General features: G+C 50.6%; 39 protein-coding genes and 1 riboswitch (1 of these 40 running past the window's edge). Of the genes, 18 read left to right on the top strand and 21 right to left on the bottom strand.

Annotated elements, in window-relative coordinates; genetic code table 11:
* Window positions 1-1,235, top strand: the 3' portion of a protein-coding gene (locus FJM74_RS03890; protein ID WP_187261259.1) for an aspartate kinase. The gene continues 97 nt to the left of window position 1, outside the view; 1,235 of the gene's 1,332 nt are visible here — the last part of the coding sequence; the start codon falls outside the window, past its left edge; it ends in the stop codon at window positions 1,233-1,235.
* Window positions 1,228-2,376: a diaminopimelate decarboxylase gene (lysA, locus tag FJM74_RS03885; RefSeq protein WP_187261258.1), complete on the top strand. Its 1,149-nt coding sequence runs from the start codon at window positions 1,228-1,230 to the stop codon at window positions 2,374-2,376. The genes FJM74_RS03890 and lysA overlap by 8 nt, the downstream gene beginning before the upstream one ends.
* Window positions 2,377-2,586: 210 nt before the next feature.
* On the opposite strand, the gene FJM74_RS03880 is transcribed toward lysA, so the two are convergent.
* The 5 genes from FJM74_RS03880 to FJM74_RS03860 form a co-directional block, all read right to left on the bottom strand.
* Window positions 2,587-3,006 carry a hypothetical protein gene (locus tag FJM74_RS03880; protein WP_187261257.1) on the bottom strand — a complete coding sequence of 140 codons (420 nt, stop codon included), beginning with the start codon at window positions 3,004-3,006 and terminating at the stop codon, window positions 2,587-2,589.
* A gap of 343 nt (window positions 3,007-3,349) precedes the next feature.
* On the bottom strand, window positions 3,350-4,597 hold the full coding sequence (locus FJM74_RS03875; protein WP_187261256.1) for a homoserine dehydrogenase: 1,248 nt from the start codon (window positions 4,595-4,597) through the stop codon (window positions 3,350-3,352).
* Complete coding sequence (metX, locus tag FJM74_RS03870; protein WP_187261255.1) at window positions 4,578-5,636, bottom strand: homoserine O-acetyltransferase MetX; 1,059 nt, start codon at window positions 5,634-5,636, stop codon at window positions 4,578-4,580. The genes FJM74_RS03875 and metX overlap by 20 nt, the downstream gene beginning before the upstream one ends.
* A gap of 18 nt (window positions 5,637-5,654) precedes the next feature.
* On the bottom strand, window positions 5,655-6,974 hold the full coding sequence (locus tag FJM74_RS03865) for an O-acetylhomoserine aminocarboxypropyltransferase/cysteine synthase family protein (protein ID WP_187261254.1): 1,320 nt from the start codon (window positions 6,972-6,974) through the stop codon (window positions 5,655-5,657).
* Window positions 6,975-7,238: 264 nt separating this feature from the next.
* A riboswitch (SAM riboswitch) is annotated at window positions 7,239-7,346 on the bottom strand.
* Complete coding sequence (locus tag FJM74_RS03860; RefSeq protein WP_187261253.1) at window positions 7,338-7,526, bottom strand: hypothetical protein; 189 nt, start codon at window positions 7,524-7,526, stop codon at window positions 7,338-7,340. It overlaps the preceding riboswitch by 9 nt.
* Before the next feature lie 512 nt (window positions 7,527-8,038).
* Here FJM74_RS03860 and FJM74_RS03855 point away from each other — a divergent pair.
* The 3 genes from FJM74_RS03855 to FJM74_RS03845 are packed head-to-tail and all read left to right on the top strand — an operon-like array spanning window position 8,039 to window position 10,380.
* Complete coding sequence (locus FJM74_RS03855) at window positions 8,039-8,977, top strand: phosphoribosylaminoimidazolesuccinocarboxamide synthase (RefSeq protein WP_187261252.1); 939 nt, start codon at window positions 8,039-8,041, stop codon at window positions 8,975-8,977.
* 60 nt (window positions 8,978-9,037) lie between these two features.
* Window positions 9,038-9,415, top strand: a complete 378-nt coding sequence (locus tag FJM74_RS03850) for an STAS domain-containing protein (RefSeq protein WP_147920874.1) — start codon at window positions 9,038-9,040, stop codon at window positions 9,413-9,415.
* Window positions 9,416-9,429: 14 nt separating this feature from the next.
* On the top strand, window positions 9,430-10,380 hold the full coding sequence (locus FJM74_RS03845; RefSeq protein WP_187261251.1) for a ribonuclease Z: 951 nt from the start codon (window positions 9,430-9,432) through the stop codon (window positions 10,378-10,380).
* Between the two features lie 277 nt (window positions 10,381-10,657).
* Here FJM74_RS03845 and FJM74_RS03840 read toward each other — a convergent pair whose 3' ends face one another.
* From FJM74_RS03840 to FJM74_RS03830, 3 genes are all read right to left on the bottom strand, one after another.
* Window positions 10,658-11,905, bottom strand: coding sequence for an endo-1,4-beta-xylanase (locus tag FJM74_RS03840; protein ID WP_206683997.1), 1,248 nt, complete (start codon window positions 11,903-11,905; stop codon window positions 10,658-10,660).
* A gap of 732 nt (window positions 11,906-12,637) precedes the next feature.
* Window positions 12,638-13,249: a hypothetical protein gene (locus tag FJM74_RS03835; RefSeq protein ID WP_187261249.1), complete on the bottom strand. Its 612-nt coding sequence runs from the start codon at window positions 13,247-13,249 to the stop codon at window positions 12,638-12,640.
* A gap of 37 nt (window positions 13,250-13,286) precedes the next feature.
* A complete protein-coding gene (locus FJM74_RS03830; RefSeq protein ID WP_187261248.1) occupies window positions 13,287-14,120 on the bottom strand; it encodes a hypothetical protein in 834 nt (277 codons plus the stop codon).
* Window positions 14,121-14,468: 348 nt separating this feature from the next.
* On the opposite strand from FJM74_RS03830, the gene FJM74_RS03825 reads away from it, so the two are divergent.
* The 5 genes from FJM74_RS03825 (at window position 14,469) to FJM74_RS03805 (ending at window position 19,679) form a co-directional block, all read left to right on the top strand.
* Window positions 14,469-15,248, top strand: coding sequence for a queuosine precursor transporter (locus tag FJM74_RS03825; RefSeq protein WP_187261247.1), 780 nt, complete (start codon window positions 14,469-14,471; stop codon window positions 15,246-15,248).
* 161 nt (window positions 15,249-15,409) lie between these two features.
* Window positions 15,410-16,384 (top strand): tryptophan--tRNA ligase, encoded by a 975-nt coding sequence (gene trpS / locus FJM74_RS03820; protein WP_187261246.1) that lies wholly within the window; start codon window positions 15,410-15,412, stop codon window positions 16,382-16,384.
* An 839-nt stretch (window positions 16,385-17,223) separates the two neighbouring features.
* A complete protein-coding gene (locus FJM74_RS03815) occupies window positions 17,224-18,075 on the top strand; it encodes a SulP family inorganic anion transporter (RefSeq protein ID WP_187261245.1) in 852 nt (283 codons plus the stop codon).
* Between the two features lie 277 nt (window positions 18,076-18,352).
* Window positions 18,353-19,024 carry a carbonic anhydrase family protein gene (locus tag FJM74_RS03810; protein ID WP_187261244.1) on the top strand — a complete coding sequence of 224 codons (672 nt, stop codon included), beginning with the start codon at window positions 18,353-18,355 and terminating at the stop codon, window positions 19,022-19,024.
* Between the two features lie 25 nt (window positions 19,025-19,049).
* Window positions 19,050-19,679: a TetR/AcrR family transcriptional regulator gene (locus FJM74_RS03805; RefSeq protein ID WP_317175534.1), complete on the top strand. Its 630-nt coding sequence runs from the start codon at window positions 19,050-19,052 to the stop codon at window positions 19,677-19,679.
* A gap of 105 nt (window positions 19,680-19,784) precedes the next feature.
* Here the strand turns inward: FJM74_RS03805 and FJM74_RS03800 are convergent, their stop codons facing one another.
* From FJM74_RS03800 to FJM74_RS03780, 5 genes are all read right to left on the bottom strand, one after another.
* Window positions 19,785-23,192: a ThuA domain-containing protein gene (locus FJM74_RS03800; protein ID WP_187261242.1), complete on the bottom strand. Its 3,408-nt coding sequence runs from the start codon at window positions 23,190-23,192 to the stop codon at window positions 19,785-19,787.
* Window positions 23,193-24,253: 1,061 nt separating this feature from the next.
* On the bottom strand, window positions 24,254-26,803 hold the full coding sequence (locus tag FJM74_RS03795) for a family 20 glycosylhydrolase (RefSeq protein WP_187261241.1): 2,550 nt from the start codon (window positions 26,801-26,803) through the stop codon (window positions 24,254-24,256).
* A 102-nt stretch (window positions 26,804-26,905) separates the two neighbouring features.
* Window positions 26,906-27,352 carry a DoxX family protein gene (locus FJM74_RS03790; RefSeq protein WP_187261240.1) on the bottom strand — a complete coding sequence of 149 codons (447 nt, stop codon included), beginning with the start codon at window positions 27,350-27,352 and terminating at the stop codon, window positions 26,906-26,908.
* On the bottom strand, window positions 27,339-27,497 hold the full coding sequence (locus FJM74_RS03785) for a hypothetical protein (RefSeq protein WP_187261239.1): 159 nt from the start codon (window positions 27,495-27,497) through the stop codon (window positions 27,339-27,341). The genes FJM74_RS03790 and FJM74_RS03785 overlap by 14 nt, the downstream gene beginning before the upstream one ends.
* Window positions 27,498-27,559: 62 nt before the next feature.
* A complete protein-coding gene (locus FJM74_RS03780) occupies window positions 27,560-27,976 on the bottom strand; it encodes a DoxX family protein (protein ID WP_187261238.1) in 417 nt (138 codons plus the stop codon).
* Between the two features lie 624 nt (window positions 27,977-28,600).
* Here FJM74_RS03780 and asnA point away from each other — a divergent pair.
* Entirely contained in the window at window positions 28,601-29,641 is a 1,041-nt protein-coding gene (gene asnA / locus FJM74_RS03775) for an aspartate--ammonia ligase (RefSeq protein ID WP_187261237.1), read from the top strand.
* A gap of 373 nt (window positions 29,642-30,014) precedes the next feature.
* Here the strand turns inward: asnA and FJM74_RS03770 are convergent, their stop codons facing one another.
* Window positions 30,015-31,550 (bottom strand): PQQ-dependent sugar dehydrogenase, encoded by a 1,536-nt coding sequence (locus FJM74_RS03770; RefSeq protein ID WP_187261236.1) that lies wholly within the window; start codon window positions 31,548-31,550, stop codon window positions 30,015-30,017.
* Window positions 31,551-32,070: 520 nt separating this feature from the next.
* Between FJM74_RS03770 and FJM74_RS03765 the strand changes: the two genes are divergently transcribed.
* Entirely contained in the window at window positions 32,071-32,751 is a 681-nt protein-coding gene (locus FJM74_RS03765) for a hypothetical protein (protein WP_187261235.1), read from the top strand.
* Window positions 32,752-33,035: 284 nt separating this feature from the next.
* Here FJM74_RS03765 and FJM74_RS03760 read toward each other — a convergent pair whose 3' ends face one another.
* The 3 genes from FJM74_RS03760 to adhE form a co-directional block, all read right to left on the bottom strand.
* Complete coding sequence (locus FJM74_RS03760; RefSeq protein ID WP_187261234.1) at window positions 33,036-34,211, bottom strand: iron-containing alcohol dehydrogenase; 1,176 nt, start codon at window positions 34,209-34,211, stop codon at window positions 33,036-33,038.
* A 162-nt stretch (window positions 34,212-34,373) separates the two neighbouring features.
* Window positions 34,374-35,675 carry a class II aldolase/adducin family protein gene (locus FJM74_RS03755; protein ID WP_187261233.1) on the bottom strand — a complete coding sequence of 434 codons (1,302 nt, stop codon included), beginning with the start codon at window positions 35,673-35,675 and terminating at the stop codon, window positions 34,374-34,376.
* A 354-nt stretch (window positions 35,676-36,029) separates the two neighbouring features.
* Window positions 36,030-38,681 carry a bifunctional acetaldehyde-CoA/alcohol dehydrogenase gene (adhE, locus tag FJM74_RS03750; protein WP_187261232.1) on the bottom strand — a complete coding sequence of 884 codons (2,652 nt, stop codon included), beginning with the start codon at window positions 38,679-38,681 and terminating at the stop codon, window positions 36,030-36,032.
* A 905-nt stretch (window positions 38,682-39,586) separates the two neighbouring features.
* On the opposite strand from adhE, the gene FJM74_RS03745 reads away from it, so the two are divergent.
* Window positions 39,587-40,318, top strand: a complete 732-nt coding sequence (locus tag FJM74_RS03745) for an FKBP-type peptidyl-prolyl cis-trans isomerase (RefSeq protein ID WP_187261231.1) — start codon at window positions 39,587-39,589, stop codon at window positions 40,316-40,318.
* 76 nt (window positions 40,319-40,394) lie between these two features.
* On the opposite strand, the gene FJM74_RS22735 is transcribed toward FJM74_RS03745, so the two are convergent.
* Both FJM74_RS22735 and FJM74_RS03735 read right to left on the bottom strand, forming a co-directional pair.
* A complete protein-coding gene (locus FJM74_RS22735; protein WP_394353894.1) occupies window positions 40,395-40,469 on the bottom strand; it encodes a PhnA domain-containing protein in 75 nt (24 codons plus the stop codon).
* Between the two features lie 499 nt (window positions 40,470-40,968).
* Window positions 40,969-42,606 (bottom strand): ABC-F family ATP-binding cassette domain-containing protein, encoded by a 1,638-nt coding sequence (locus FJM74_RS03735; RefSeq protein WP_187261230.1) that lies wholly within the window; start codon window positions 42,604-42,606, stop codon window positions 40,969-40,971.
* A 1,299-nt stretch (window positions 42,607-43,905) separates the two neighbouring features.
* On the opposite strand from FJM74_RS03735, the gene FJM74_RS03730 reads away from it, so the two are divergent.
* The 3 genes from FJM74_RS03730 (at window position 43,906) to FJM74_RS03720 (ending at window position 50,050) form a co-directional block, all read left to right on the top strand.
* Window positions 43,906-46,878, top strand: a complete 2,973-nt coding sequence (locus FJM74_RS03730) for a SusC/RagA family TonB-linked outer membrane protein (RefSeq protein WP_187261229.1) — start codon at window positions 43,906-43,908, stop codon at window positions 46,876-46,878.
* Between the two features lie 38 nt (window positions 46,879-46,916).
* Window positions 46,917-48,602, top strand: a complete 1,686-nt coding sequence (locus FJM74_RS03725) for a RagB/SusD family nutrient uptake outer membrane protein (RefSeq protein ID WP_187261228.1) — start codon at window positions 46,917-46,919, stop codon at window positions 48,600-48,602.
* A 758-nt stretch (window positions 48,603-49,360) separates the two neighbouring features.
* Window positions 49,361-50,050, top strand: a complete 690-nt coding sequence (locus tag FJM74_RS03720; protein ID WP_241738950.1) for a glycoside hydrolase family 25 protein — start codon at window positions 49,361-49,363, stop codon at window positions 50,048-50,050.
* Between the two features lie 422 nt (window positions 50,051-50,472).
* Here FJM74_RS03720 and FJM74_RS03715 read toward each other — a convergent pair whose 3' ends face one another.
* Window positions 50,473-51,495, bottom strand: a complete 1,023-nt coding sequence (locus FJM74_RS03715; RefSeq protein ID WP_187261226.1) for a rod shape-determining protein — start codon at window positions 51,493-51,495, stop codon at window positions 50,473-50,475.
* A 983-nt stretch (window positions 51,496-52,478) separates the two neighbouring features.
* Between FJM74_RS03715 and FJM74_RS03710 the strand changes: the two genes are divergently transcribed.
* The gene (locus tag FJM74_RS03710) at window positions 52,479-54,071 is read left to right on the top strand and encodes a hypothetical protein (RefSeq protein ID WP_187261225.1); all 1,593 of its coding nucleotides are present in this window, start codon (window positions 52,479-52,481) and stop codon (window positions 54,069-54,071) included.
* 260 nt (window positions 54,072-54,331) lie between these two features.
* Window positions 54,332-55,483 (top strand): adenylyltransferase/cytidyltransferase family protein, encoded by a 1,152-nt coding sequence (locus tag FJM74_RS03705; protein WP_187261224.1) that lies wholly within the window; start codon window positions 54,332-54,334, stop codon window positions 55,481-55,483.
* A gap of 165 nt (window positions 55,484-55,648) precedes the next feature.
* Here the strand turns inward: FJM74_RS03705 and FJM74_RS03700 are convergent, their stop codons facing one another.
* A complete protein-coding gene (locus tag FJM74_RS03700) occupies window positions 55,649-57,007 on the bottom strand; it encodes a rhamnogalacturonidase (protein ID WP_206683996.1) in 1,359 nt (452 codons plus the stop codon).
* Window positions 57,008-57,671: the final 664 nt, after the last annotated feature.

The raw sequence follows: 57,671 nt of genomic DNA, 5'->3' as shown, positions 1-57,671 counted from the left end.
TGCTGTCTGCCATGTCTGGCACTACAAACAACCTGGTGCAAATAGCGGAGCAGCTGCACCTGAACAACAAAGACGAAGCGACTGCGCTGATTGAGGCGCTGTACGAAAAATATAAACAGGTAGTAGATTCGCTCTACGCCACCGACAGCAAAAAGAAACAGGCACTGGAGCTGATCGCCACGCATTTCGATTATATCAAGGCCTTTACACAGGACCTGTTCACGGTGCATGAGGAGCGGGCCATCCTGGCGCAGGGGGAACTGCTCTCCACCGCGCTGTTCCAGTTCTTCCTCGAAGAGCAGGGCGTGGAATCGGCATTGCTGGCTGCGCTCAACTTTATGAAGATAGATGAGAACGAAGAGCCGGACGGTGACTATATCGCCAAAAACATCAGAACGGAGCTGGACAAATATCCGGGCATCAAGCTGTTTATTACCCAGGGCTACATCTGCCGCAATGCCTTCGGCGAGATCGACAACCTGAAGCGTGGTGGCTCCGACTACTCCGCCTCCCTGATCGGCGCGGCCGTAGATGCCTCCGAAATACAGATCTGGACCGACATAGACGGCATGCACAACAACGACCCGCGCGTGGTAAAGAACACTTACCCGATTGCGGAGCTGTCGTTTGATGAGGCTGCTGAACTGGCTTATTTTGGAGCCAAAATCCTGCACCCGTCCAGCGTGTTGCCTGCCAAGCAGAAAAATATTCCGGTAAAGCTGCTCAACACCATGCAGCCGCAGGCCAAAGGCACCACCATTTCGGCCAGAACCGAAGGAGGCAGCATCAAGGCCGTGGCAGCCAAAGACGACATCATTGCCATCAAGATAAAGTCTGGCCGTATGCTGCTGGCTTACGGTTTCCTGCGCAGTGTGTTCGAAGTGTTTGAGCGCTACAAAACACCTATCGACATGATCACGACCTCGGAGGTAGCCGTATCGCTTACCATCGATAACCCGAAGCACCTGAACGAAATCGTGGCTGAGCTGAAAGAGTTCGGACAGGTAGACGTAGACCGGCAGCAGTCCATTATTTGCGTTGTAGGAGACTTCCTTTTAAAGCAAACCGGTACCAGCCTGAAGATTTTCCAGGCATTGCAGGGCATTCCGCTACGCATGATCTCCTATGGCGGCAGCCGCAACAACATCAGCCTGCTGATCAGCACTGCCGACAAAGTAGAAGCCTTAACCCTGCTGAACGAGAATATTTTTGAAAGGAGCAGCACTAATGCTTAAAAACCATCTGCAGGAGCTGCAGCAACACGACACACCGCTCTATGTATATGATCTTGACCTGCTGCGCCGGACCCTTCGGAAAGCCCAGGCAGAATCGGAGAAGTATGGCTACCAGGTGCACTACGCCCTGAAGGCAAACGCCAACGCCCCCGTTCTGGCCGAGGTAAAGGCCCACAACTTCGGTGCGGATTGTGTAAGTGGCAACGAGGTGAGACGCGCCATCGAGAACGGCTTTAGCCCCGACCACGTGGTATTTGCAGGAGTAGGCAAGTCAGACGCTGAGATAAACTATGCGCTCGACATGGATATTTTCTGCTTTAACTGCGAGTCGTCGCATGAGCTGGCTGTACTCCATGAGCTGGCAGCGGCCAAAGGCAAAACAGCCCGCATCGCCCTGCGCATCAACCCGAATGTGAACGCCAACACCCATAAATACATTACCACCGGCCTGGAGGAGAACAAGTTCGGCATTAATGCCTGGGAACTGCCTGACGTGCTGGCGCAGCTGAAAGAACTGGACAGCCTGCAGCTGACAGGCATTCACTTCCATATCGGCTCGCAAATCACGGATCTGTCATCGTTCAGGAACCTGTGCACACGTGTCAATGAGTTTCAGGATTGGTTTCAGCAGCATAACGTAGAGCTGGAGCATATTAACGTGGGCGGAGGCCTGGGAGTAGACTATTACCACCCGGACCAGCAGCCGATTCCTGATTTTGAGGCTTACTTCGCTCTTTTTCACCAGTTCCTGGAGGTGCGCCCGGGGCAGCAGGTGCACTTTGAGCTGGGCAGGTCGCTGGTGGCGCAGTGTGGCACCCTGCTCTCGCGGGTGCTGTACATAAAGCACGGCAAAACCACTAGCTTTGCCATACTCGATGCCGGCATGACAGAGCTTATCCGCCCTGCCCTGTACCAGTCTTACCACAAGATCGAGAACCTGAGCAGCGAGCTGCCGGAAGAGAAGTACGACGTGGTTGGCCCGATCTGCGAATCATCGGATTGTTTCGGAAAGGCTGTGTTACTGCCAGAGACAAACCGGGGAGATCTGATTGCCATCCGTACCGCAGGCGCCTACGGCGAGGTGATGACCTCACAGTATAACTTGCGCGACAAGGCCCAGGTGGTGTATCTAAACAAGTAAGCGTATAACAAGCAACAATAAAAAGCCCTGGCACCACTTCTGGCGTCAGGGCTTTTTTCTTCAGATGTGCTGCCTGTGGCAGTTACAGGCTAAAACTTTATGCGCATCTTATCAGAAGGTGCACCAGTTGTATGTCTCAATCTCCTACTGGAAACTGCTGGATTTGCTTGCGAAACAGCAAGCTCAGCTATTCCAGGTGCAGGGATAAAATTATTTCACAGCCACGAAAGCTGGATTTGCCGCCACGATGCCAGGGTCTGAAGCAAGCAGGTAAAGCGCCTTGCCAATCTGCTGCTGATCGAGCCCATCCACCAGTTCGAGCTTGTGTGCGATAGTGTTATCAGCCGGAGTGGCCATGCCCAGATTTTTCACAAACCCATATTGATGCAGCAACTCCTGTTGCTCGTTGTAAGACAGATCATCCCGGAAAGTCACTTGTACCTGCCGGGTGTTAACCTCCATACCCGTAGGAGCAGCAATAACAAGTAAAGAAGAATCGGCTATTTCTACTCTGTTTAGTAACTCAGGGTCGAAGCGTACATGTTTGAGAGGCGAAACATTAGTATCCTTGCACGCAGGAAAAACAAGGACGACTGCCAATATAGCTATAAGTGATAGGGGTATTCTCATGGACGTACAAATTAAGCGTGTTCAGATACTTACTTGTACGTCGGCCTGCAAGAAAAAGCCATCGTTTTCCTTGCAATAAACTACGGAATTAATGGATTAAATATCTAAGTATATTCTAAACCCCTCAACGGAGCCCATATTCCTGAAATTTAATTTTTCCAAGCTGCTATCCAGAATTTTCCGCCTCCTTTATACTGTCAGCAGCACCACTTATCAGATTTTTTTTCACCTTATATACAAATGGTAAAATGTCGTGATACATGTGTCGTTTTCTAGAGGCGATGCCATTGCTGGTTCCGGAAAGTTAAGCCAATGCCTAATACCAACCGAGCATGATTGCTAATTAAACAAAGTACTGATATCGTTTTGCGGAGGCAGCCAGCAGCGATTCGTGGCTAAGCCCGGCGGGCAGCAAGGCAACAAAAGCACCTGCCTGCTCCAGCCTCTCCTGGTGCGCAAACAACTCCGCTCCAGAGATGGTCCCAACCAGCTGCACATCCCGATGTCCTTCAGATAAAGACTGAACTTCCTGTAGGGGAACACGGGCGAGCAGCCTTGCATCGGAGGCACGGACATACAGCTGCAACAGCGAAGCCTGCCGATCTACAGCCGCTCTGGCTTCTCTGGCGTAACTGTAGCGGAAACCAGCCAGGGCGGCCGCCACATCGGCCCATACAGCAGACCCGGTAGGGTGGCTACCGGCTCCACGACCTTTAAAAAACTGTTTCCCGGCATAAGCGCCATGCAGCTGTACCCCGTTAAACTCCTCATCCACCACAAAAAGGTCGTCATCCGGAAGTACGAAAGTGGGCAGCACCTGCAGCGAAAGCATTTGGCTGGCGCTGTGCCTGGCAGAAGCCACCAGTTTGATCCTGGCCCCTACGGCCTGGGCCAGGGCTATGTCTTCTGGCTGTATATGCTGAATTCCAAAATGCAATACCTTTTGAGGAGGCACCACCTGCCCAAAGCCATGGGCAGCCATTATACAGAGCTTGTTCAGGGCATCATAGCCCTGCACATCGAGGATGGGGTCGGCTTCGGCAAAACCCAGCGCCTGCGCCTCGGCCAGCGCCTCCGGGTAACTAATGCCCTCGGTATGCAATTTGCTTAGAATATAGTTAGAGGAGCCGTTTAAAACACCCCTTACCTCCTGCAGGGGCTCGGCAGCAAAATAGGATTCCAGAAGGCGCACCACTGGTATGCTGCCGCAAACGGCAGCCTCGTAGAGCAATACGCCTCCAAACTCCTGCTGCAGCTGCACCAGCTCCGGAAGGTTCTCAGCCACCATTTTCTTGTTGGCCGACACGACAGTTTTACCTGCCTTCAACGCCTGCCTCACTATGGCCAGGGCCTCGTCTGCGTCGCTAATCAGTTCAGCGAAAATATCGATGGTAGTGTCCTGCAGGAGCTGTTGCGGGTCGTAAGAAAAACGGGTTTCCGGCAGGGAGCGTGTTTTGTTTCTGCTCTTCACACAGATGCTGGCCACCTCGAGGCTATATTGTGGGTTAGCCTGAATAATATCGTATAAACCTTGTGCTACACATCCAAATCCAAAAATCCCGATACGTTTCTTATTGTTCCCTGCCTTCATACAACAATGCTGCTACAGTTTCGTCTTCATAAAATTTGGTAATGGTCCGTGTAATCTGGTCTGTCTCTACCAGGAAACCGTCATGACCAAAATCTGAGTGGATCAGGGCGAAAGCAGAACCTGCCACGTGCTCGTGCAAGAACTTCTGTTCCTCCACCGGAAACAACACATCCGTATCGACTCCGATAAAAAGCGACCTGGCTTTTATCTGGCTCAGCGCCTGCTCAGCGCTGCCCCTGTTGCGGGCTACGTTGTGCGAGTCCATGGCTTTGGAGAGCACCCAGTAGGTATAAGCATTAAAGCGTTTGGCCAGCTTCTCACCCTGGTACACCTGGTACGAAGAGGCCCTGTAATTGTCGGTGATGCTGTTGCCGGGCTCCTGTTGCGTTTTCTCGTAGGAGGCATAGTGCCGGTAAGAGAGCATGGCAATAGACCTGGCTATTTTCATTCCTTCCAGGCCAGCGTGTTCGGTATTGGTTGCCCAGCTTGGGTCCAGACGAATGGCCATGCGCTGGCTCTCGTTAAAGGCAATGCCCCAGGCCGAGTGCCGGGCATTAGAGGCCACATGAATCAGTCGCTGAAATACAGAAGGGCGCTGGATGGCCCACTCCAGGGCATGCTGTCCTCCCAGGGAGCCCCCGAGCACGGTGTGCACCTGCTCCAGCCCCAACTCCTGCCTGAGCAGGTCGAAGGCAGCCACAATGTCGCGGTTGGTAATGGAGGGGAAATCGTGATAATAAGGCTCTCCGGTTTCAGGGTTTACAGACAAAGGCCCGGTGGAGCCATAGCACCCACCAAGTGTGTTGGCACAGATAATATACCAGTCAGCAGGGTCATACAATTTACCTTCACCAATCAGCCCGCACCACCAGTCGGTAAAATCGGAGTTGCCGGTAAGGGCATGGCACACCCACACCACATTATCGTGCTGCGGGTTTAGCTGGCCATAGGTGGTATAAGCAAGCTGGAGACCGGGCAGCACCGCGCCCGACTCCAGCCTGAAATCCTGTTGGTAATGGTATAAATGATGCTGTGGCATTCTGTATAGTCTAGTTATTTACAGGCTCTCCGCTGCTGCCTTCACTGTGGCAAAAGCCTGCTCTAAATCTGCTTTTATATCTGCTATGTGTTCAATTCCGGCCGATATGCGCAGCATAGTTGGCTCTACGCCTGCTCCCAGTTGCTCCTCGTCAGAAAGCTGCTGGTGCGTGGTAGAGGCCGGGTGTATGATCAGTGTTTTGGCATCGCCCACGTTGGCCAGGTTGCTGATCATTTTCAGGTTGTCGGCAAATAGCACGGCCTGCTCTTTTGAACCTTTCAGACGGAAAGAGAGCACACCGCCAAAGCCTCTTTTCAGATACTTTTTGGCTAGCTCGTGGTAGCGGCTGCTCTCCAGCCCCGGATAGTTGACGGATTCCACCTGCTCGTGCTGTTCCAGCCACTGGGCCAGTTCCAGCGCGTTCTGCACCGTTCTTTCCACACGAAGCGACAGGGTTTCGAGGCCCTGCAGCAGCAGGAACGAGTTAAACGGGCTAAGCGCCGGCCCGAAGTCGCGCAACCCTTCCACGCGGGCACGGATAGCGAATGCAATATTGCCAAACGGGCCGTCAGAACCAAACACCTCCCAGAAGTTCAGGCCATGATAACCTTCGGCCGGCTCAGAGAAGGCTCTGAACTTGCCATTGCCCCAGTTAAAGTTCCCTCCGTCAACAATTACGCCACCGATACTGGTTCCGTGTCCGCCGATCCACTTGGTGGCCGACTCCACTACCACGTTGGCGCCGTGCTCCAGCGGGCGGAACAGGTAGCCGCCTGCGCCAAAAGTATTATCCACGATCAGCGGAATGTCATGCTTCTTCGCTAAAGCTGCAATGGCTTCGAAATCCGGAATATTGAACCTTGGGTTACCGATCGTCTCCAGGTAAATAGCTTTCGTTTTATCGTCGATCAGTTTCTCGTAGCTTTCCACCTCGTCGTTTTCGGCAAAGCGAGCCTGTATGCCCAGGCGCTTGAACGATACCTTGAACTGGTTAAAAGTGCCGCCATACAGGAACCTGGTAGTGACAAAATTCTCGCCTGCTTCCAGGATGTTGTTAAGGGCCAGGAACTGCGCGGCCTGCCCAGAGGCCACGGCCACGGCTGCCACTCCCCCTTCCAGGGCCGCCATGCGCTTTTCGAACACATCGGTGGTCGGGTTCATGATGCGGGTATAGATATTGCCGAACTCTTTCAGGGCGAACAGGTTGGCGCCGTGCTCAGCATTTTTAAAAACGTAGGAGGTGGTCTGGTAAATAGGCACCGCCCTGGACAGAGTAGTAGGGTCTACTTCCTGACCAGCGTGTACTTGTAGTGTTTCGAAATGCAAATTATCAGCCATGTTTTTTCTATTTGAGGATTAGTTATGAATTTAAGAGATTCCGGAGGAGCATGCAGCGTGCCTGGGGAGCAGCAGCCTTTCTGCAGCTGCTCACACTATATGCGCCATATGTTCGCGGCAGATGGGTTAGCAACAGCAACAGGGGCCCATAAATACAGGCATCGGCCTTGGTGATGAGAAATGAGTTAGCCGTGGCAGATTCTCTGCCGGCATACATGCAATCCAATACGATGTTCTTTTGATTCCCTTTTTCATTGCGTTATCAATTTATATCCTTCCGAACTTTTCGGAATCAGGAATTAGCACCTTTACCTTGGCAGTTAGGTTGCTAGAGTTTCTCAGAGCCTGTCTCTCCACTCTTCTTTATAAATCAAAATCCTGAAGGGATAATTGACTTGATGTTGCAATATTAAGGTGTGCAGGCCAGAAAACCAAAAAAAATGTATCCTTTTTGAAAATCGCCTCTGCCTCGCCAAAGGCTCCTGCCTCCTGTTTTCCAACCAGGCCCGGTGTTCGGCGGCGGCAACAAAGACGCCGGAGGGCTGTTTTCATTAGAATAATCGGGAGAGCGCAAAAAGAGCCTGTAAGCAGTTACGTCTTACCTTATCAACATCAGAAATTGCATCCCCCTTGAGAATAACGAAATACAGTACGGAAAACAAGTATTTGGTATTTGCCAAAAAGGAGCGGCAAATTCCGGTATGTTCGGTGGCTGGCTACAACTTAATGCGCCGGCGCAGGGCCAAAAAACAATTTCCAGAGACAGCAGTAGCCTGAAGCGTAAGCGGTCCGGGAGATCCAGCCACAATTCCGGCAAGGCCTTTTCAGGAAGCAATATGGGCAATACACAATTCCGCAAGACTGAAAACCCTGTTTTTTATCTTATAATGCAAATTTTATATATTATATTATAAAACTAAAGATATGCCTGCCAGTATAAACAAGCATATTTATCGTGTTGCTACATACGAACACCCTCCGGGCCACACGGTATATAAATACACATTTTTTTTCAGACCTTCAAAATATGCATAACTTTGCCTTTCTACAATCCCGAAAAATTAATGGAGGCTATCAAAGAAACTAATTTCTCCTTTACCGGTCAGACTGGATTTTATAGAGGCAAGGTCCGCGATGTTTATTTTTTTAACGATAAACTAGCTGTTATCGCTACCGATCGGATCTCTGCTTTTGATGTGGTGCTGCCGCGCGCAATCCCTTATAAAGGGCAGGTACTCAATCAGATAGCCAGCCACTCCCTGAAGGCTACCGCTGATATTGTGCCGAACTGGGTTCTCTCTACCCCGGATCCCAACGTGACCATCGGGCACCGCTGCGAACCTTTTAAAGTCGAGATGGTTATCAGAGGATATCTGGCCGGGCATGCCTGGCGCGAGTACAAGGCGGGCAGGCGACAGGTGTGCGGCGTGCAACTTCCGGAGGGGCTGCGTGAAAACGACAAACTTCCTGAACCCATTATCACACCCACCACCAAAGCCGACCAGGGGCATGACGAAGACATATCCAGGGAAGAAATTTTAAGGTCAGGGCTTGTATCTGAAGAAGATTATCTTAATTTAGAACTTTATACCAGAGCCTTATTTGCGCGGGGCACAGAGCTTGCCGCCAAACAAGGCCTAATTCTGGTAGACACTAAGTACGAGTTCGGCAAAAAGAACGGCCAGGTATACCTGATCGACGAGATTCATACGCCAGACTCCTCGCGCTACTTTTACAGCAAGGGGTATGCTGAACGCCAGCTGAAGGGGGAGACGCAGAAACAGCTCTCCAAAGAGTTCGTGCGCCAATGGCTGATCGAGAACGGATTTCAAGGGAAAGAAGGACAGTCGGTACCGGACATGACAGATGAAGTAATAAATAATATTTCGGAGCGTTATATCGAATTATTTGAGGTGGTAACCGGCCACCAGTTTGAAAAGAGGACACAGGAAAGTGCCATAAAACGCATTGAAAGTAGTGTTATACAAAACATTTTACCTTAACTTACCGAGTTTTAAAGTAGATTTTGGTACATTCGCATTTAAATCTTTACTGCCAGACACATGAAGTACACGATTGATAAAAAAGAAAACTATACTACCATTACCATAGATGAGAAAAAGCTGGATACTTCTATAGCTCCGGACCTCAAGTCTGAGTTTGTGAAGTTGAACGCAGAGGGAATCACGAATCTGATCCTGGACATGTCTAACGTAAAGTATACAGACTCCTCCGGCCTCAGCTCCATCCTGATCGCCAACAGGCTGTGCAACTCTACAAACGGCCTGCTGATACTGACCGGCCTGCAGGATCATGTGATGAAGCTCATTACGATCTCTAAGCTGGAGTCGGTGCTCAACATTCTTCCTACGGTAGAAGAAGCCATAGACCGCGTTTTCCTGCACGAGATTGAGCAGGACCTTACCAAAAAAGAAGACTAAGCTGTAGGGCCAGCGTGGATTTCGAGCTCAGGATTTTAGGAAGTTCGTCGGCCACTCCATCGGCAAACAGACATCATACCGCCCAGGTCCTAACGATCGGCAACCACTATCACCTGATAGATTGCGGCGAAGGCACACAAATGCAGCTGATGCTTTATAAAATAAAGCATCAGCGCATTTGTAATATCTACATCAGCCACCTGCACGGCGACCATTATTTCGGCCTCGCCAGTTTGCTCTCCACTATGCATCTGCAGGGCCGGCAAACCCCTCTCTACCTCTTTGGCCCGCCCGGCCTGTCAGAAATCTTAAGCCTGCAATTCCGCTATTCCGGCACCAACCTCGGGTTCGACCTGATTTTCAGGGAACTGGACACGACCGTGCACGAGATTATTTTCGAAAATAAGGAGATAACCGTACATACGCTGCCCATGCAGCACCGGGTGCCCTGCTGCGGCTTCCTGTTTCGGGAAAAGCCAAAGCCAAGGCCGCTTATCAAAGAGAAACTGCCTGCGTTCCTGGCTCCCCACCAACTGGTTAGCCTGAAGTCGGGAGAGGATATTTATGATGCGTGGGGCAAGCTGCTCGTTGCCAACAAAGATGTAACGCTGGAGCCCAGGGCCCGCCGCAGCTATGCCTACTGCTCCGACACCCGCTATAACCCGGAGCTCATCCCCTACCTGCGGCACGTGGACCTGCTGTACCACGAGGCCACTTTTACGCACGACATGCATGAGCGCGCCCATTATACGTTCCATAGCACAGCCCGGCAGGCGGCAGAACTTGCAGTAGCCGCACAGGTACGCCACCTGCTCTTAGGGCATTTCTCGGTACGCTACAAGGACCTCAGCCCCTTGCTGCTGGAAGCCCAGGAGGTTTTCTCCAGGACTGACTTAGCCACAGAGGGCAGTATTTTCTGTGTAAGAGAGGATGCTGACCAACCGAATGAACCTGCTCTAGACTAAGGCTGCTCCAAATAAGTACTCAGAAATTGAAATCCTGCTCCTAACCAGCCAGCCTGCCACGGCTTTAGCCAGGCCAAAACTCCCCAGAAGATAAAGTGCACTAATAGCTTATTGGAAAAAGCACCCGGCTCAGTAAAAGCAAAGTCTTCCGGATAAAAGTAGCCAGCAGCAGCAGGAGGTCCGCGCTGCTGAGCAGGTCAATTTTGATTAGAATAATTGCCTCTCTACCAGCCACTACAAGTTTAGTTGCTAGGCTGCAGTCTTTGCACGGTGGCCCTTATGGCACAAGCAACCTTTTCGTAAAGGATGTACGGCCATCGGAAAGCTGGATAAGGTACACACCAGGTGCCAATGGCAACTCCAAGCTATGGAACGACTGATGAGCTACCTCATGCACCTGCAACTGTTTCCCCTGCACGTCCAGTATCCGAATCCATTTAATTTTGTCGGTCCCTTCAATCCTGACCCGGCCGTTGGTCACAGGATTCGGGTACAGCGTAAAAGACGGCTGCATTTCGTTGTGCAGGCTTGTGACGGTGGCGCTTACATATTCTCTCAGCCAGGCAAGGGCCGGACGCTCCGAGCCATCGGTATTTACCAGCATGGCCCCCTGGTCGGTTCGCCACATACCCGGACGGAAGCCCCACAGCGTTACCCCCTGCACAGACGGGTGCTCCCAGAAGATCGGGAAAATTCGTTTGTACTCTCCCAACTGGTATTGGTCTGCCTGCGTCCGGTTTGCTGGCGTCTGGTTTAGGCCGCGGTCATCAATGTCAAATTCAGTAATATAAACGGGCAGGTTGGTAGCGGCAATCAGGTTGAGGTTGCTCAGAATGGTGGCGGCAGGAACATTGCGGGTAGAGAAATAATGCCCCTGAATGCCTACCAGATCGATCAGGTTTTCTGCTTTGAGCAGGTTGATAAGGCCCACGTATTGTTGTGTGCGGGGGGTGCTGCTGGTGAGGTTATACTCATTTACTATCAGTTTCGATTTCGGGAAGTACTCACGCGCCAATCGGAAGGAGGTCAGCACCCAATCCCAGCCGGTAGTGCCACTGCCTCCGAGGGCTCCTATGTAATTGCCGCTTCCCTGATCGGCACTGTTTACTTTTCTTGGCGGATCGCTGATAGGTTCGTTAACCACTTCCAGGTGGTCGATATCCGGGTAGCGTTCTGCCACAGCCGCAAACCACTCCCTTATCTCCTGCAACTGCTCAGCTGCCGGCAGGTTCTCGATCCAGGACGGTTGCTGGTTCCCCCAGACCAGCACATGCATTCTGAAAGGGAAGTTATTGTCTTTCGCCAGTTTATAGGCCGCATCTAAGCTGCTCCAACTCATGACATCGCGTGTGGCTTCTACGCTCCCCCACTTGCCTGCGTTTTCCGGCGCTACCTGGTTCCAGTAACGCTTAAAATCCGAGAGCTGCGCCGTGCTGTAGATGTTACCCAGAAATTTAGGCTTGCCTGCGGCTATCGGTTCTGTTGCGCTTATGCGGGCATGGTGCTGAATTTCTGCCTGTACCAAAACCGGGGCGGTTTGTGCCAGAGCCACCTGAACCAGGCAAGCGAGCAAAGTACAAAAAATACTTCTGTAAAAATTTACCATACATTTCTTGATTGCTGCAATGAACAGAGGATTTTCTTCCAGAGGCTCAGCTTACCGGCTGCTCCCTTACCAAACCTACATAAATAAAAGAAATATTACAACCGATTTCATGAAACTTTCCATTGTATTTTATTTACCCTGTTTTGTAATCACGCCATGAACCAGGCTCCTTATATTTCAGGAACATAGGCATTTAAACAAACTCATATAATGTATGGGTGTGTAACAACATCAGGCTGCGGCAGAAAGGTCTGGAGGGGCAAAATGATTAGAATAATCCAGGTGGGGCGGATCAAGTTAGCAAAGCGGTTATCTTCCGGCATGAGCAGCAGCTAGTGCCATCGAGTATGTGCCTGTTTCTTTATTGTATTGCTACCACAACGGCCTTGCCTTGAAAAACGAGGGGCCATACTTTTAGGAGAGCAGTTGCCACACCACCTGGGTTAGAAACTTAAAAGAAGACAGGTAGGCTGCCCGAAAAAAAGTATAGATGCACTCTTGCCAGGGCTCCCTCATCCTCATAAGATTCTCACTATATGACAGGTGCCGGCAATAGGCCCGGCAAGGACCACCAGGTGTTTTCATAAAAAAAGAAGAGAGGGAGCATTTACGCTTCCTCTCTTCTTTTTTTGCTTTACTTGTGTCCTGCGGCTATCTCGCCATTTGGGCTATTTTCTCTAAGGGGATGGTGTTGGCCAGCTTCAGAATGTTGTCTTCTTTGGTATCGTTTACCTTAAACGTAACGAGTGTATTCTGGAGCGGTATCTGCAGTTCGTAGCCGGTTTTGCCTGCTTCTGCCGCCTCTACCTTGTTTAGCAGCGCTTTGTAGCCGCTTACCTTCACCACTTTCTGGTCGGGGTTACCGGCACCGGCCAGAAAAGGCACCGATAGCAATGCCTGCAGTGAATTTAGCAGGGGCGAGTTGTTTATAATATCCAGGTTGGCACTTTTGTTCGGGTCGGCCCCATAGGTGCGCTGTATGTAAAGCCCCCCGATCAGGCCGCCTCCTGCACTGGTTACCTGGTCATCTTTGGTATTGGCGCTGAGAGCCTCCATGTTGGACGGCAGAAGTTTCAGAATTTCGCGACCAATCTCCACATCCAGATCGCGGAGCATTTGTTCCATGGCAGCTCTGGAGTCGACCAGGTTTCCTGCTGAGTAGTTTTGGCGTGCGTCCCCCAGGTTGCTATTGAATTGCTGCCCGAAGGCTGTTGTGAACGAGAGCAGGCAGATGGCGAGTACGCTGGTACATATCTTTTTCATAATAATCTTCTTTTTAATGGTGTTGCGGTTCCGTCTCTTACTTTTCTCCTAGCATTTTCTTGATACCGTCTATATCCACGGCATTGGCAGCTGCCATTACCTCCTGCTCATTCTTGAAGTTAACACCTTCATACATCAGCATCGACGACTGGCCGAGCGGCACGGTCAGCTTATACCCATCTCCATCACTGTACTCTATCACAGCACGGTGCCCCTTCACTTTTGTCTGCTTCCAGTCCTGCTGCCCTCCTGTGGTCTGGGCGTAGCCGCCATTGGCTATGTAGTTGTTCAGCATATTTACATAAGCCGCATTGTTTGCCACAGTTACCCGGAACTCCTTTTCCTGGCTATCGGTGTACTGGCGCAGAATGGTCAGGCCAGCCCAGCCCCAGCCCATGCTGGTGACCTGTTCCACCTCTTCGTCTTTTTTTAGCCCCGAAATGGCTTCAGGCAAGGAGGCCAGAATCTTCTGCCCTATTTCAAGCTCTACGCCCAGCATGGCCTGCTGCACGGCATAGCGGGCCTCTCCAAAACTTCCGGCCTTGTAAGAAGCCTCGGCATCAGTCAGGTTCTGTTTTACATCAGGCGTTGTAGCAGCCAGGCCTTCTCCCCCCTTGTTGGAAGCACGGCTGCCGCCTTTGGTGCCATAAACCACACCTTCGCTTCCCCCAGAAGAAGAAGCGCCCCTGTTGTCTCCGGCGTTGTTACCGGCATTGGCTTTTTTCTTTCCTCCGAATAAATTGTCAAGCGCCTCATCGGCTTTAGCGTCTGTGCGTTGTTTAATTTTGTTCAGAAGGCCCGCCTGCGCCCAGGCGCCCTGATGGGCCAGGCATACTCCGAGCACCATCAAAAAAATTTTAAACATCTTCATAGCTGATTTTTGTTGTTATTGTCCAAATTAATATATTTTAAACAAAATTGCAAACAAAGATAGCTGTTTTAGCTTCTATGGCAATTTTTTTAACAATAGTTTATCTTCTGTCGAACCTAATTCCCCACCTACACACATAGCAAAAGAGGTATTGCCCCTGCCGGATTTTTATCTTCTTTGCAGCAGTTCTGCCAAAACCAACTTGTACCGAGCCTGAGCCGGTGCGTCCAAAACCTGACCGGGTGTGTTATTGGCAATATCTTTTTACCTTTGACAGATGCGATCTGGTCTTCATCAGGAGGCCCGGCGATACTGATGGAATGCGTTCAGTTTTACCTCCCGCAAGTTATGAGTACAGTTTCTACCTCTGAAAAAAAACGCACCCAGCTCTTTCTGGTGCTGAGCGGTATTTTTATCTCCAATGCCCTGCTGGCCGAGCTGATCGGCGTAAAAATATTTTCGGGTGAGGCGCTGTTTAATTTACCGGGTGCTCAACTCAATATCCTGGGTTCCAAACTCGACTTTAACCTGACGGCTGGTGTTATTATCTGGCCCGTTGTGTTTGTGACTACCGATATTATAAATGAATATTTTGGAAAAGAGGGTGTCAAAAAAGTGAGTATTCTTACGGTACTGCTGATCCTGTACGCGTTCCTGGTCATTACCCTGGTCACGGGTCTTCCGCCTGCTCAGTTCTGGCTTGAGGTGAATAATACCGACAGCGAGGGAAGGCCCTTTAACATCGATTTTGCATTTAACAGCATTTACCGGCAGGGCCTGGGCATTATTATAGGGTCGGTGGTCGCCTTTATAATTTCGCAGTTTCTGGATGCCACCGTGTTTCATTGGCTGCGCCGCCACACCGGAAGTAAAAAAATATGGCTCCGGGCAACAGGCTCCACCCTGGTATCGCAGCTGATAGACAGTGTGGTGGTGCTATTTGTGGCCTTCTACTTTTTTGGCAACTGGTCGCTGACGCAGGTCCTGTCGGTGGCGGCTCTTAACTATATCTACAAGTTCTTTGTAGCCATTGCCCTCACCCCGCTGCTCTATGTGGCGCATTATGTTATCGATGGCTACCTGGGCAGGCGGGCTACCAGCGCTCTGGCAAAAGAAGCCGTTAACTGAGGAATGAGTAAGTGGGGAGGTGAGGTCAAACAGGATGTCGTTTTTTGTCTTTCGGAGTTTCTGGGGTTAAAATCAGGCCAATTTATACTTCTTCAGATTTTCGAATCACCATAGTTCTAATTTTTCGCTTATTTTGCAGCTGAACCTATAAACCTTACTTTATGGCACGTTACCTTACCGGCATCCAGAGCACAGGCAGACCACACTTAGGCAACCTGCTGGGCGCCATTATTCCCGCCATCGAGCTTTCCAGTACCTCCGAGCAGGAAGCCCTGTTTTTTATAGCCGATCTGCATTCGCTCACCGCCATTCACGATGCGGAAGTTCTGCGGCACAATACCTATTCAGTGGCTGCTGCCTGGCTTGCCTTTGGCTTCGACACCGACAGGCATATTTTTTACCGGCAATCGGATGTGCCGATGGTAACGGAACTGTCCTGGTACCTGAACTGCTTTGCCCCCTTCCCGATGCTGGCCAATGCGCACTCGTTTAAAGATAAATCGAACCGCCGTGGGCTGGCCGACGTGAATGCAGGCCTCTTTACCTACCCTGTACTGATGGCTGCCGATATCCTGCTCTACGATGCCAACATTGTGCCGGTAGGAAAAGACCAGGTACAACACCTGGAGATAACCCGCGATGTGGCAAGCTCTTTTAACCACATTTACGGCGAGACCTTTGTGTTGCCGGAAGCCAGAATAGACGAGGCTGTGATGACGGTGCCGGGACTGAATGGCGAGAAAATGAGCAAGTCGTATGGCAACATCATCGATATTTTTGAGGCCGACAAGCCGCTCCGCAAAACAATCATGAGCATCATTACGGACAGCACCCCGCTCGAGGAGCCAAAAGACCCGGACAGCGACACGGTGTTTAAACTCTACAGGCTCCTGGGCACACCGGAAGAGGTGGAGACCATGCGGCAGAATTACCTGAACGGCGGCTATGGCTATGGCCATGCCAAACAGGCCTTGTATGAGCTTATCGTGAGCAAGTATGCCGAAGAAAGGGAGCTTTTTACCTACTACATGAACAACCTGCCCGAAATCGACAAAAAATTACTGGAAGGTGCCGAGAAAGCCAAAGCCATTGCCAGCCCCGTGCTACAGCGGGTGCGCCAGAAGCTGGGCTTTTGACAACGAAATAAAATCCTGGCTCGAGCCGGGGCAGGAAATACTGTATTTTTTGAATATATAATATAATTTTAGGTATTGCTTTAGTAATATTTTTATAGAAAAGAAGCGAAGGTTCCAATTGTCTTAGCTGTTGCTTCTTTCGTTGCCTTCATGCTGTATTTTTGCATAGCTTAGGAGCTGAGCGCTCACGGCTGGGGAAGGGCCCTAATATAAGCGGGGCCTCGTCCCTGGCCATCGGCGCTGTGTTCGCTCCTGCCAAGGGGCCCTTTTAGACTCGCTGACGCTCAGGCTGCCACTAATGTGGCACCGCACCTCTCAAAAAAATGGCCCCTGCCCCGCCACCTCAAGCCAACGACTGGGATTTGTGAGATAACCAACTCAGGTCATTCATTCCCAAATCTATTCGTCTTCAAATTTTCAAATTGATAAACTTCCACATTGAATAATTAGCACATTAAAGCATTAGCACATTAACCAAATTATTTAAATGAAAATGGCCCTCCAGAGCCTCTGGCGCTGCTTTGGGTAGTGTTCCGGATCATGGCGCTGGGTTTCTGCATATAACCTGGTTACCGGTATTTATCGGGGCTTACCTGCTTTCCTTCAGCTCCCGGACCGCACTTTTCCCTAAAACATTTCTCTTTGGGCCAGAACCTGTTAACTGCCACCAAATTATCCGTGATCAGACAAAAAACGCCTTCGCAGATGTGAAACTACCCGGATTTATTTTCTATAGAAAAAAATAAGGATCAAAAGCAAAACATTCCTGGAAATTGTTTCACATTGCATTTCAATAGCTTTACTATCATCTCAAAACATACTTGATATGATGACACATTATGATACGCCTGAAAGAAATCAGGAATGATTTGCCAGCAGGAGTCGTAGTCTTCCTGGTGGCGGCACCTTTGTGCCTTGGCATTGCCATGGCCTCGGGAGCACCGCTTTTTTCTGGCATTATCGCCGGTATAGTGGGAGGTCTAGTCGTAACGCTCATCAGTAGCTCACAGCTTGGTGTGAGCGGGCCGGCAGCAGGGTTGACGGTTATTGTGCTGCAAGAGATTCAGGTCCTGGGAAGCTTCGAAGTCTTTCTGTCGGCGGTTATGCTGGCAGGTGCCGTACAAGTAGCACTGGGCCTTCTGAGGGCTGGCAGCATTGGCTACGACTGCCCTACCTCGGTTATTAAAGGTATGCTGTCTGGTATCGGGATCATAATTATCCTGAAGCAGATCCCGCACGCCTTTGGTTATGACAGCAATTATGCAGGCGACGTGCATTATATTCAGGCAGGAGGCGGCACTACGTTTAAGGAGCTGTTCCGGACCCTCGATTTTATCACGCCGGGCGCGCTGCTGATTAGTACCATATCGCTGGCCATCCATATTTTCTGGGATCTGGTAATGAGCAAAAAGCATAAAGTGTTTCAGATAATACTGGGACTTATGGTGGTGGTGGGCATTATCCTGCCTATTGTTTTCCGGGATTTTTACCCTCAACTAACCCTGCCCGCCAACCAACTGGTGACGCTGCCGGTAGCCGACAGCGTCAATGGGTTTGTGCAGCAGTTCACGCTGCCCGACTTCAGCCGGGTGCTTACCTACGATGTGCTGTTTCTGGCAGGCACTATTGCCATAGTGGCGAGCCTGGAAACGCTTTTATGCGTGGAGGCAACCGACACAAAGACGTTCTAACAGGAGAAAAGCAGGCTCTAAAAGAGCCCTTGGTGATGCAGGGAGCCTCCTTACTTTACCAGGAACTGCCTCAGCAAACGCTCTGGCAGCAATTTTACAGCGCCGGACCGGGGCAGGCAGGAAAAATTTTCCTGGCCACCAGGCACATCCCAGTCTCCATACCCTTACCTTCGGGGCGTGTGTTTACAGCAGAAGCCTGTGTCAGCTATTTTCAGAAGTAGCGGGCCTCACTTCCTGAGAACCAACTTGAATATTTAACACTCTAATAAACGATTTTATGAGAACACTCACCAAAGAACTACAGGACCAGCTTACACCAGAACAAGCCATAGAGCTACTGATAGAAGGCAACAAAAGATTTGTCAGCAACCTGAAGTTTAACCGCAACCTGCTGCAGCAGGTAAACGAAACATCGCAGGGGCAACATCCCTTCGCTATAGTGCTCAGCTGCATCGACTCCAGAACATCGGCCGAACTTATTTTCGACCAGGGCCTGGGCGATATCTTTAGCGTCAGGATTGCAGGAAATGTCGTGAATGACGATATACTGGGGAGTATGGAGTTTGCGTGCAAAGTAGCCGGCGCAAAGCTGATTATGGTACTGGGCCATACCAACTGCGGCGCCATAAAAGGTGCCTGCGACGGTGTGAAGCTAGGTTTTCTGACAGGACTTATAAACAAAATAACGCCAGCCATAGACAGCCTGCATTACAGTGGCGACAAAAATTCAGGTAACCAGGAGTTTGTGCAACTGGTGGCCAAGAGTAATGTACGCCACATGATTGAGGAAATCCGGAACAGAAGCAGTATTATTGGCGAAATGCTCGAAAATAAAGAGATCGGCATAGCCGGTGGCATGTACGATGTAGAAACAGGTATGGTGGATTTTTACGAGCCTGCCTGGCAGACAAGTGAACTGATGAATGAAAAATCTGGCAACAAATATTAGCATCAAAGTCGACAAAAAAGTCTTTTTGAAAGATCCCGACTCGTCGGAGAAAGGCCGGCAGATAATTGAGCACAGCATCCTGCTCCTGGACGAACTTGGCCTCGAATCGTTTACGTTTAAAAAACTGGCCGCCAGAATCGGCACCACAGAAGCCACTATTTACAGGTACTTTGAGAGTAAGCATATGCTGCTCTCTTACCTGGTATCGTGGTACTGGAGCTGGCTCGAATACCGGCTCGTGTTTGCCACGCATAACATTCAGCCTGCCGAAGCTAGATTAAAGATCGCGATAGGCATATTGGCCGGCAAAGTGGAGCGGGACATAAACTTTGTTCACGTGGACGAAGTCGCGCTGCAACGGATAGTGGTGGCAGAGTCGGCAAAGGTATACCTGACCAAGGAGGTGGACGATAACAACCGGGAAGGTTTTTTCTTTAGCTACAAGCGCTTCTGTAAACGGGTGGCAGCTATTATCAGCGAGATTAATCCGGAGTACCAATACCCATCCTCACTGGTTTCTACAGTGGCTGAAACGGCCCATTACCAGAAGTTTTTTTCGCTGCACCTGCCTTCGCTCACTAATATATCTGATAGCCGGAATGAGCAACTGGAAGCATTTCTGACGGAACTGGTCTTTAAGGCGATTGCAAAGTAATGACAGGTGTTGTGTCTGGCAGAGTTCCGGCCAACTTCAAAAAAACAAAGCACCGGAGACTCCTTAAAACAGGGAGCCTCCGGTGCTTTTTACGAACCAGCCTTATTACCCCGGCTTAAAGTACACTGTTTTGAGCAGGGGCCTTTTACCTGCTGGTTCGGCCTCCTGACTTTTAAAGATGAGGTAAATATCCTGTAACTCAGTTCCTGCTGTATGCTGCAACGCAATGGTAGTAGCAGATTTGCCTTTATCAGCCCCGAAGCGCAGTTGCCCCTGCCCTACTTTCGAACCATCAATGGAGCCCAGGCGCACTTCAATATGATAGCTGCTGGCTATGCCGCTGCCAAAGCCGGTAAGTTCTATCTGGCTGATGCCCGTCAGGTCTGTTTGCGGCACTTGCAGCCACCCCTCCCCGGCCGGTATTAACAGGAACTTACTGCCCAGCGAGTCCTTACTCGCAAATGAGCTTACTTTCTTAATATCGCCGGCGTCGAGGCTGCTGTTGCGGAGGTACACTGCCTGCATGCCGGTTAGCGGTTGTGGGGCTCCGGGTGCCCCGGTGTCGGTGTAGGTGGCCATGAGCTTCAGAACGGAAGGCTGGCCCTTTTCTATGGCTGCGGCGGGCACTACTTCGCCTTTGGCTGGCAAGGAGGCTTTCTGACTGTCTTCGTTTGCCAAAGAGCGCACCCATTCTACAATCTGTCGTGCCTCCGCAGGGTTCATGGTGGGGTGGGCAGGCATCGGGTTGGGGCCCCACACGCCGCTTCCGCCTTTTAAGATCTTATCGGTCAGGTAGGTGCGCGCATCGGAGCTTTTGCGGTATTTCACAGCAATCTCGCGGAAAGACGGGCCAATGGATTTCTCATCTGTTTTATGGCAGCCCTGGCAGTCGGAGGCACTCATCAGGTTGCGGCCTATCAAGGTCTCCGAAATTACCTGGTGCCCCAGGTTGGCTCCCGCCAGGTCGGTTCCGCGAATGTAGTCTACGGATACAAACAAGTTTTCTTCTGCTACCTTTTCCGCATCGTCTTTTACCTGGACCTGATACTGCACGGGTTTGCCAGCGAAATAGAAGGACTTGTTGCCTGGCAGATCGATGGTCACTTCGGGTTGGGTATTGCCGGCATAAACCATTATTTCCTCGCTCTGCGTTGCAGCGTTCTGCTTATCCAGCACTTCCACGCTTATGACGTAGGCCCCGCCCTGCGTGATGGTATGCTCCAGGTAAGGCTCCTTGGTTTCCTTCTTAAAGTCGCCAACTTTCCAGCTATACCGCAGGGCCTGCTTTTCTGGGTCAGCAGCCGCTACGGTGGCCCTGATGGTGAGAGGTATTTTTCCGCTTGTTTTGTCGATGGTAAGGTTGGATACTCTTGGCGGCAGGTTTCCGGAGATGTAATCGAGCCTGGCAATGCCTGCCTCCGGATTTGCCTTAAACCAGCCTTTGCCATACTCCAGCACATAGATTCTGCCATCCGGGCCAACCTCCATATCCATTATGGCACTGAAAGGAGTAGCCGACATAAAGGTCTCCATTTTCTGCAGGTCGCCGTTTTCCTTCAGCGTCAGCACTTTTATCCAGTTGCGCACCCACTCATAAATAAACACCTTGCCGTTATAATACGCCGGGTAGGCTGTTTCTTCTGGAAACATGTCGGTGTAGTAAGCAGGACCGGCCATAGCTGTGCGCCCACCAGCGCCTACCTGCGGAAACTCTTTGGAGGCAGCATAGGGGTACCAGATAAAGGCAGGCTGTGCTGCGGGCAGTTCAGTTAAACCGGTGTTGTTCGGGGAGTCGTTTACAGGGCGTGCCGGATCGAAGGTGGCTCCTGTTTTGCCGGTGCCATAGTTGTAGTGGTGATAAGAATAGTTATCGCCTACAAACAGGGGCCAACCGAAAAAGCCCGCCTTGCGCGCCTGGTTAAACTCGTCGTAGCCTCGGGGGCCTCTTATGTTCAGGCTGTCGGCATTGGCATCCGGCCCTACATCGCCCCAGTACAGATAGCCGTTTTTCTGATCAACTGAAATGCGGTAGGGGTTCCGGTTGCCCATCACATAAATTTCAGGCTTTGTTTTTTGGGTTGACGGCGCGAACAGGTTGCCTTCCGGAATTTCGTAGCTGCCATCGGGCTTCACCCTGATCCGCAGAATCTTGCCTCTCAGGTCGTTTGTGTTTGCGGCCGTTCTGCGGGCATCGTATTGCTCATGCCCCGGCCGCTCATCCAGGGGGGCAAAACCATGGTTCACGTAGCGCTGTCCCTTCTCGTTAAAAGGAGTGGAATTGTCGCCGGTAGAAAGGTAAAGCACGTTATCGGGCCCAAAGGCAATGGAGCCGCCGGTATGGCAGCAGATGTTGCGCTGGGAGTAAAACTGCAACACGACCTTTTCTGAAGCCATATCAAGCTTATTGTCTTTGAACACAAACCTTGACAAGCGGTTTACGGACGTGTCGGCCGGGCTATAGTACATATAGATAAAGTGGTTGCTGGCAAAGTTCGGATCGGCTGCAATCCCCATCAGCCCTTCTTCGGCATTAACGCCCGGCACCGTGGCTTTGTGGTACACGTGCAGCGCACCTACCTGGCTAACCTGTTGCGTTTGCTGGTCATAGAGCATCACTTCTCCCCTCCGCTGCACCACCAACACACTCAGGTCTGGCAGGATCGTCATCTCGGTGGGTTCTGTGAGCATGCCTTGTGCCAGCACTGTCTTCACGAACCGCTCTTCAGCCGGCACACGCTCCGTTCTGGCTTTGCTGTATGTTAGTTCCTGGTTATCGCCTGCGGCATACCGGATACCACCTAACAGGTGCTGCAGAAAAACAGTGTCCTGGTACGCTTCCTCGGTATGGCCCAGGCCGGTATAGAATGCCCGGCCGCCATCATAATCGTGGTACCAGGCAATGGGATGGTGCGCCCCGTTTTTGCCGCCTTCATAAGAAGTTTCATCGAGCGTGAGCAGCACCTGCACCTCCTTGTTCAGGTTTTTGAAATTGTACCACTCATCGGTTGTCTTCCACACATCCGGCAGATGCGCTGTGGCCGGGTGCTTTTTGTTGGCCACCTGCAGCACAGCCTCCTGCACACTGGGGTGACTTTCGAAATAGCCGCCTGCCATGGCCCCATACCACTCCCAGTCATATTCTGTGTCGGAGGCGGCATGTATGCCTACAAAACCTCCGCCTGCCTGTATATAGCGTTCAAAGTCGGCTTCCTGGTACTGGTCCAGCACGTCGCCGGTGGTATTCAGAAATACGACTGCCGCATACCGGCCCAGGGAATCTTCGTGAAAGTAAGCGGCGTTGGTGGTGGTATCTACCTGGTAGCCGTTTTGCTGGCCCAGCTTGAGCAGCGCCGCCGATCCTGCCGCAATAGAGGCATGCTTAAAACCAGTGGTCTTGCTAAAAACTAAAAGCCGGGGATTTCCTTTTCGTTTGCTGGTGCAGGAACCCAGCAGGCATAAACTCAACACTACAAGGCAGCAGTAGGAAGTAAGGTTACTAAACTTGGATTTCATTAAAATTGTGTCGTGACTAGGGTTAGGACTGAACTTACGGTAGTTATTTTTAAGCAGGTAAATAAAAGTTTTCAAAGCTTTAGGCAATTATTCTAACCCAAGTTGTGCGGTAGAGAGCCTTTCTGACTTAGTCCCTTTGTCCTCCTGAAAGGATCTTGTGGGCGAGAGCCTAAGGCAATGGCCACTGGCCTGGGGTTAAGTTAGCATAGTCACTTGTTAAGACTTGATAGCAGAAGCAGCTTGTTTCATGGCTCGTGTCTTTGTTCTTTTTGTCTTGATACAAAAAGAACCAAAAAAATCAAGACGATTTTGTTTGTCGAGGGCCCCTACCCCCACTCGCTGAACGCTCTTTGTAGAGGGCCCCTACCCCCAACAAAAAATCGTCACTCTTTGCACCTGGCAACTGTATCTGACTCGTAGTTACCCGCCGCACCACATTATTTAGGGCTGCTACTGCACAACTTGGGTTATTCTAATGAAAATGGCCCTCCGGAGCTTACTGCTGCTCCTACTGCTCTTATTAGATGCTGGACTTTTGATTTAGTTAAGAGTTAAGAGTTGGTCAATTTTAGAGACCTGGTTCTACCATTCCTCTTCAACTTTCCAAATCAAAAAATCAACACATTAGCACATTAACTACCTCTGTTGCTGATCCGCTCTAAATACCTGCCTGCTTAAAGATGCATGCTGAATTTAAACAGATGAGTAGAAAATAGGCAGTTATACTTTCGGCGTTATGGTAGCGGGGGCTCAAGTTTCAGCATCAGGACCGCTTCCAATATTTTCAGCAACAAGTTAGCAGGATTACACGAGCTTTTTGAGCTGTTACATAAAAAAAGAGGCTGAACCTGGCCGCCAGAAACCTGCATGTCTTCTACAGCGGTTGCCGGCTATAATCTGAATGTCTGCCCCATCACAAAATGGACCGAAGGCTAGACCCTGGCAGGTAAAACACGGTGCTCAGCAGCAACACCTCCGGAGGGGCTTTTTGATTTGAATAATTTATCCATCTGCCCGCTTCCTGCTGCGCTGGCTGCCCGTCAAAATTTAGCTGAATGCGCTTATTCGCCCTCCTTATGACTAAAGGTGGTGACTCTGCTTCCTCTGCCCAGGGTATTAAACACCCTGAAGGTAAAAGTGCCTTTTGCTGCCAGCGGTTCTGTATATTCCTTACTGGTTGTAGTTGGCACAGACCCATCGGTGGTGTAGCGGATGGTAAAACCCGGTAGCTGCACGTTGGCATGCACCTTGCCATCTATCTGGCGGATACCCGCGGGCGGAATGCGATAATTAAAGCCCCCTGCATAACGATCGAGGCGCGGCAGCTCTTTTTTGCCAGTTATATTCACAAACCAGGTCCAGTCTTTAGCATAAGCGGCGGCGGCCTTTTCCGGATCTGCCAAGGTGGCCCATGCGGGGTTCTTTGCCCAGGCTCTCTCTGCAAATCCCAGCAGTTTTGGCAGCAGCATGTATTCCAGTTGGTCGGCTCCCCGTATCTTTTCGGACCAAAGCTGGCACTGCAGGCCAACAATGTTAGCTGCGCCTGCGGCTGTTAGGCGCTCTTTGCCTATAAAGGTGGACGTGTCCAGCGGGTTACCTGCCACATCTTCTTTGGCTGATTTATAATAATCTAAAGGAATGAAGTAAAAAGCCTTATCCACATCTACATAGGAGCCCCAGTACGGCCCTGGTTCATCGGCGTCTTTTTCGTAAGACTGGTCGAAATAAAAATTGGTGACCGGTGCCAGCACAACCTTATACCCGGCATTGGCCAGGCGGTAGGCCAGATCTTCGGAGCCCCAGCCCCACACATTGTTCCAGACGTAGGCATGAAAATTATCTTCCCTGAAATCGGGGTTTGCCACATACCGGGCGCTGCCCTGCTGCCTTGTCTTCCGCATGGTCACCTCTTCCCAGCCCGACAGGTAAAGGTTTCGGGCTTGCAATATCTTGCTGGCTCTGGCCAGGTAATAGTACCACAAATCATCAAAGCTCCCCATGCTCCCGGTCTTCATAAGCTGCAGAATGGCGGGCGACTTTTGCCAGACACCGGCAGGCACCTCGTCTCCTCCTACATGAATAGTCTGCAGAGGCGCTCCTGCAGCCGCATACATTGCCACAATATCATCTACCACTCTTTCCATAAAAGCATAGGTGGAGGGCAGCGCCACATTCATAACATTGTCTGAATAGCCTTGTACAGACTTGTAAACCGATTGGTCGAGCGTGTCGCGCAGCAAGTAGCGGCTGGCTTCTGTGGGGTTGCCCTCCTGCTTTAACCGCTCATACCGGGCATCCATCGCTTTGATAGCGGCACGGGCATGTCCGGGTGTCTCTATCTCTGGTATCACCCGTATGTGCCGGGCTTTGGCGTATTGCAGGATCTCTATAAAATCGGCTCTGGTATAAAAGCCGCTGCCGGGAAAAGCAGAGGTATCGGGCCCTGAACCGTAAGCTGGCGGCAGATGGTCTTTGTCGGTTAAGGTATGGCCTCGTCTGGCCCCTACTGTGGTCAGCTCCGGCAACGAGGGTATTTCCAGACGCCAGCCTTCATCGTCGTTTAAGTGGAAGTGGAGGGTGTTGAGTTTATAGAGGGCCAGCAGATCTAAAAGCTTTAGCACCTCCTGCTTTGTCTGGAAGTTGCGGGCCACATCAAGCATAAAAGACCGGTACCCGAACCTGGGCGCATCAGTAATTTCTGCCGCCTGTATGCGTAATGGCGGTTTCACTACTCTCCAGGAATCCGGGGGCAGCATCATTTTTAACGACTGTATGCCATAAAACATGCCGGCGGGAGCTGAGGCTGCTATGGTGATGCCACCTAGCCTAATGCTGAGTGTATAGCCTTCGGGGTCTAATCCGGCCTCCTTTTTTAGGGTAATGGCCCTGGGGTGAGCCGGAGTACCGGGCGGAAGCCGCTTACCTGTAATGGCTTCGACCTCCTGCTGCAGGACCTGCGCCTCGTGCCCGAAAGCTGCATCGTAGACCAATACAGTTTCTGGGGTGAGCAGAAAACTACCTTCCTTGGCTGCATACGTTACCGGAGAAGGAAGAATTGGCTGCAGCTGAGAGAGCGGGATATCTCTGGATGCTTTGTTTAGATCGTAAATTTGGCGGACAGGCCTTTTCAGGATTTCCCGCTCTTTAGCAGGCACTGCCGCTACCGTATAGTTCTGGACAGCATATCCTTTACCGGGTGCATGGTCCCACACAAGGTACAGTCCTGCCGGAGCGTCTGTGTATTTCAGGGATCGCCCGCTGGCCAGGTAGGTAATTTTAATGGAGGCTGCCGGAGCAAGCCGCTTAAACCCTGGGCCAGGCACCATACTGGCAAATTCTCCGTTAATAGTCGAGAACTTAACCTGACCAGTTAAGGATTTGGTGATAACCCGCGTGTACGAAAAGTACATCTTCCAGGAATCAGCCTCTAGTGTGCTGGTGCTCTTGTTGGTGATCGTGAAGGCCGCCAAAAACTGTCGTTTGCCCTGGTAATTATTTTCTATAAGCTCCCATTTCACCTCCAGCTTCGAGACATCAAATGGCGCGTCCTGTGCAAAAGCTGTCAGATGGATGAACCAGCTAAAAGAGAATAGTAAGATGATTTTGCCCATGCCTGTTTTAAATACATCAGCCTGCCTGCAGGCAATCTGGTAAATACCTCCGCATCCGGAACACCTCCTTGGATACTGGCTGCCGGGAGCCGCAAATACTCTTTAGCTGGCTTCGCGCCGCTGCCTGATGTATGAAGCCAGAAAGGCAAAAGCACCCGTAGACCAAAGCGCCCAAAAAATTAAAACAGGCTGGAAAAACAACCTGATAAGCCTTTTCTGATCCGTATCGAGCCCGAAAGCATCTATACCGTTGGTATATTGCGAAATGTTCCCCGGAAAGATAAGCACATAAAACAGCGCCAGCAACAGGCCCACCTTTACTTTTTGTTTGGCAAGAAATAGCATTGCCAATCCCAATAATATCTCCACTACCCCCGACGACACAACTATAAAATCCATAAACTCCGGATTGCCTGTCAGCCACCTGGGCACCTGTGCCAAAAACTCCTGCCGTTGAAAAGTGAGGTGGCCAATACCGGCTACTACCATCATCAGCCCAAGAACTATTCTGGCTATGTTCTGGAACGTGGATGTTCTACTGTTTATCATAGGAGATCTGCTCGTGCTGAGGGGCGTTCATTTTATGGCAGGAAGCAACAGGAAAAAGAAAGCGCCGGCAGGCTTCTTTACATTTTGCTGCCCGCACTTCTTCTAAACCAGCTACGAGGTTGCTTTTGACGGCAATAACTGACATGGATTACAGCGCTTTACGCGGATGCCCGCTGCCAAACCAGACACTTCCGGATGCTCGCTTTATCAGGCAAACCGATGCGAATCTGGCCTCTTGCCTCTGTGCATAAGCGCGTCTACACTCCAGATTCCTGCGCCTACCGAGGCTATGTACAGAAAAAGAAAACAGTACAGCAGGGCCAGTTCACCACCGTTCAGGAGCGGGTTCCAGCCTTGCGGCACATGGGCCATAAAAAAAGCCGCAGCCATCTGGCCACTGGCAATAAAAGCAGCCACACTGGCAAACAAGCCTATCGCTATCATAATGCCGCCAACCAGTTCAACAATTCCGGCTACTCCCATCAGAGAGGCCAGTTCCACCGGGTCTTTATCACCCGGAGTACCAAACAGCTTCTGGGAGCCATGCATCGCAAACATCAGACCTGCCACTATTCTAAGAAGGGCGTAGAGGTAGGGACTCATTGGGCCTAAGAATCTTTCCATCGCAATTTCAGGTTAAAGGTTTTTTATTTAGATCTTACAGATAAACAGCCAGTTACCTGGTATATGAGGGTGTAAACGCAGATTGTGTTGGCAAAGTTAACAGCAGTCCCGTCTTCCGGGTCAGGCAGCTGTGCTGATTGCCACTTGCCACAGTTAGCACAAGGCTGAAGGTGTGGCGGCATGCGGCAAATTATTCTAACGAAAACATACCTCCGGAACCATTTAGCTGCTGCTCCCGCCTAGCTATCCCCTCTGCCAGCGCCCCGCTTGATAGCTGGCCACACGCAAAGGGCCGGAAAGGGGGCGGCCGGCAACGCTAACATATATTAGCCCTCCAGGGGCAAAAACAGCTGATAATATGCCCATTAAAACCTGTTTATCGTTGTAAAATTTTAAAGTTTAGCAGCGATATAATAAACTTTTGCTAACTTTCGGCATAATTCGGAGAGGATCAGAATTTATATAATTCTTTTATTTTTTTATTTTACTGCAGCTGGTTTCTTAAACTCTGCCTTACAGCTTCTTATAAGAAATCTGGAGGGGAGGCTATGGTACAGTAGCGTAAATGGCAGCAAATTAACACATAAAGTTTAGCGTTTTCGTTTATCAAGAATAGTCATTTTCATGAACAATCATCTGTTTATACCACCTAATTACGACCCAATACTAAATCTTACCCGTACCGAAAAAGCCATTAAGCTAACCAAGGATTTCTTTGAGCACCAGCTGTCAGCAGAGCTGCGCCTGCGCAGGGTTACGGCGCCCCTTTTTGTACTGAAAGGCACCGGTATCAACGACGACCTGAATGGCATAGAGCGCCCGGTTAGCTTCCCGATAAAGTTCATGAACGAGACGCATGCCGAAATTGTACACTCGCTGGCCAAGTGGAAACGCTGGAACCTGCAGAAACTACAGATACCGCCCGGCTACGGACTCTACACCGACATGAACGCCATCCGCCCCGATGAGGACCTCGATAACATACACTCGCTGTATGTGGATCAGTGGGACTGGGAACGGGTTATAACAAACGAGGAGCGAAACCTGGATTTCCTGAAGCGCATAGTCTCCAAGATTTACTCGGTCATGAAACGCACCGAATACTTGCTCTTCGAGGAATATCCGGAACTGGCACCGCAGCTACCCGAAAGAATAACCTTTCTGCACGCGCAGGAGCTGGAAGACAAATACCCTGGCTTAAGCTCAAAAGAAAAAGAAGACCTCGCCGCCAGGGAGTATGGCGCCATCTTTATTATTGGCATCGGGTCCACGCTCCGGCAAGGCACCAAGCACGACACCCGCGCCCCTGATTACGACGACTGGACTACACCTTCAGAAGGCGACAACAGGGGCCTGAACGGAGACATTGTGGTATGGAACAGCATTTTAGGCCGCTCCTTCGAACTCTCCTCCATGGGCATACGGGTAGACAAAGACGCCTTGCGAAAGCAGTTGAACATTGCCCGCTGCGAAGACCGTGCCCAGCTGATGTGGCACCAGATGCTGCTGAACGACGAGCTGCCCCTGACGATAGGAGGCGGCATTGGCCAGTCCAGGCTTTGCATGTTCTTTCTGCGCAAAGCCCACATCGGCGAAGTGCAGTCCAGCATCTGGCCCCAGGAAGTGATTGAAACCTGCGCCAGGCACCGCATCCAGCTTCTGTAAAAGAACCAGGTATCCTGCTAAAAAGCCCCTCCGGAGCAGCAGCACTCCGGAGGGGCTTTTTCATTCAAATAATTTGGTTGCAGCTGGTTAATTGTAGACTTGCCTAATGGTTAACTGGTTGATCTCTAACTTGAAGATGTGAAGATAGGGGAGTTTGAAGATGATGCTGGCCCGTAGAAAATTCGTTCGGAGCCATCATATATGCGCAGTATCATACAAATCGATTCTCTACATTTTTCCATTTTATAAATTCTGGTTCAGACAAAATGAAGGAGGCCTTGTGTCTTATGCCCTGCCCCTTGTGTCCTTTTAGGAGAAGCAACTGAAGACGCTGGAGGGCCATTTTCATTCAAATAATTCCCTGACCTAAACATTACTGCTTCAGGAACAGGTGGTGTTGGGTTTGACCTGCCCCTTCTAAAACCAATATGTAAGCCCCCCTTGCCAGTTGCGAAATATCAATGGCCTGCTCCTTTCTCAGTACCGTCTCTTTAACGAGTTGCTTGCCACTCAGGTCCAGCACCAATATCTGCCCCTGCCCCTTTGAGTAAATGGTTAAACGATCGGAAGCAGGATTGGGAGCAAACCAGAATGCGGTTTCGTAGGTCTCTCTATTCGAACTGAGGGTGCTGCCATCGGTTATGTTGTAGATCCTGCCGTCGGTTTTGGTGAAGAGCATGATTTCGCCACTGCTTTTTCTGGCAAAGCGCAGGTCTACCCTGTTGGCCGTTATCCATTCGCGGAAGGTGGTCGTGGTGCCATCGGGTGTCACGATGCGTGCTTTTTTTAGCGGCTGCTGACTTCCTTGCTCCAGCGAGGCCAGCGGCGCATGAAAGATATGGCCGTGCAGGATATCGCCCAGGAAAAACTGGCCCATAAATGCGGGCGAGTGCGCTGCTTTCCAGGCAAAGCCGAGGCTGACGGCGGCTCCTTCGTCGTGGTCGTACTGCGCTACCGGGTAGTAATAGGTTTCCGGGTCAGTGGCCGGCAAGGCATACACTTTTCTGTCGGTGCGTCTGTACTCAAAGGTTCCTTCGCGCTTGTCCCACCCGTAATTGCCTCCCTTCTCGATCAGATTCACTTCTTCGATGGCATGTTGGCCTATATCGCCAACAAAAAGCAGCACCTTCTCCCCTCTTTGCTCAAAGGCCAGCCGGTGCGGGTTCCGGAACCCGTACGCCCACAATTCTTTCACACTGCCTGCCTCTTCCACAAAGGGGTTATCGGCTGGTATGCCGTACTTACCGTTCCGGCTGTTCGTTCCTTCAGGGTCTATCCGCCAGATGGCGCCCATAAAGCTTGCCTTGTTCGCCACATTTTGGTACTTGCCCGCCTCAGAGGCGCCTCCCTCTCCCTGGCAGATATAGAGCATGCCATAGTCAGGGCTGCCCTTTTCGGCATAAGGATTAAACGTGATGTCCTGGGTACCGTGGATCTGGGTGGTAAACTCCATCCGCACCATTTCCTCTTTAGTGCCGGCAAAGGTAGCCGCCGCCGGATCGGTTGCCACCCAGCGCGTAAGCACCCACTGCAGCGTTATCCTGGAATCGTCTATAGGCCTGAAGTCGGCGGTAGCGGCCTTGTTCTGCTCGGCATGGGTGGTATAAAAGATGCCGTTCTCAGCAAACTCCGGGTGAAAAGCCATGGCGCCCGCGCCCGTGCCTTTGCCAGGGCTATCAATAAACTTCGGAAAATGATTCCGGAAATTGAGGTACAGGTTGTGTTGGCCAGCCTCATCGAGCAGGTACAGGTAGCCGTTGAGGTCTATCACCGCCAGCCTGCCGCTTTTGTCGGGTAGTTCCCGCACCATGTTAATGCGCGGCACATTTTCTGAATTGCCCTGTGGCCCCACCGGTATCTGCGCGAACTGGTGCAGGTGGACCCTCAGGTCTGAAAAGGGGATGGACACCGGAACAGGGTTGGCTAGCTGGCCTAAGGCTGTTAGGCTGGTAAATGGGAAAAGCGCAAGAAGGGCAAATTTAAAAGTAGATTTAAGGCACATGCTTTGTTTTTTGCCTCAAAGTAGATATTATATTTCATATATAGAAGAAATACTTTCATAATCGGTTAAAAATAAAGCTGTTGACGCCATTCCTGCTAACTAACCTTAATTCTTACTGCCCTCGATAGGCTCTGGCAACATCAAGCCCGGCCTGTTAAATAATCCCAGGCTGTGGCCTACAGCCGTTTTACCTGTGTAGAGGACCAAAGGCGCGAGTTGTATCTCCTTGATCATAAAACAATTACGGGCGAAGCCAACATGAATTTACGGCATAAACACTCAGACTATTACAATATTTAGGTTAATTTGGTGTTTTAAGCAGAAGATCAGGCTGCTTCGGCAGATTGAAAGAGCAACTGTCTCTTCCTAAAGAATATTTTTTTAACTTTACCCAGTTTTCTATAAGTCAAACTTTATAATTCTACGTATGAAAACTCTTTTATACCCGTTGCTTTGCTTGTTTTTTCTCTCCATAGCAACAGCAACCGCACAACAAACCAATACGAAAGAATCTGCATCGCCTGCCCCTCTTGCCCGGCAGTATAACAGCCTGAAAGAAGGATCGAACTCTTACCGCGAAAATAACCGGGAATATAAAGTAGTGAATGTAAGTGCCCTGGATGCTTTCTGGAGGAGCGTACAGCAAACCATCAAAGCAACGGAGCAAGGCCTGATAGACGACAAAAAGGCGGCTGAAGACTACCTGGCTCAGGCCCGCCAGACTATTGCGGAGCAGCAGAAACAAATACAGGCCTTAAAACTTGATAATCAGGAGAAAGACAAACAGGTACAGGCTAGCCTGCATGATGTCAACAGCCTGTCGGTGCTGGGCATCGACATGAAAAAGCAGTTTTACGTCATCCTGACGGCCGTTATTATTCTGGCCCTGCTGGTGCTGCTTGCCATAAAAATTCAGCAGTATAAGCGCAGCAACGTGGTAGCTGTTGAAAAACTGAATGAATACAACGCCATAGAGCTTGAACTCAACGAGTACAAGAAAACTGCCCGTGAGCGCGAAATCAAACTAAAGCGCGAACTGCAAACAGAGATGAACCATAATCAGGAGCTGGCGCTGGAACTAGAGCAACTGAAAAGGCACCATATTTAAAAGAGCATCTAAAATTGCAAATTTCCAATACCCCTTTTTCCACCTGATTGCATTTAAAGCAGAAAGGTTGTGGTGCATAAAAAAGTCATCGCCATCACGTATCGGCCTATAAAATGGCGGCGCTTCGGAAGACTGAATGCGGGACTTTTTGTTCCTTCTGTTCAAATTGAAAGAACCGAGCCTCAAATTCCGGGTCTTGTGTGGCTGGCTATTAGCAGCTTCGGCAAAATAAAATTCAGGTGGGCTAAAATCGTTAGCCCACCTGAAATGATGACAACAGCGGCTTAGGCCGGCTCCAGCGCCTCTACTTCGTAGGCTTTCCTGAAAATTGCCATAATATCCGGCACTGTCACGGTTTTGGGGTTTCCGCCGGTGCAAACATCGGCAAAGGCCTGTTCAGAGAGTCGTTCTATGTCTTCGGGTTTAAACGGCGTTTCCGCCAGTTTCGGGATCTGCAGCTTTTCGGCCATCTCTTTCAGGGCAGTAATGGCCTGCTGGCTGGCCTCTTCTACCGTAAGCCCTTCCACATCGCGGCCTAAGGCTATGGCAATGTTCCTGAACTTCTCAGGGCATACTTCGGCATTGTATTCCGACACGAAAGGCAGCAGCAGCGCATTGGCCACCCCGTGCGGCAGATCGTATTCTGACCCAAGCTGATGCGCCATGGAGTGCACAATACCCAGGCCACAGTTAGAAAAAGAAAGGCCGGCGATATACGAGGCCCAGGCCATTTTAGACCTCGCCTCCAGGTTTTTACCGTCCTGCACCGCCGTCTCCAAAGATTCGCCAATCAGTTTAATTGCCTCCAGGGCCAGCGTGTCAGACAGCCTGAAAGCGCCTTTGGTAATGTAGGCCTCAATCGCGTGTGTGAGGGCATCCATGCCGGTGGCGGCGGTCAGGCCAGCCGGTTTGCCGAGCATCAGTTCTGGGTCGTTTACAGCAACAGTAGCCAGGGAGTTAGGGTCAACGATCACCATTTTAATTTTGCGCACCTCGTCTGTGATCACATAGTTAATGGTTACCTCAGAGGCAGTGCCTGCGGTGGTGTTCACGGCAATCAGCGGCACTGATTTTTTCATGGATTTGCCAATACCCTCATACTGCGTAATGTCGCCCCCATTGGTGAACAGAATACCGATGGCTTTAGCCGCATCCTGCGGCGACCCTCCCCCTACTGAAACTATACCATCGCAGGAGCTGGTCTGGTATACCTTCAGCCCGTCTTTCACATTCCGCGTGGTAGGGTTTGGTTTTACGTCATCAAAAATAACGTAGCTTATTCCGGCATTATCCAGCACATCTGTTACCTTTTGCACAATACCGACTGCCCGCAGCACCTTGTCTGTTACAAGCAAGAGTCGCCTGAGACCCAGCTTTTTTATTTCTATGCCAATGTCTCGCACCGCGCCGGGCCCTATCAGGTTTATGGCCGGCCAGTAAATACGTCTTACAGTTTCCATGATTATAATAATTGGTTTGATTTTGTGCTTATCCAGGCTCAGGGAAACTGCCGACCAAAACTGACAGCCTACCGGAACCTTTCAGATTTACTTCCTTCGTCCACTAAAAAAAATTTAATTAAAAAAACAGGCATTCTTATGCCATGAAAAATTAGCCAGGCTTTACCCCTTCAGGAAAACCGACCGCAGCTCTTCCACCTGTTCGTCGCTGATCGGCACCATCTTACCGAAAGGCGCGCACATGACCAGCGATTTGGCACTGAACTCCGCCACCTCCAGCCGGTCGAACGTCTGCAGCAGCTTGTCGCCGGTTACCAGCACCGAGTCGTTTCGGATCATCACGGCCGGGTTATCTGTAGAGAGTATTTCAGGAATCTCCATTCTGCCTTTAAACTGTATGCCAAAGGGCAGCGACCGCACGTCCTGCAGAAAAATCCAGCTTTCAGGAATAGTGCGCACATTGAACTGCGCCCCCGTAACGGCAAACGCCATCAGGTAAGGCGACTGCGTCAGGATAATGGAGTTGATCTCGGGGTGGCGTGCGTAGATCTCCTGGTGCAGGTAGGTGGTGCGGCTCGGCATCTTCCCTGGTTCACGCTTCCCGTCTTTTATCTGCACAATGTCGTCGATCTGCAGGTCCCAGCGCGGCGTGCCGGTAGGTGTGATCAGGAAATCGTTTCCTTGCCAGCGTACCGAAACGGTGCCGTAAGAGCTGATCATGAGCCCGTGGTTACAGGCACGGTGCACAATTTTACAGATCTCCTGCCGCTTCGCCCGCTCATCCGACGGGTGGCTCACTTCTTCCATCTCGGGCAGCAAATGTGGTATCTGCTCTTCAAAGGCATCTATCTCCTCATCTGTGAGGTAAGAAGGCTCTCCCACCAGTTTACCGTAAAGCAGGGCCCTGGCACTGAACTCCAGCGTCTCGAAACGCTGAAAGGCATCCAGCATGTCGGAGCCTCCTACTACAGTGCCATGGTTTTCCATGATCACGGCCTTGAAGCCTTTCAGGAACTCTTCGGCAATTTTGGCGCCCAGAGCGGCACTTCCCGGCAATTCATAAGCTGCGTAGCCAATGGGTCCGCACACATGCTTTGCCTGCGAGATAACGTTGGTACGCGGTATCTCCCGCACAATACTAAAAGACACCAGGGCTGGCGGGTGAGCATGAATAATCGCCGTGATGTCGGGCCTTATTTCGTAGATGGCCTTGTGGAACGGAAACTCCGAGGAAGCCCTGTGGTTACCGACCACAGTCCCGTCTTTCTTCACACACACGATATCAGATGGCTGCAGCGATCCTTTGTCTACCCCTGCCGGCGAGATCCAGATGTCTCCGTTTTCGTCGCGCAGGGAGATGTTGCCGCCGGATGTCGTGGTCAGTCCTCTTTTGTAAATCCTCCCCATAATAATGGCGATCTGGTCGCGGGGGTGCATTAACTGGGTGTTAAATGTTTCTTTCATGATGCTATAAAATGTGTTCCGCCCTGAATGCCTCTGGCAGGTTTATAGGCAGGAACTTCTTCTAAATATTTAAAAAGTAGATTGCAGATGTAGCTTTAGTGCTTCGCCAAATTAAAAATTATGATGGCGCGAGCGTCCTTTCCCGTGACGATCATTCCGCGGCATCTGGCCGCTTTGAATATGCTGGAAAAAAGTTTTTACAGACTTCTAAAGAGCAGCACCAACAGCAGCAGAGCTTCAGGAGGGCTGATTTCATTAGAATAATTGCGTTACACTTTGCAACCTCTCCTGTAATACACAGGAGAGGTCACGAAAGTTAACCAAGCACATGAAACAACTATAATTGCACTAGCTTTAAGCTTCTACAGCTTCTTCTTCTTTCTCCTGCTCCCTTGGTGGGGCTACAGGCACGGGGGCAGCGGCTCTTCCTTCGAAGGCGTGGATGTAAACCTGCTTCAGCTCACTGATTAGCGGGTAACGCGGGTTGGCTCCGGTGCACTGGTCATCGAAGGCCTGCTCCGACATCTCATCCAGCGAAGCATAGAACTTGGTATCGGCCACGCCGGCTTCTCTAATCGACTTCGGAATGCCGACTTTGGCCTTCAGTTCCTCAATCGCCTGAATCAGCAGTTCTATTTTCTCGTCTTCGGTGCTGCCTCCCAGGTTCAGGTAGTCGGCAATGCGGGCGTAGCGCCATTTGGCATTCGGGTATTTGTACTGCGGGAAAGCCGCCTGTTTTCTGGGGTTATCCACGGCATTGAAGCGGATAACTTCGCTGATCAGCATACCGTTTGCCACCCCGTGCGCGATGTGGTGCGTGGCCCCCAATTTGTGCGCCAGCGAGTGGCACACTCCCAGAAAGGCGTTGGCGAAGGCCATACCGGCAATGGTAGAGGCATGTGCCATTTTCTCCCTTGCCTTAATGTTGGTGCTTCCTTCTGTGTAGGCTGCCGGCAGGTATTTAAAGATCAGTCGGATGGCTTCCAGCGCCAGGCCATTGGTGTACTCCGAGGCAAGCACCGATACGTAAGCTTCCAGGGCGTGCGTCAGCGCGTCGATACCGGAGGCAGAGGTAAGTCCTTTTGGCATCTGCATCATCAGCTCGGCATCCACAATGGCCATGTCCGGTGTCAGCTCGTAATCGGCGAGCGGGTATTTTACGCCGGTGCTTTCGTCGGTGATCACGGCAAACGGCGTAACTTCAGAGCCGGTGCCGGCCGAGGTGGTAATGGCCACGAACATGGCTTTTCCACCCATTTTCGGGAAGCTGTACACGCGTTTGCGGATGTCCATAAAACGCATGGCCAGGTCTTCGAACAGTACCTCGGGGTGTTCGTACAGCACCCACATGATCTTGGCCGCATCCATCGGTGAACCGCCGCCCAGGGCAATAATGGTATCGGGCTGGAAGCTGATCATTTCCTCGGCCCCTTTTCTGGCGGTTGCCAGGGTTGGGTCCGGAGCCACGTCAAAGAAAACCTTGTATTCAATTCCCAACTCATCGAGCACTTTCTCCACAACTGTTACAAAGCCCAGGTTATAGAGCACCTTGTCGGTTACGATAAAGGCCCGCTTCTTGCCCAGGTCCTTCAGTTCCCGCAGGGCTACTGGCAGACAGCCGTATTTAAAGTAGATTTTTTCGGGTACTCTGAACCACAGCATATTTTCTCTTCTTTCGGCTACGCTCTTAATATTTAGTAAATGTTTTACCCCCACGTTTTCAGACACGGAGTTGCCTCCCCAGCTACCGCAGCCCAGGGTGAGCGAGGGTGCCAGCCTGAAGTTGTAGATGTCGCCAATAGCGCCCTGCGAAGAGGGCATGTTGATGATGGTCCGGCCGGTTTTAAGGGTGGCACCGAACTTCTGGATTCTGTCTGCTGATTTTACCTGGTCGGTATACAGCACTGAGGTGTGGCCAAAGCCGCCCAGCTCTACCAGCCGCACTGCCTTCTGAAGTGCGTCCTCAAAATCAGTGGCACGGTACATGGCCAGGAGCGGCGACAGCTTCTCATGGGAGAAAGGTTCTTCCAGTTCCACCGACTCCACCTCACCGATCAGGATCTTGGTTTCTTCCGGAACGGTGACACCGGCCAGCGCGGCAATTTTGGCAGCAGGCTGACCTACAATGTTGGCATTCAGCACGCCTTTCTGCAGAATAATGCTTCCGACTTTGGCTACTTCGTCGCCTTCCAGCAGGTAAGCGCCACGATCGGCAAATTCTTTTCTCACTTCCTCATATACCTCATCCAGCACGATCACGGATTGCTCTGAGGCGCAGATGACGCCATTGTCGAAGGTTTTGGATAGCAGGATGGAGTTTACCGCCATTTTAATATGGGCCGTCTCGTCTATGATGGCCGGTGTGTTGCCTGCGCCTACGCCTATGGCAGGCCTGCCAGATGAGTAGGCCGCTTTTACCATACCCGGGCCACCGGTTGCCAGCGTCAGGTCAGAGAGCGCCATCACTACCTGCGACAGCTCAACAGAAGGCTCGTCTATCCAGGCAATGATACCCTCTGGCGCACCCGCTTTAACGGCAGCGTCCAGTACGATGCGGGCTGCTGCAATCGTGGCTTTCTTGGCTCTGGGGTGAGGCGAGAATATAATGCCGTTCCTGGTTTTCAGCGCGATCAGGGCCTTGAAGATGGCAGTAGAGGTAGGGTTGGTGGTAGGTACCACCGCTGCGATGATGCCAATAGGCTCCGCAATCTTGGTAATGCCGAAGGCCTGGTCTGTTTCTATTACGCCACAGGTTTTCGCATCTTTATACTGGTTATATATATACTCCGAGGCAAAGTGGTTCTTGATCACTTTATCCTCCACAAGTCCCATACCCGATTCTTCTGTGGCCATTTTTGCCAGTATGATCCGGGCATTGTTGGCAGCTATGGCAGCCTGCCGGAAAATTTCGTCTACCTGCTCCTGGGTGTAGGTAGCAAATACTTTTTGGGCCTCACGAAGCTTCTCTATGCGAGTGGTTAACTCTGTTACAGTGGTTACTTTCATGGCAATTTCTCCTTTTTCATGCTTCCCTGCTTCCTGCCGTGGCTTGGGGCAGGCAGTACACCGGGTGCGTAAAATTTACTTGGAATTATGTGGTTGGTTAGATTAGAATTGTCAGGATGTACTGCCATTTGCTGATACCGGAAAGCGGCACCGCACATGGCTTTTTCATCACTATCTCTATTCTTCATCTACATCGCTGTGGCAGCGACATATGCAGTCCCTTCTTCTGAGAGATCAACGGAAGCGTATTGGTAAGTTGCCCGTTAAATAGGTAAGCATGCACAAGGAATGGCAAGGAAAGCAGCCAGGCGTTGTCTTAAGGATGAATTATCTGCTTGGGTATTAACAGGCGTTTGTCCGGATGACAGAGGTTCTTTCAGCGACCTGAGGCACTACTATTTTTTCTTCTGCATAATGGTTCGGCTTAGTTTTTTGCTTTGGGGCAATAGAATGTGTTGAAGGTTGTTGTTGCTTTTGTTGATATAAAGGAACGACAGGAAGCGATTTTTTTACATGATGCAGATCACTACCCAGGCTGATAATTATCACCCCTATATCTTTTGGCAACTAATTCCTGGTAAAACCTATTTGCGGGCCACTAGTGCGAGCTTGAACAGCACCAACCCCTAACAACCTGATCTGGCCCATTGTAAATTGTAGGCAGAACGACAGTACGGGCTGCCAGCTCGCACCAGAGAACCATATAAAATATGAAGCCCCGATTTCCTCCCAGCAAGATCAGCTCAGCCAGAACCTCGACATCAGGAATCTGAAAGCTCAGAGCGTTGAGGACAAATTGGACGGTTCCAGTATGCGGAATTTTTAAAGACCTATCTATTGTTGAGAATAAAATTTACTTTTACAGAAGTATACAAGAACCTATTGTAGCACCTATTCATTTATCCATGCTTAAACCATTTGTTATTTCCTGCCTGTTGTTGGGCGCCCTGACGGTGCAGGCTCAGACTAAAAAGGCATCGCCTGCCAGAAAACCTGCCACACCAGCCAAAACAGCGGCGGCCCCGGCAACCTCTCCCAAGAACCAGTCCGACAGCCTCAGCTATGCCATGGGAATTTCGGTGGGCCAGTTTCTGAAAGCACAGGGCGTGGAGGAACTCAACTATGAGATGCTGAACAAAGCCATTTCACAAACCCTGAAAAACGACCCGACGCTATTCGACATTAACGAGGCGCATGCTGTGATGGAACGTTATGCCAGAAGCGGCATGGAAAAGAAACTGAACGCTGAGAAAGAAAAGGGCAGGCAGTTTATGGAGCAGAACAAGAAACGCACTGGCGTAACCGAAACTGCCAGCGGCCTGCAATACGAGGTGCTAACCGCCGGACAGGGCCCTAAACCAACCCACGACGCCAGCATTCGCGTGCACTACTCCGGCAAACTGCTCGACGGCAAAGAGTTCGATTCTTCCTACTCCCGCGGCGAACCAATCACCATCTCGGTAGCCGGGGTAATAGCCGGCTGGACAGAGGCCGTGCAGCTCATGCCCACCGGCAGCAAATGGCGCCTGTACATCCCGTCAGAACTGGCCTATGGCGACAGCGGCGCCGGACGAGACATACCAGGTGGAGCCACACTTATTTTTGATGTGGAGCTCCTGGAGATTACCGGCCAGTGAGTGAGTGATTTTGTGGTTCGAAGAGTCATTCGCTTTAAACACCGGCCTCTAATTAATACAAAAGCCTGCTTCGGTCTTAGTCGGAGCAGGCTTTTACTTTTAGATCATTGGTTAGTGTCAGGGTATCTCCTTCGCTCAGGATATTGCCGATACTGTCATTTTCCTCTATGATATTTTTTAAGCTGTTGGTTGATAGATTTCAAAGGATAGATTTCTCAATTATTCTAATGAAAACGGCCCTCCGATGACTCCTATTGCTGGTGCTGTGCTTTTAAGATGTTAGCTGCCAGAATCCGGATCTTTACACAGAGCCCCTACCCCAAGGACTCACAGGATGAAAGAATGTCTGGAAAAGGTGTAATCAGGATCATATCCAGACCTTCATAACTGCAAATTAGAGATCAACCATTTAACAATTAAGCCATTCAACAATCAACAACTCAATTATGCTAATGAAAAATGCCCTTCGGAGGTTTTACTGCTGCTGCATAAAAAGGACAAAAGACGCAGGACTTTATTAAAATCAAGATGTATTGGCGTGAGAGGTGAATTGTAATTGCAAGCCTGCTCTGACAATTCATTTTCAAATCTCCAAATTAACAATCAACATCTAACAATCGGCAATCGAAAAATTAGCACATTAACCTGCCTCAGGCTTTTCTCTCAATCTCGCGCAGGTTCTCCAGCTTCTTGTTCCGCAGGAAACCGTTGATGTCTTCGAAATGCTCTTTAATGCGCTTGTTGCCGAACTCAAACACTTTGGTGACCAGTCCGTCCAGAAAATCGCGGTCATGCGATACCAGGATCAGCGTACCATCGAAGGCAATGAGGGCGTCCTTCAGAATGTCTTTGGTCTTGATGTCGAGGTGGTTGGTGGGTTCGTCCAGGATCAGAAGGTTAACAGGTTGCAGCAGCAGCTTGACCATGGCCAGGCGGGTGCGCTCCCCTCCCGACAGCACTTTCACTTTCTTCTCGATGGTATCGCCACTGAACATGAAAGCTCCCAGCAGGTCCTTGATGCGGGTGCGCATATCCCCCACGGCAATTTCGTCTATCGTCTGGAACACGGTCAGGTCGCCGTCGAGTAGCGAAGCCTGGTTCTGGGCAAAATAGCCGATCATGCAGTTGTGGCCCAGTTGCAGCTTGCCGTCGTAGTCGATCTCGCCCATCATGGCCTTTACCAGCGTAGACTTTCCTTCGCCGTTCTTCCCGACAAAGGCCACTTTCTGGCCACGCTCAATGGTCATGGAGGCATCTGCAAAAACCGTATGGTCGCCGTATTTCTTGGTGAGGCCCTCCACTATGACCGGGTAATTACCAGAGCGCGGCGCCGGCGGAAATTTAATGTTCAGGGCCGAAGTGTCTACCTCGTCTACCTCCACCAGCTCCATTTTCTCCAGCATCTTCACCCGCGACTGCACCTGCAGGGTTTTGGAATAGGTGCCTTTAAAGCGGTCTATAAACGCTTGGATATCGGCAATCTCCTTCTGCTGGTCGTCGAACTGCTTCTGTTGCTGCTCGCGCCGCTCTTTGCGCAACTGCAGGTACTGGCTGTAATTTACTTTGTAATCATAGATGCGCCCCATGGTCACCTCTATGGTGCGGTTGGTGATATTATCAACAAAGGTTTTGTCGTGCGAGATCACGATCACGGCTTTGGCGTTGTTCACCAGGAAATCCTCGAGCCATTGTATCGACTCAATGTCCATGTGGTTGGTGGGCTCATCGAGCAGGATCAGGTCGGGCTGCAGCAGCAGGATTTTGGCCAGCTCGATGCGCATGCGCCAGCCGCCGCTGAACTCGCTGGTAGGCCTGCTGAAGTCGGACCTTACAAAGCCCAGGCCCATCAGTGTTTTCTCGACTTCAGCGTCGTAGTTTACTTCTTCAATGGAGTAGTACTTTTCGCTCAGCTCCGATACCTGCTCAATAATAGCGTAATACTCCTCCGATTCGTAGTCGGTGCGGATTTCGAGCTGTGCGTTCAGCTCCTCCATCTGCTTTTTCATGTCCAGCACCTTGGCAAAGGCTTTGGAGGCTTCCTCAAACACAGTGCACTTGTCTTCGGTGAGCAGGTGCTGGGGCAGGTAGGCGATCACGGCGTCTTTCGGGGCCGATACTTTGCCGCGGGTCGGCTTGCTTTCGCCGGCAATAATTTTGAGCAAGGTAGATTTGCCCGCCCCGTTCTTGCCCATCAGGGCAATTTTGTCGTTTTCGTTTATGTTAAAGGCAACATTGCTGAAAAGCGCCGAACCGTTGAACTCAACAGCTACCGAATCAACTGAAATCATACATCCTGGTTAAAAATAAAGCTGCAAAGATACCATAATTTTACTTTTCGCCCTATCTACATGCAAGTAAGTAAGGCCCGGGCAGTTTAAGATGAAGCGACTGCTTGGGCTTTGAAATTATGCTAACAAAAAATGCCCTCCGGAGCTTTTTGGAGCTCCTGTTTAATTATGCGACGGATTTTTCTTTTTGCCCTGGTGTTTATCCACTTTGATTGTTAGAAAGGGTCAATGCCTGTAAAGCTGTCAGAAAGTCTGTCTGCCATATTTTCTAATTTTGAATTTCTGATTTTTCATTTGGCAAGGCCCTGGCGCCGGCTAGTAATGGCCCGGCTGTTATCGGGCAATTATTCGAATCAAAATGCCCCTCCAGAGGCTATTTCTGCTGCTGCCGAAGCCCTGGCAGTTCATTCCACAAGTCGCCTTCAGGGTCTTTCAGCTTCAGCCATTACGTGTGTAGACCATAACTGTCAGGGTAAGAAGCAAAAAGGCCTGCAGACGCTTATTTGATACTTTTATGTATTGACCAGCCACTCTGCTTGTTGGTAAAAAACACGGAAAAAGGGCCAACGGTGCGGCTTTTTTGGAATAACGGCATGAAAGCGTTTTGCTTAGCCTGGCGGCTATGGTGTGCCTGCCAGCAACTCACCAGGAGGTCGGCTTACCGGCTGTGTCAGAGCTGATAAGCAGGTGGCGGGGAGTAAACTTTACACTGAATTTAAGGCCAGAATAAGATGAAGTAGTGCCGGGCAAACCCATTCTAATAAAAAAATTTTTAATGTTATTTTAATCTGCCTGTTGCGTAACTACTGTTTGTTAGCTATATTTCCAAAATATTAATGAATGTATTGGCTGAATATTAGCTGTTTACACACCTAAAATCGGACTTAGAACAGATTAAACCATTCTACTATGAGAACACATCGACTCCTTAACCATTTCTTTATGATCAGGAAAGTGACACGCCATAGCCACTGTGAGGCGGCAAGTGACCCGACCTGAGCATTTATCCCATTTCTCAGAAAAAAATAACATAAACAAAGACCCGCTAGAGAAGTAGTTCGAGCAACACGGGACAACCTTGTCGGCGCCCTCTGCGCAATCGATTGCACATTGCGTTACAGACTATAGCTGGACTTTCCGGAGATCCAACTACACTATTTAGCAGCGTCTGCAGCTGTATGTTATTTTTTAGAAGGCTGATTCCGGCCTTTAAAACAATTCTAACACATGATAGGGTTGTTCACGGACCTGCTTTTTCTCCATTTTACCTGTTTCCACTTTTAACCAAAACTAAATTTTATGAAGCACATCTTACGAAATCAGTTGAGATTCTGGCTGATGCTGCCACTCCTGATCGGTTCTATGGCTGCTGCCATGGCACAAAGCTTACTCGTAAAAGGAAAAGTTACAGACGACCAGGGCCTCGGACTACCCGGCGTAACGGTTATACTAAAAGGAACCTCCACCGGTACCGCCACAGACATGGACGGTGTCTATTCCCTGACACTTCCTTCGGGCAACGGCACGCTGGTTTTCTCTTATGTGGGCTACCTCACGCAGGAGGTGCCTGTAAATAACCGCGCCTCCATCCAGGTAAAGCTGGCGTCTAACTCCAGGGTGCTCGACGAAGTGGTGGTAGTAGGCTACGGCACCCAAAAAAGAAGCGATGTGACAGGCGCCATTACCACGGTGAAAACCGAGGAACTGACCGCCATACCCACCACCAACGCCCTGCGTGCCCTGCAAGGCAAGGTGTCGGGCCTGGATGTGACCCAGAATAACGGCCAGCCGGGTTCCAATGTGGGCATTGTGCTCCGTGGCAACCGCTCCCTCAATGCTGATAATCAACCCCTTGTACTGGTAGACGGTATTCAGTACGGCTCGTTCGTAGATATCAACCCAAGCGATATCGCGTCAGTGGAAATTTTGAAAGACGTGGCCTCTACCGCAATTTATGGTACGCGTGGTGCCAACGGGGTGATCATTATCACTACCAAAAAAGGCAGCGCCACCGGCAAAACCAGCCTCTCCTTCAATTCTTATGTCTCGACCTACGAGAAAGGCAAATACCCCCGCATGATGAATGGCGAAGAATACTATAACCTGAAACGCGAAGCCTACCGCACCACCAACAACGGCGATTACCGCCGCGACGAGGATATCTTTCAGGTAACGGAGCTGGAGTACTACAAAAACAAGCAGTTCGAGAACTGGCAGGATTATATCTTCCATACCGGTATGCTGCAGAACTATGAACTGAACCTGAGCGGCGGCAACGAGAAAACCATTTTCTCTGTTTCCGGTGGCTATCAGAAAGACAAAGGACTGCTCCTGGACGACGTTTTTTCAAGGATTAACGGAAAAGTAAGTGTAGACCATAAACTGAACGATATGTTCAGAGTTGGCGTGTCGGCCATATACACTTATAAAAATCAGGACAAGCGCGACAACCCGCTGAACATGGCCAACAAGATCCTGCCCATTGCCAAAGCCTTTGACGAGACCGGTAAACTTATCCTTTTCCCGGCTCCCGGCTACAGCTCCCAGTTCAACCCGCTGGCCGATGAGCAGCCCGGCGTATTCGTCAACAACATCGTAGACAAGCGCTTGTTTTCTTCTGCCTACCTGGATGTAAAGTTCTCTGAGGCACTCCTGTTCAGATCTTCTATCGGCCTCGATATCCGTGACTTCCGCAACGGGTATTTCAGAGGGCACAACACGGTGGCCAACGTAGGCCGCAAGTCCATATCTGGTGTAAACCTGAACAATTCCCTGAACTACACCTGGGAAAACACCCTGAACTACAACAAAACGTTTGGCGAGCACAGCGTCCAGGGACTTTTAGGAACAAGTGCACTTGGTTTCAATACGGAGGAGTTTAGAAGCTCTGGTGACAACCAGGCTTCTCCGGTAACAACTTTTTACGACCTGAACTCCAACACGGCTACCAAAGTAATCGGTAGCGGCCTGAAGGAGTCGCAGATCGCCTCTTTCTTTGGCCGTGTAAACTACAAGTTCAAAGACCGCTACATTTTCCAGGCATCCCTCCGCACCGACGGTTCCTCGGTACTGGCTCCAGGCAACCAATGGAGTTACTTCCCGGCTGCTTCGGCTGCCTGGCGCATAATTGAAGAGCCGTTTATGGCAAACCTATCGGCAGTGAACGACCTGAAACTGCGGGTTAGCTGGGGAAAATCCGGCAACTCCGCCATCGATCCGTATGCAACATTGGGTGGCTTGTCAATGTCTGGCTACGCGTTTGGCAGCTCTGCCGCTTTTGGTTACTATCCAAGTTCCATCCGAAACCCGATTCTGACCTGGGAAACAACTTCTACCTGGAACGCCGGTATCGACTTTGGCATATTGGGCAACCGGATTGCCGGTAGCGTGGAAGTATACCAGTCCCGCACCACTGACGTGCTCCTGCCAAGCCTGCTGCCACCTTCTACCGGATTTGCATCCAGAATGGAGAACATTGGCCAGACAGAAAACAAAGGTGTAGAATTTACGCTGACCACTCATAACATAGAAGGCACAAACTTCCGTTGGACCACCAACTGGACGTATTCGCTTAACCGCGAAAAAATCGTGGCCCTTAACAGTGGCGTAACCCGCAACGAGGTGAACAGCTGGTTTGTAGACTCCCCTACCCGCGTATTCTACGATTACAAGAAAATTGGTATCTGGCAACTGGGTGAAGAAGAGCAAGCTACTGCCTTTGGTGGCTTTAAGCCCGGCGACATAAAAGTAGCCGACCTGAACGGAAATGGCATTTTCGACACCGACGACAGAACCACGTTTTCGCGCGTGCCCAAGTACACCTTTGGCGTGAACAACACCTTCGAGTACAAGAGCTTCGACCTGTCTGTGTTCGTGTATGGCCGCATCGGTCAGTTTATCGACTATGAATACAACACCGCTTATAAGCCAAACGCGCTGGAGAATTCGTCGCTGGTAAATTACTGGACACCGGAAAACCCATCCAACGACTTCCCTCGCCCGAACAGCTCCTACTCCACCAACAACTACCTGCTACAGTCTACGGTAGGGTACGTAGATGGCTCATTCGTGAAAATCCGGGACATCTCGTTGGGCTATAACCTGCCAACCTCTTTGTTAGGCGCCTCCAAGATCGCCAACATCAGATTATACAGCACCCTGCAGAACTACTTTGTGTTCAGCAAACTGAAAGACTATGATCCGGAGCGTGGCGGCGACCTTAGCTTCCCGCTCAACAAGCAGATCATTTTCGGTGTGAACGTTGGATTTTAGTCCGGTGCCTCCTTATTAATTTAAACGCAAGAAAAAAGATGAAACTGAAATATATAAGCACCCTTTTGTTGGCCTCCACTTTAGGTCTGGCCTCCTGCAAAGATTTTCTGGAAGAAACGAATAAAAGTGGCCTTACAGAAGATCCATTTTATAAAACCGAGCTGGGCATTACCAGCGCCGTAAACTCCTCCTACTCCGGCACCCGCCTGTGGTATGGCAAAGAGGCACCGTTTGGCATCAGCGAAACCGGCACCGACCTGTTCCTGCGTGGCGGCGACAACAAAGCCAACCAGCTATCAGACTACACCGTCGACCTGAACGGCGCGCAAACCAACCTGAGAGACTACTGGGCACACCTCTATAAAGCCCTGAACGCCACGAACACGGCCATATCCCTGCTGCCAAGCCCCCTGTTGAGCGAAGCGCAAAACACCCAGTACATGGGCGAAGTTAAATTTCTGCGCGCCCTCTACCTTTCGCTGATCGTGGAGACCTGGGGCGGTGTGGTTTTGAACACAGAGCCGACAGTTGGTGCCGTAACTACGGCCAAGCGTTCCTCCGAAGAAGACTTCTACAAAGTGATCTTTGAGGACCTGGATGAGGCCATTCTCAAACTGGCCCCTAAAAAGTCGACGGACGGACGGATTACGCAGGATGTTGCCAAGGCCTTTAAAGCCCGCATGGCCCTGACCCGCGCCAGCCAGACCGACAATGCCGGACTCTACGCCGAGGCCGCCACACTGGCAAAAGACATTATCAACAGTGGCCGCTATGCGCTGTTCAGCAATTATGCAGCCCTTTGGGACATGAAGAACAGCGAAGGCGGCACTAACTCCGAAGTGGTGTACTATGTGAACTACACCGGCGACGACACCATGAACGGCGACTACGACGCCTCAGCCGGAAAGGGAAACAGCGGCCACCTGTACTTTATTATGGTGTACGACAAACAGCCCGGCATGGTCCGCTCGATCAACTATGGCCGGCCTTACCAGCGGTTTATGCCCTCGCGGCACCTCCTGAACCTGTATGACGAATCGATGGACCAGCGCTACCACGGCAGCTTCCAGACCGTATGGTTTGCCAACGACCCCAGCAAGTCCAGCCCAGGTGGTGTGACCGGCTACCCGCAAATGACCACCGGCGACACCTCGATGCTATTCCTGAAAACGCCTGCCACAGCTGCGCAGACTGCCCGGGCCAAAGACCGCTACAAGATCTTTGATGTAAATACCATGTACCGCCCTGACGGCTCACCACTGCTGCGCTCCCAGTTCATTCAGCTCAAGAAGTTCATGGACCCGACCCGCCTCACGGCCAACCAGGAATGGAGCTCCCGCGATGCCTTCGTGATCCGGATTGCGGAGCTGTACCTGATCGCAGCCGAAGCGATGCTGAAAACCAATCCGGGAGAGGCGCTGCAACACATCAACACCCTGCGCACCTCCCGTGCCATTCCGGGCAAAGAAGTAGATATGCAGGTGAAGCAGGAGCAGCTGAACCTGGATTATATTCTGGAAGAAAGGGCCCGTGAACTGGCAGGTGAGCAGATCCGCTGGTACGACCTGAAGCGCACCGGCAAGCTGGTAGAGTATGTGCAGAAATACAACCCCGATGCCAAAGAAAACATTCAGCCATACCATAAGCACCGCCCTATCTCGCAGGTACAGCTCGATGCTGTAACCAACAAGGAAGAGTTTAAGCAGAACGAAGGCTATAACTAAAGCTCTTCCGGAAGGTGAGGTTACTATTCCAGCGGTGTTGAAAAACTGGCAACAGCTGATTTTTATAGCACCGCCGAATGGCCGCTACACAGGCCTCTGTACGAAAAAGAATTTATTTTCTAACTGCAACAAAAAAGAGGGAGGTTTTACCTTTCTCTTTTTTTTATTTCTGAAGCACAAAGTACGTTCTGACAGACTGATTGGAGCCACGCGAAATTATTCCAATCAAAATGCCCCTCCAGAGGCTTTTCCTGCTGCCCTACGAGTACCACTTTCCTCTGATTATGGCGCAATACGGCCCTGCGCGCCCTCCCCCGACAGCGCACTTCATCAGAGGCAAAAAGGTTTTTGTTCTGCAAACTAAGGTTCTGTCAGGGCATCTACCAGGGAGGGTGAGCTTCCTCTTGCTTGCGGTAGAAGTGGGACCAGGTAAAGGGGAGACGCTCGCACCACCATAATTTCCAAGGTTGAATTTGGCAAAGCACCAGGCCGATAACAGGCACTCCTGCCGCTATGCTCCACAGTACCATGCCTTAACCACTCTCCTGCTCTATCTCCGGCCTTAGGCTGACTGACCAGAATTAAAACCGGCACTTGCACCAAAGCAGTTTTTGCGCTTACTTTATACTGCAGGAGCAGGTTGACCTGCCTGATAGAATATGCGGCCCGGACAGACAAAACGCTTACAAAAGGTTCAAGCACCCAGGAAAAAGAACAGGAAGAAAGCTGCTCGCTGGCCCTATTTTGTTATTTTGACAATGGCAGCCCTGGCCATGGGTGCCTCTGCGATTTATAAAAAGCTGAACCCCACCTGGTACAACATCAACAAAGGCAAATACCCGATTACGGGCATCGACGTATCAAAACATACCGGCAACATAGATTGGGAAAAGGTGCGGCAGCAGCAGGTGCACTTTGCCTATATTAAATCAACAGAAGGCGAAAGCTACCTCGACCCCAGGTATAAAGAAAACTATAGAGGCGCCAAGGCCAGCGGTCTGAAAACCGGTGCCTACCACTTTTTCAGGTTCAATAAGCCGGGGAAGGTGCAGGCGGAGAATTTTCTGAAACACACCAGGCTTGAACCAGGCGACCTGCCGCCTGTGATTGATGTGGAGGACTGGGGGAACAAGTATCACAGCAAAACGCCAGCCCAGATCACAGAGGAGATCCGGGAATTTATAAATGTAGTAGAGGAGCGAACAGGCCGGGCCGTGGTCATCTACACCAACGAGAGCTCCTACAAAAGTTACATAGCCGACCACTTCGACAGCAGCCTTATCTGGATCTGCACCTTCCGCAAAGAGCCCCTGCTAGAGCCAGACCGCTGGATTTTCTGGCAACACTCCCACGACACCCGCCTGGATGGCGTGGAAGGCTGGGTAGACTGGAACACGTTTAACGGCGATGACGAAGCCTGGAGCTTTTTCGCCCAGCAAGACTTTTGAAACTAATTCAGAGTGATGCGTTAAGCCTGCGCCTGGAGCAGATCTGGTTTCTTTAATGTGCTGTTTAGTCGATTTGAAGATTTGGAAATTTGAAGATTTGGAGATAAATCCTCTCTGTGCGTTTTTCTGAGTATGCCCTTTCTATGTCAGGTAGTCTCCGACTACCTTTGCTTCGCAGAAGCAACATGCACGCATTGCTAATGCTCCCGCATGTCTGCCAGCTAACATACCTTTCGCTGCCTGAAGCAGCGAGGTTAGTCGGAGACTAACCAATATAAAAAGGGCGTAGTCAGAAACTACGCCCAGTAAGGAAGAAAAAAGTCTTGTGTCCTGGGTCCTTTCAGAGCAGGAGAGCCTCCGGAGGGGCATTTTCATTGGAATAATTTCTCTAAAAGAGAACTACTCTTTACTTGGCTAAAGGCTTACCGCATCAGGAACGAATACCGGCCCATGCCTTTCAGGGCCAGGGCAGTGCCCCTTGCAACGGTTCGCAACGGATCGTCTGCTATATGAACCGGCAGTCCGGTGCGCATGGCCAGTCGGGTATCCAGCCCACGGAGCAGGGCGCCGCCGCCGGTCAGGTAAATCCCGTTCCCATAAATGTCACCCGACAGCTCTGGCGGTGTAATCTCCAGGGCATTCATGACGGCATCCTCGATCTTTGCCACAGACTTATCCAGGCACTCGGCAATCTCCATATAGGTTACCTTTATTTCTTTCGGGATGCCGGTCATCAGGTCACGGCCCAAAACGGCAAAATCGGCCGGTGGATCTTTGAGCTGCGTGTGCGCTGCGCCCATCACTATTTTAATACGTTCGGCGGTGCGAACGCCTATCAGCAGGTTGTGCTGCTGGCGTATGTAATACTCAATTTCTGAGTCGAAGGTCTGCCCGGCAATATGAATAGACTGCTCGCACACAATGCCGCTCATGGCAATAACGGCAATCTCTGTAGTGCCCCCCCCGATATCAACGATCATATTCCCGACCGGCTCCTCTACGTTTATACCAATACCCATGGCAGCTGCCATCGGCTCGTAGATCATGTACACTTCTTTGGCCCCTGCCGTCTGAGCCGAATCACGGATGGCGCGCTTTTCGACTTCGGTGATGCCTGCCGGGATGCAGACCACCATCCGCAGAGAAGTAGGGAACCAGCCTTTCCGCAAAGCCGCCATTTTAATCATTCCTCTGATCATTTGCTCGGCTGCATTAAAATCGGCGATAACTCCCGCCGTTAAGGGGCGTATGGTACGGATGTTGTCATGCGTCTTCCCCTCCATCTGCATCGCCTTTTGCCCCACTGCCACCACCTTACTAGTTCTTCGGTCTATGGCTATAATGGCAGGTTCATCCAGTACTACTTTATTATTGTGTATAATCAAGATATTGGCCGTTCCTAAGTCTATGGCAATATCATGTTCTGAAAATCCTAAAAACCCCATTTAAAATTATTTATTAGAACGCCTGCAGGAAAAATAACCTTAAATTACCTGATGCTTTCCTATAGTCCAAAACAAATTACCAGGCCATTAAAAGCTCCTTGCTGTAGCCCCTCCTTCACCTGCCGCCAGCAGACAACCGGCACATCGCACGACAGGATCATCGTTACCTTGCCGCTTTCCTGCAAATATACAATAATTCTAAAGTGTTCCCGTACTGCGGCAGGTTTGAGACAGACATCACCCGAAATAGCGTGTGAAGTGGCAGCAAAACTGAACACAAAAGGGGCCAGCTACGGCAAAAACGGAATAACGCCTTCTAGCACTGTCGTTATCTACCGTTCGGCGTACTTTTTGGAACCCGCCCTCCCCCTTCAGCAGATAATACCTGCTGAAGAAAGGCAAACAAAACGTTTTCCGGGCTAAAAGCGTACCTTTTGCTTAATTAAAGCGTTGCAACATTTAAGTATGGCCTTTTATTTGCGGACTATTTATTATTTTTGCCGAAGGATGATGGCCAGAATGCTAATCAGAAAGCCTGTGGCCAGGCATCACCTGGCATCTCAATTAACCATAACACCTTACAAATCAGATTTTTGTGTTTATAAAGCAGGTTTTTTTGAGGCATGGTTACGGCCGAAGAATTCTGATCAGGCAGATTGGCAGGCGAAAGGCATCGTTGTTACAGGCCAATAGCACAAAACAAATTTTTTAAAAACATATTCATCCAAATAACAACTAACTTGTTTTTGAAGCCTAACGTGCCGTACATGTTGCCTTTCTGCATTTCACTCTCTCAATACACAGGTCTTTGTTTTGTTCTAGCAGGCCTGGTCTGTGCAGGCAAAAGGGAGGTATGGCTGTGGAGACTTTTGTTACTGCCATAGCTGCTACCGGTATGAGGCAGGCAATTTACCTGGCAATACATGAAAATTAAGGATGATCTTACTAACTTTAACCACCGAATATTACGTCAGATTCTATATATGAAAAAGTGCATTTTACTTTTTTCCGCTGTTCTCCTGCTTGTCGCCACCTCTCATGCCCAGGAGCCTGTGCCGGGAGTTGAGAGCGCCAGAAACAAGAGCAAAAGCTCACCCCTGCGGCTGGTTTTCCCGGATATGCCCAACTGGAATGTGCTGAAAGAGGGCCAGAAACTGGAATTTGAGGTGAAAGCGGTGGGAGGCACCGGCAAAACTTACATGTATTCGCTTAACCAGGGGCGCATACCCGGCATCGTGTTCGACTCGCTGGGCCGCTTCTCCTGGACGCCGAGCTACGACATTGTGGACCGCCTGAACAAGAACCGCACGGTGCAGCTGCAGTTTGAGGTTACCAACGAAAAAGACGAAAGAGCCAGCCAGGTGATTGATTTCATAGTGGAGCATGTGAACCGCCCGCCGGTAGTGGGGGAGCTGAAGCCTTTCTATGTGCGCTTTAACACCACCAACACCTACCGCATCGATTTGTCTGCCGTAAAGGATGAGGACAATGACCCCTTTGTGTTCATTCCTATCTCCAACGCCATGCCCCAGGGTGCCAAACTCTCTGAACAGGGCGAATTTACCTGGAAACCCTCCACCACACAGTTCAGGCAGCTTCAGAACAAACCCATCACCCTCGAGTTTTATGTAGAGGATCAGCCCGCGAAGGCGCGTACCAAGGGGCAGTTCCAGATTGAAGTGACGCAGCAGGACATTCCGCCGAGCATCCAGATGTTTCCGTCGCAGAGCAAATTCGTGTACAACGAAGATGCCACCATCAACCTCAAGTTTCAGATAACCGATGAGAACGGCGAGAGCGACATTGCCTCCTTCAGCTTTATCTCCGAAAACCCGAATGTGCCGGCCACTGCCCTGGTAAAAAACACGCCCTCGCAGTATGAGTTCATCTGGAAGCCCGGTTACGACTTCGTGAAAGACCCCCTCGACACCCTCACCTTCAGCATCACCTTTTTTGTGGTTGACAAATCGAACAAGGGCGATGAGCGGAAGATCACCTTCTCTATTATCAACACCATAAATGAGACGGAACGCGACATGAAGCTCTACAACGAGTACCGCTCCTCGCTGGTGCGCGCCTGGGACCTGATGGAACAGCTCAAGGAAGCGGAGACAGACCTGAAGAAAAAGTATAACCGCGCCAGAAAAGGCAAGAAAGGCCGCTCGCTTACCAACGCCTCGCTGGGAGCCATGACGGGTGTAGCCCCTGTAGTAGTAGACGAGCCGGCCACCTCTAAAAAAATAACGACCGTAGGCGGCACCATGGTCATGACGATCGGCACGCTGGAGGCCACCGAGGTATTTGGCCGCAACACCAAAGACCTGGTGGAGCGCCTGAACTATATAATGGAGAAGCGAAACGAGCTGCAAACCAAAGGCGACATCTTCGCCCGCAAATATGCGCTTAAATCGGCCCGGCTCCGCAATGAGTTTATAAAAGATGTTGACGATTTTGTGGCTGTCATGAACCTGAAGGGGCTCGTGGCGCTGGAGCTGGATGCCAGCTGGCAAAACAAGCAAAAGCCAACGAATGAGAACATCTCCAAAACCTTTAAGGACTTCAGCGGCGACAATTAATATCTTTTACTGGTGCCTTCATGTGGCCATGTTATCTGTCTTACAGCTTTCCAGGAGGGTGTAAGGCAGATAATTTTTTTAGTCCGCGCCTGGCTTTGACCGGCACAAAAGCGAAGGTCTTGCGTAAAGCACACAGCAGCAGCAGGAGCTGCAGCCATGGCCTGAGGGCCTTTTTGATTAGAATAATTCATAACTAAATTAATAAGGGGGCAGAACGACCTGTTGGTTTGCTTTTGCTCCTCGCTTAAAAGATGGTTTTAATGGAAACAAAGAAAAAAGTTATGGTGACCGGGTGCTTCGATCTGCTCCATAGCGGACACGTAGCCTTTCTGAAAGAAGCTGCCAGGTTTGGCGACCTGCATGTATGTATTGGCAACGATGAGAACGTGCACCAGCTTAAAGGCCGGTACCCCGTAAACTCGCAGGATGAGAGGCGCTACATGATCGAGGCACTGGGCTGCACCACCCACTGCCACGTAAATAAGGGCTATGGCATCATAGACTTTATGAAAGAGCTGGAAGAGATCCAACCCCATATCTTTATCGTGAACGAAGATGGCGCCACCCCTGCCAAGGCCGAGATCTGCCGGCAGCGGAATATCGAGTACAAGGTATTGCAGCGCATTCCGCACGAGAACCTGCCGGCCCGAAGCACCACCAGCCTCCGCACCGAATGTATTATTCCTTTTAGGATAGACGTAGCAGGTGGCTGGCTCGATCAGCCTTCCGTGTCGGCTTACCACCCGGGCCCGGTACTGACGATCTCCATCGAGCCCACCCTCGAATTTAACAACCGGAGTGGCATGGCCTCCAGCACGCGCCACAAAGCCATAGAGCTGTGGCGCACCGCCATTCCTGCCGGAGATAACGAGAAGCTGGCCAAAATCCTGTTCACCTACGAAAACCCGCCGGGCACCAAAGAAGTAGCCGGATCGCAGGATGCGCTGGGCATTGTGCTGCCGGGCCTGAACCGCCTCTACTACAACAACAACTACTGGCCCGACTCCATCGAGTCGATCCACGACGAGGATATTCTGGACTGGCTTGAGTCGCACCTGTACCTGGTAACCCTGGGCCCCAGAACTTCAGACTACGCCGTGGTAGACAACACCAACATCAGTCAGGCCGGCGCCAAAGCCCTGGCCGATGCCGCTGAGAACTGCTGGGAAGCAATTAAGCGAAAAGATGCCAGCGCCTTTGGCGAAAACTTCCGGAAATCTTTCGAAGCCCAGGTCCACATGTTCCCGAACATGGTAGACGAAACCATCCTGAACCAGATCGCCCTCTACAAAGACATAGCGCTGGGCTGGAAGTTGAGTGGCGCCGGTGGTGGAGGCTACATCACGCTGGTGTCTGAAAAGCCTATCGAGAACGCGATCAGAATAAAGATTCGCCGCAGAGACAGCAACTAAGGCGGCAGGAAGGCTGGCCTCCCAAGCGCCTCCCCTGCTGCACCTGTGGCCCGTATTACCTAATCTAAATTATTCTAATCAAAAAGCCCCTCCAGAGCTGCTGTTGCTCCGGAGGGGCTTTTTGATTGTGCCGACGTGCCGGGATATGCCCAGGCTTGCTGTATGCTAGAAAAGCTTCTTCTTGTTAACGGTCACATTCTTCAGTTTGAAATTCTCAATGATAGAGGTGTCGATTTCAATAAAATTCCTGGCTGTTACATTAATGTTCTCAAATCTGAAGTCCGAGAGTTTGGCTTTGTAACCAGGCGCATCGCTGTTCTTATCTGCCACGCCCACATTAAAAAAGTTTTCGCAATCCAGTTTTATATTGCGCATGGTTATATGGCGGGCAACCGATGTTCCTGAGACCTCTTCTCCTTTTAGGTCGAAGAACTGTGTCCAGGGCCGTATGAAGATGAAGTTGCCGACGCCACTCCCCTGTATGTCTTCCACCAGCACGTATTCGTAGTTCTGTGGCGTATCAGGACGCATCTTGAGCCAAAGCAGACGCTCTGCGTGCTCTATCTTGATCCGGCGTAAGATGATGTTGCGGTTATGGACAGACTCGCTGCCGAAAGTTAAAGCACCGTGGCAGTATCCGTAGGTGCAGTCTTCGATGATGATGTTATGGTTGCCTCCGTTGTTGGGGTCCTTATCGGCACGCGGGCCTTTGCCTCCTTTCAGCGCCACCGCGTCATCATTTACCGACATGTAGCAGTTTTTGATTAGAACGTTTCTGCAGACGTCTATATCCACGGCATCAGAACTCGGGGCCTTTACCGGCTCTTTGGGAGAGTAGATGTAGAGGTCAAGAAGCTTTACGTTCTCACATTTGTAAAGGTGAGTCGTCCAGAATGGCGAGTTTATTAGTCTCACACCCGACAGCTGCACGTTTTTGCTGTTGGAGATGTAAACCAGCCTCGGCCGCATTTCATCCATGTTGGTGGTGCCGGGGTTAAACTGACGCCTTAGCCAGAAAGATTTCCAGTAGCGCAGTCCGTTACCGTCTATCGTCCCTTTGCCCGAGATGGTAAATCCGTCCAGGCCGTCGGCATTTACCAAAGCGGCAAAATATTTCAGTGTCTGGCCCTCCATCCGTGTCATCACCAGCGGAAAATTGCTGATGTCGTCGCTGCCTTTCAGCTTGCCGCCCTCCTCCAGGTGCAGGTGCGTGCCCTTCTTGAAAAAGAGCGAACCGCTCAGGAACGTGCCTTTGGGGATTATCACCACGCCGCCGCCGTTATCATGGGCCTTATCTATTACAGCCTGCAGGAGCTGTGTCTGGATAACGGTGCTGTCGTTTGACAGGTTATAGTCTGTAATGCGGTACTGCTTGCCTAATTTAGTTATATCGGTCGGTTTGTTTTGCCGGAACCAGTCTGGTATAGGTGTCCCATCCGGGAATTTTTCCTGTGCAAAAGCAGAAAGGTGCAGCGTCAGGGAAATCATCAGCAGCCATGCGAGCCTGTACTTGTGGAAAATCATAGAATGATGTTTTAAGGGTTTTAGTTGTTTATGATAGTTTTAAGCTATTACACTTTTCTCCATTCCCCCCCAATTTACAAATTCCCTCACAAGTGTTAGTCTTTTGGAGCGACTTAGGCGTTTTTTAGAAGAAAAATATCATTGCACTAGAAAACGTCCTAACTCTCAAAGATAATTTCTTCCGATTGCTGGCTTAAGTTTAGATCTCTGACCTATTTGAAATACCAATTAATTGGTGCTTCAAATTCAGGGCAGCGGGCCTAACATTACTTTTTCATAGTCTAGGAAAGACGTGGCTATAGCCTAATCTAGGCAGATTGTTGGGCTATCCTTATTCTTCTGATTCTTTTGAGTTATTAGAAGCATAGGTGGCACTTATTTCTCTACACTTCCTAAGAATATCCGCTTTAAACTTCCTGTTGGTTTCATCAAACTTCTTTTCAATTTCAATGAGCTTCTCTATATTCCATTCAAGTCGTTCTGTTCCTATTGGCAGGTCATGTACTTCTAAATCATAGTCTCGGAAGATGCTAACATTTACATCATCAGTCTTCCGATAAGTTCTAACCAGCTTAAGATTGGATTCATTTTGTAGACTCCAAGGGGGAGAGCAACTTGGTTTGATATTATAGCTCTTGCGTTAGAGACCATTTTATTGATGAAC

The sequence above is a fragment of the Pontibacter beigongshangensis genome (assembly GCF_014332515.1).
Classification (GTDB): Bacteria; Bacteroidota; Bacteroidia; order Cytophagales; family Hymenobacteraceae; genus Pontibacter; species Pontibacter beigongshangensis.
This window is presented reverse-complemented; position numbering and strand designations above follow the sequence as displayed.

Bases quoted from the DNA above. Each gene is read 5' to 3' on its own strand.
- adhE (WP_187261232.1), bottom strand. From the start codon at position 38,681: ATGAAAGTAACCACTGTAACAGAGTTAACCACTCGCATAGAGAAGCTT.
- FJM74_RS03745 (WP_187261231.1), top strand. From the start codon at position 39,587: ATGCTTAAACCATTTGTTATTTCCTGCCTGTTGTTGGGCGCCCTGACG.
- FJM74_RS03735 (WP_187261230.1), bottom strand. From the start codon at position 42,606: ATGATTTCAGTTGATTCGGTAGCTGTTGAGTTCAACGGTTCGGCGCTT.
- FJM74_RS03780 (WP_187261238.1), bottom strand. From the start codon at position 27,976: ATGGAAAGATTCTTAGGCCCAATGAGTCCCTACCTCTACGCCCTTCTT.
- FJM74_RS03795 (WP_187261241.1), bottom strand. From the start codon at position 26,803: ATGGGCAAAATCATCTTACTATTCTCTTTTAGCTGGTTCATCCATCTG.
- asnA (WP_187261237.1), top strand. From the start codon at position 28,601: ATGAACAATCATCTGTTTATACCACCTAATTACGACCCAATACTAAAT.
- FJM74_RS03725 (WP_187261228.1), top strand. From the start codon at position 46,917: ATGAAACTGAAATATATAAGCACCCTTTTGTTGGCCTCCACTTTAGGT.
- FJM74_RS03785 (WP_187261239.1), bottom strand. From the start codon at position 27,497: ATGTCAGTTATTGCCGTCAAAAGCAACCTCGTAGCTGGTTTAGAAGAA.
- FJM74_RS03715 (WP_187261226.1), bottom strand. From the start codon at position 51,495: ATGGGGTTTTTAGGATTTTCAGAACATGATATTGCCATAGACTTAGGA.
- FJM74_RS03705 (WP_187261224.1), top strand. From the start codon at position 54,332: ATGGAAACAAAGAAAAAAGTTATGGTGACCGGGTGCTTCGATCTGCTC.
- FJM74_RS03825 (WP_187261247.1), top strand. From the start codon at position 14,469: ATGAGTACAGTTTCTACCTCTGAAAAAAAACGCACCCAGCTCTTTCTG.
- FJM74_RS03875 (WP_187261256.1), bottom strand. From the start codon at position 4,597: ATGAAGGCAGGGAACAATAAGAAACGTATCGGGATTTTTGGATTTGGA.
- FJM74_RS03790 (WP_187261240.1), bottom strand. From the start codon at position 27,352: ATGATAAACAGTAGAACATCCACGTTCCAGAACATAGCCAGAATAGTT.
- FJM74_RS03700 (WP_206683996.1), bottom strand. From the start codon at position 57,007: ATGATTTTCCACAAGTACAGGCTCGCATGGCTGCTGATGATTTCCCTG.
- metX (WP_187261255.1), bottom strand. From the start codon at position 5,636: ATGCCACAGCATCATTTATACCATTACCAACAGGATTTCAGGCTGGAG.
- FJM74_RS03830 (WP_187261248.1), bottom strand. From the start codon at position 14,120: ATGAAGATGTTTAAAATTTTTTTGATGGTGCTCGGAGTATGCCTGGCC.
- FJM74_RS03810 (WP_187261244.1), top strand. From the start codon at position 18,353: ATGAGAACACTCACCAAAGAACTACAGGACCAGCTTACACCAGAACAA.
- FJM74_RS03880 (WP_187261257.1), bottom strand. From the start codon at position 3,006: ATGAGAATACCCCTATCACTTATAGCTATATTGGCAGTCGTCCTTGTT.
- FJM74_RS03860 (WP_187261253.1), bottom strand. From the start codon at position 7,526: ATGAAAACAGCCCTCCGGCGTCTTTGTTGCCGCCGCCGAACACCGGGC.
- FJM74_RS03710 (WP_187261225.1), top strand. From the start codon at position 52,479: ATGAAAAAGTGCATTTTACTTTTTTCCGCTGTTCTCCTGCTTGTCGCC.
- FJM74_RS03850 (WP_147920874.1), top strand. From the start codon at position 9,038: ATGAAGTACACGATTGATAAAAAAGAAAACTATACTACCATTACCATA.
- FJM74_RS03760 (WP_187261234.1), bottom strand. From the start codon at position 34,211: ATGGAAACTGTAAGACGTATTTACTGGCCGGCCATAAACCTGATAGGG.
- FJM74_RS03835 (WP_187261249.1), bottom strand. From the start codon at position 13,249: ATGAAAAAGATATGTACCAGCGTACTCGCCATCTGCCTGCTCTCGTTC.
- FJM74_RS03765 (WP_187261235.1), top strand. From the start codon at position 32,071: ATGAAAACTCTTTTATACCCGTTGCTTTGCTTGTTTTTTCTCTCCATA.
- FJM74_RS03800 (WP_187261242.1), bottom strand. From the start codon at position 23,192: ATGAAATCCAAGTTTAGTAACCTTACTTCCTACTGCTGCCTTGTAGTG.
- FJM74_RS03755 (WP_187261233.1), bottom strand. From the start codon at position 35,675: ATGAAAGAAACATTTAACACCCAGTTAATGCACCCCCGCGACCAGATC.
- FJM74_RS03855 (WP_187261252.1), top strand. From the start codon at position 8,039: ATGGAGGCTATCAAAGAAACTAATTTCTCCTTTACCGGTCAGACTGGA.
- FJM74_RS03730 (WP_187261229.1), top strand. From the start codon at position 43,906: ATGAAGCACATCTTACGAAATCAGTTGAGATTCTGGCTGATGCTGCCA.
- FJM74_RS03865 (WP_187261254.1), bottom strand. From the start codon at position 6,974: ATGGCTGATAATTTGCATTTCGAAACACTACAAGTACACGCTGGTCAG.
- lysA (WP_187261258.1), top strand. From the start codon at position 1,228: ATGCTTAAAAACCATCTGCAGGAGCTGCAGCAACACGACACACCGCTC.
- FJM74_RS03815 (WP_187261245.1), top strand. From the start codon at position 17,224: ATGATACGCCTGAAAGAAATCAGGAATGATTTGCCAGCAGGAGTCGTA.
- trpS (WP_187261246.1), top strand. From the start codon at position 15,410: ATGGCACGTTACCTTACCGGCATCCAGAGCACAGGCAGACCACACTTA.
- FJM74_RS03720 (WP_241738950.1), top strand. From the start codon at position 49,361: ATGGCAGCCCTGGCCATGGGTGCCTCTGCGATTTATAAAAAGCTGAAC.